This window comes from Streptomyces sp. SA15, from assembly GCF_002291145.1.
Lineage (GTDB): Bacteria > Actinomycetota > Actinomycetes > Streptomycetales > Streptomycetaceae > Streptomyces.
In genome coordinates this window covers 57,150-113,309 of sequence record NZ_NTGE01000150.1, presented here as the reverse complement: position 1 = coordinate 113,309, position 56,160 = coordinate 57,150, and the positions used below count along the sequence as shown (strand labels likewise).

Below are 56,160 nucleotides of genomic sequence, written 5' to 3'. Positions count from 1 at the left end.
CGGCCACGAGGGCCACGAGGAGGTCATCGGCACCTCCGGCGAGGCCCCCGACCACATCCAGCTCGTCGACGGCCCCGGCGACGTCTCCAAGGTCGAGGTCCGCGACCCGTCCAAGGTCGTCTGGCTCTCGCAGACGACGCTCTCCGTCGACGAGACCATGGAGACCGTCGACGCCCTGAAGGAGAAGTTCCCACAGCTCATCTCCCCGCCCAGCGACGACATCTGCTACGCCACGCAGAACCGCCAGCTCGCGGTCAAGCAGATGGGCGCCGAGGCCGAGCTGGTGATCGTCGTCGGCTCCCGCAACTCCTCCAACTCCAAGCGGCTGGTCGAGGTCGCCAAGCTGGCGGGTGCGCGTGAGGCGTACCTCGTGGACTTCGCCGACGAGATCGACGAGGCCTGGCTCGAGGGCGTGTCCACGGTCGGCGTCACCTCCGGCGCCTCGGTGCCGGAAGTCCTGGTCGAGCAGGTCCTGGAATGGCTGTCGCAGCGCGGCTACGAGGACGTCGAGCTCGTCAAGGCGGCCGAGGAGTCCATCACCTTCTCCCTCCCCAAGGAGCTGCGCCGCGACCTGCGTGAGGAAGCGGCGGCGCTGGTGGAGGAACGCGGTGGATCCGGTGCGTCCGCCGGATGAGAGCCACCTCTGGCGGAATGACTGTCAGTCGTCCGACGTAACGTAGAGCCATGCAGATCTTCGGCGTGGACATCGGTGGATCCGGGATCAAGGGCGCCCCTGTGGACCTGGACAGGGGCGACCTGGCGGACGAGCGTTTCAAGGTGCTGACTCCGCACCCGGCGACGCCGGACTCCGTGGCGGACGGCGTGAGACAGGTCGTCGAGCACTTCGGCTGGACGGGACCGGTCGGGCTCACCTTCCCGGGAGTGGTCACGGGCGGGGCCACGATCCGTACGGCGGCGAACGTCGACAAGAGCTGGATCGACACGGACGCGCGCGCGTTGTTCAGCGAGCGCCTGGGCGGCCTGCCGGTGACGGTGGTCAATGACGCGGACGCGGCGGGCGTGGCCGAGATGAGCTTCGGCGCGGGCCGGGACCGCCGGGGCACAGTCGTTCTGCTCACCTTCGGCACGGGCATCGGCAGCGCCCTCTTCGTCGACGGCGTCCTCGTGCCGAACACCGAACTGGGCCACCTGGAGCTGCACGGCCACGACGCGGAGAAGCGGGCCTCCAGCAAGGCCAAGGAGGACGAGGAGCTGACGTGGGAGTACTGGGCCCACCACCGGGTCCAGAAGTACCTCGCCCATGTCGAGATGCTGTTCTCGCCCGAGCTGTTCATCATCGGCGGCGGCGTCAGCCGCAAGTCCCAGAAGTTCCTGCACCACATCGAGGACATAAAGGCGGAGATCGTCCCGGCGCAGCTGCTGAACAACGCGGGGATCGTGGGCGCGGCGATGCAGGCGGCGAAGGAGTCGTAGGCGACGGTCCTATGGCTGTCCGACCGGCTGGCTGTCCGACCAGCCGACTGTCCCACCGGCCGACTGTCACGCTGGCCGACGGCGTGCCGCAGCCCTGCGCGCCATCAGGCGCACCTTCCGTACGGTCGCGATGAGCCCGGCGATGAGCGTCCCCCCGTACAGCCACCCGGCCTGGGTGGCGAGGGCCGTCACCAGGCCCATCAGCCGTCCCCCCAGCCCCCCACCGCTGTCGGCCACGGGAAGCAGCCCCACGGCGAAGGCGATCGGCACGACCACGGGCGCGGTCACCAGATCGCCGCGCCGGACCCAGACGGCCGTCAGCACGCACACCGGCAGGAACAGCACGCCGTACACGGTCAGCGAAGCGCCGAACAGCAGCGCGTCGAGGGACCCGAGCGCGAACATCAGCGCCCCGCAGAACAGCCCGCCGCCCAGCCCGGTCAGCCGGGGGTTGGGAAACCGGCGTACGGCCGGCACCGGGGGTGGAGCGGGCCGCCGTACGACCGCCGGCCGGCGCGCCGCACCGCCCCCACCCCGGACCGCCTGCGGGGGCAGTGACGGCCGTCCGCCGCGTCGCGGTCCGTACTGCGGGGGTCGGGTCCTGTGTTGCTCCACTGGACCAACTTAGGTCGGTTTATGTGTCGAATCGGCCCTCAGACACGCCGTCGAGGGGGCCTTGGGCAAGCGTTCGACACGTCGCCGGGGTGAGCGCGGGCAGGCCGTAGACTGGTGGATCGGCCCGGCCCCCAGGGCCTGCCGACCGTCCCCTCCCCCCAGTCCTCTCATTCTCCAGCCCTCTCACTCCGGGAAGTCGCAACCGTGTCGCTCACGATCGGAATCGTCGGTCTGCCGAATGTCGGCAAGTCGACCCTGTTCAACGCCCTGACCAAGAACGACGTGCTGGCGGCCAACTACCCGTTCGCCACGATCGAGCCGAACGTCGGCGTCGTGGGCGTCCCCGACGCCCGGCTGGCGAAGCTGGCGGAGATCTTCAAGTCGGAGCGGATCCTGCCGGCCACCGTCGACTTCGTCGACATCGCGGGCATCGTGCGCGGCGCGAGCGAGGGCGAGGGACTGGGTAACAAGTTCCTGGCGAACATCCGTGAGTCCGACGCGATCTGCCAGGTCATCCGCGCCTTCAAGGACGAGAACGTCGTGCACGTCGACGGCAAGGTCTCGCCGAAGGACGACATCGAGACGATCAACACCGAGCTGATCCTCGCCGATCTCCAGACCATCGAGAAGGTCCTGCCGCGCCTGCAGAAGGAGTCGCGGATCAAGAAGGACATCGCCCCGAAGGTCAAGGCCGTGGAAGAGGCCCAGGAGATCCTGGAGAGGGGCGACACGCTCTTCGGCCACGGGATCGTCCAGGGCAGCGAGCGCGCCGAGCCGCTGCACGACCTGCACCTGCTGACCACGAAGCCCTTCCTCTACGTCTTCAATGTCGACGAGGACGAGCTGGTCGACGAGGACTTCAAGAACGAGCAGCGCGCCCTGGTCGCCCCCGCCGAGGCGATCTTCCTCAACGCCAAGCTGGAGGCGGATCTCGCCGAACTGGACGAGGAGGACGCCATGGAACTCCTGGAGTCCGTCGGCGCCGAGGAGCCCGGCCTCGCCACCCTCGCCCGCGTCGGCTTCAACACGCTCGGCCTCCAGACGTACCTGACGGCCGGCCCGAAGGAATCCCGCGCCTGGACGATCAAGAGGGGCGCCACGGCCCCCGAGGCCGCCGGCGTCATCCACACCGACTTCCAGAAGGGCTTCATCAAGGCCGAGGTCATCTCCTTCGGCGACCTGGTGGAGACGGGGTCGGTCGCCGAGGCCCGCGCGAAGGGCAAGGCGCGGATGGAGGGCAAGGACTATGTGATGCAGGACGGGGATGTCGTGGAGTTCCGCTTCAATGTCTAGCCGGTGACTTAACTCCACTTCGCTGATCTGGCAAACATGCACGTCAAATGGGGTCTGACTCTTCAGGGTCAGGCCCCTTGATTTTTACCGTGCTGGGTAGGTGCTGGATTTTCTGACGTCTCGTCACCTGTCATCATCCCTGCTCATCCCTACCGTGCTGGATCCGTGCTGGGAAGGATGAGAGCGCCCGTGCTGGGGTGTGCACTGTCCAGGGCGTGGCGGTGGCGGGAACTGCATGGGCGAACGACCTCCCTACGCCTTATTCGCGACTCCGAGGCCGAAGTGGATCTGAAGCCGCCCGACGTCTTCAGTCCCCTAGCAGAGGAGGGGAAGGTGCCGGGTTTGAAGCTGTTCCCATGACGGAGCAGTGATCAGACGAGGGTGGCGAGCGCGCAGATGCTTGGCTCCCGGTCGAGTATTCGGCGGCACCGGGAGCATTGTTCCGGATGAAGACATCGGCTCGTTCGACCAAGCGGCCCATGATCTCTTCCGAGGCCGGATGCTTCTACGTCACCGGTTTCGGGCCGCCCGACCTTGATCACTCTTGCGCCGTTCGTCGCCGACGGCTTGATGCGGTGCAGCGCGTGCAGGGTCTCCGACTCGTGGGCGGCGGTATGCAGCGTCAGGTTGTAGACGGCGGCGGTCAGTGCCGCGTCGATGCCGACGGCGAAGGTTGCGGAAGATCCTCTTGGCGGCGACTGGCCGTTGTCATGCTGCGCGGGTCGCGGCTCGTGACACAACCCGGGAAGCCGATCGGTTTTCGTAACCGTCCACCGGTTCGTTTCCGCACGCAAGGCCAAGGCGGCGCCAAAGCGGTTCCCCAAGGGTTGCGACAGGTAACCAGGACAGTAAGGCGGCAGAACGGCCGGGCGCCGCCGGGGTGTCCAACCGCAAACCAGCCACGAGCAGCCAGTCTGCGCGGACATCGGGGCACACCGAACGCCGTCCCTCCGCTCGGACTTGCGCGCGAAAACCGATCGGTTTACGATGAGGGGACCGATCGGTTTCTCGTTGTGGAGTTGGGCGAGTCCCGAACCCCCGTTACTTAGGAGTACGGATGGCTTCCCCGTGCGACGCCGCAGGGCAACCGCCTAGTACTCCAGTGCGATTTCGTGATCTATCCAGCCTGACACCGGAGAGGGTATTGGCAATGAGTGCGAATTCACAGAAGAAGAAGTTTTACGCGCTGAATATGTTTGACGTGACCGACGTGGAGAAGTACCTTGCGTATTTCAGCCGTTTGCCCGAAGCGGCTCCGCAATATGGCGGTCGAATGGTGGCGTTTGGCCGTTTCCGAGACAACGTAGCCGGTGACCTCGCGCCACGGCAGGTTCTGTTTCTCGTTGAATGGGAGTCCGAAGAGGCGTTCAACACCTTCCGGGACGACCCGGACTTGGCCGACTTGCATCCGCTGCGGGAGAGTGGGGCGGCGTCCTATATCTGGCAGACGTTCGATGGTCTCGATATGAGTGACCCCGCCGACGTTTCGCTCGACGATGTACTGGCGGTGCTCAAGCCTTAAAACCCGCATCGCTACGGAGTCGGATGAGCCAGCTGACGAGTCGTCGGCTGGCGAAGGACGCCTCCGGCAAGCGCGGACTCCATTGGAGGCTCGGCGATCCAGTCAGCACTCCAGCAGCGTTTCGCTATCTGGCCTGGTCAGGAGGCGTCTCCCGGAGTGTAGTTGGCTGATGGCGTGTCAGGGGCGGTCTTGGCGGACCGCCCCTCCAAGGAGCTCAAGGGAATGCGGCTGATCGTCCCAAGGGAACGGCCCCATCCTGGCGCCCAGTTGAGGATCACGGACGCGGACGGCATGCGGATCACGTGCTTCGCGACCAACACCCCTGACCGGCGGATCGCCGAGTTGGAGCTCCGTCACCGTCACCGTCTGCGGGCCCGGGCCGAGGACCGGATCCGGGCCGCCCGGGCCACCGGCCTGCGCCACCTGCCCCTCCACACAGCAGCCCAGAACAAGGTCTGGCTGGAGATCGTCCAGATCGGTCTCGACCTGCTGGCCTGGATGCCCATGCTTGCCCTCACCGGCAAGGCCCGACGCTGGGAACCCCGCCGCCTGCGATTCCGCCTGTTCTCCGCGGCCGCCCAGCGCGTCACCACCGGCCGGCGCAGGATTCTCCGCCTCACCCAGCACTGGCCCTGGACCGGTGAGATCACCACCGCCCTCGAACGGCTCGCGCTGCTGCGCACACTCGGCTGACCAGCAATCTTCCACCGTCCCGGGCAGTGGAACCCGGCGCCCCACCCGACGCGACAACCGGGCCGCCGGCCTGCCCACCATCAGCTCCGGAAAGCGAAAAGGTTCACAGACACCGTCGGCAGTCCCTCACGAAAGATCGAGGCTAGCCTTGCTTGCAGTGGCTGAATACTTGGCCACGCTTCTCGGAGAAGCGGATGAGGGCATCGGTCTCCGACGGCGTTGGTAAGAGGGACGGATGCGGGCTCGGTCCATTGTCGGAACACACCTCGGTTACGCATGCGAGGGCGTCACGCAAGACCTCCTCGACGGGCATTCGGCCACCGCTCACACCTCCAGCACCAACCGCTCTCCTTCCGGTGCACGCGAGACGCAGGGCAGCATGGCGCCGGCCGCACGTTCGGTGGCCGTGAGCCGGCGGTCACGGTGATCGACATGGCCATGGGCCACCCGTACCCGGCAGGTGCCGCAAAACCCCTGGCGGCAGGAGAACGGCAGGTCCGGCAGGGCCTCGTGGAGAACATCCAGGGCGGAGCGGTCGTACGGCACTGGCAGAACCCGTCCGGTGTCGACCAGCTGAAGTTCGAAGGGACGGCCGTCCGTGATCGGGGCCGGGGCGAAACGCTCGAAGTGCAGGGCTGACGCGCGGCTGTCACCGAATGCGCGCCGTACGCCGTCGATCATGGGCGCGGGCCCGCAGCAGTACACCGCACCCGCCGCCGGGCTCAAGCTCAAGAGATCGGCTGCTTCGGGCACGCCGGACTCGTCGTCAGGACGGATGGAGACTCGCCCGGGGGCTGCGGCTGCGAGTTCGGCCAGCTCTGCCGCGAAGGGCATCGAGCCGCGGCTGCGGCCGGTGTGCACGAGCCTCCAGTCCAGCCCGCGTCGGGCGGCTTCCCGAGCCATCGGCAGGATCGGGGTGATTCCGATGCCGCCCGCGATGAGCAGGACGAATGCTTCGGCGGCGAAGGGGAAGGCGTTCCGGGGCCGCCCGGTGACGGCGACCCGCATACCGTCTCCGAGGGCGTCGTGCACCTCGGCCGAACCTCCTCCGCCGTCGGCGATGCGGCGCACCGCGATGCGGTACCGGTGCCGGTCGGCAGGGTCGCCGCACAGCGAGTACTGCCGCTTGCGGCCGGAGGGCAGGTGCAGTTCGATGTGGGCGCCGGGCTGCCAGGGTGGGAGCATTCCCCCGTCGGGTGCTGCCAGCCGCAGGGAGACGACATCCTCGGCCTCCTGGTGCTTGGCGGCGACCACCAGTTCCCGGATCGCGGGCGTCTCGCTGGCCGGCGGGCGCCTGGGAGGAATGCTGCACCGCGCGAGGCGCGTGACCGCGTTGTCGCTGAAAGCCGCCAGCTTCTGCATGAAGGAGTCGCTGCGCGGTCTGCCGTACAGGTCCGGCGGCCGAGTGAGGGGTGTGCTGATGTCCATGGGGTGCCTCACTGGTTGCCGGGTCATTGGGCAGCCGCTCGGGCAGCGGGGGACGCCGCCAGGTAGGCGACCGCCTGCTGGGTCGAGCCCTCCTGGGTCGGGTGGTAGCCGGGGCGGAAGTAGCGCAGCACCGAGCGGGCGAACGCGCCCGGCGGGGGCAACAGGTCCTTGCGGGCCGCGGCCAGGTAGTCGCGGAAGCGGACCTTGACCCGGTCGTCGAGTTCGGGGTCGGCGCTCATCAGGAAGCGGACTCCGCGGATCCACAGCCGGGTCAGCACCGGAGCGGTGACGAGCATGCCGACCACTCGGCGCCGGTACCGGGGATCGAGGTGCACCAGCAGGTCGAACGCGACCGAACGGTGTTCGACCTCCTCCGCGCCGTGCCAGCGGAACAGATCGAGCATCGCGGGGTCCGCGCCGGCCTGGTCCAGATGCCCGTTGCTGAGAATCCAGTGACCCATGTACGCGGTGAAGTGCTCGAACGCCGCTATGAGGGCGAGCCGTTGGAGGAGGTGTGCGTGGGTGGCGGCCGGCGTCAGCTCCGGCCGGTCTCCGAGCACCCTTCGGAAGATCCATTCGGACTGCAGGGTGTACGGAGCCGGGTCCAGCCCCTTGGTGAGCAGGTGCTCTAGGACCTCTTGGTGCGCCTCGGCGTGCATCGCCTCCTGGCCGATGAAGCCGCGTACGTCCTCGCGCAGCCGGTCATCGGTGATCAGTGGCAGTGCCTGCTCGAAGGTGCGCACGAACCAGCGTTCGAGTTCGGGGAGCATGAGGTGGAGTACATCGAAGGTGTGGGTCGCGAAGGGCTCACCCGGTAGCCAGTGCAGCGGGGTGGCGCCCCAGTCGAAAGTGACGTCCCGGGGTTGCAGCACCAGGTCGTGGTGGCCGATGGGCTCGGACGGACGCTCCGGGTGGGCATGTGCGGCTCGGAACATGACAGGTTCCTCCTCCGTCAGCGATCGGTGTGGGCGAAGGGGCGGTCAGGCAGTCGTCCAGTACTGCCGGTCTGTTACTGCTGGTCTGTCAGATCGGGTGCGCGGTGTGGTCCGGACTGCGCCGGGAGTCTTCTTCGATGCGGTTGGCGAATTCCGCGATCCGGGACGCGATCTCCTCGGGGTGGCTGAGCTGTACCCAGTGCCCGGCGTCGATCGGGCGCCGTTGTATCCGGCACGTCCAGTGCTCCACTCCGTACGACAGCACCGGGGTGACGCAGAAGTCGCGCGTGGGGATGATGAGCTGAACCGGGACGGTGGTCGGCCGGTCCCGGGGACGCAGCAGGCGGGGCAGCATGTTGGCGCGGTACAGCGCGATGCCGACCACGGCGTCGCGGGCCGGCGTCGGCGCGGGGTAGGGAGTGTGCCCGGGCATGCCTTGGGAGCCGGTGAGGAAGGCGCGCCAGCGGTGTCCCAGCGCCCTCCAGGTCAGGGCGGGCAGGAGCGGAAGATGGAAGTAGGCGATGTACCAGGACCGTGCGGCCTGCCGCAGCATCTTCGGCAGATCCGGATGCCGCGGCCGAAGGCGGGCCCGGATCAAGTGGCCGACGTGGTCCAGGCAGGGTCCGGAGATGGAGGTGAACGAGGCGATCCGCCCGGCCAGGCGGGTGCCGGTGACCGACTCCCAGGAATGGATCGATCCCCAGTCGTGTCCGACCAGGTGCACCGGGCGGTCGGGGCTCACGGCGTCGAGAACCGCCTCCAGGTCGGCTTCCAGGCGGGACATCCGGTAGGCGCGCAGACCCCTGGGCCGGTGGGAGTCACCGGCTCCCCGCACGTCGAAGGCGGTGACGTGGAAGCGTTCGGCCAGGCGCTCGGCGACCGGGCGCCACACGGCGCTGGTGTCCGGATAGCCGTGGACCAGTACCACCGGAGGAGCCGTGGACGCTCCCCATTGGTAGGCGGCCAACTCCACGCCGTCCGCGGCGATCCGGCGGGCGGCCGGGCCGGTCATCGACCACCACCCGCAGGGGTCAGTTCGCCGTAGTTCAGACCGCCGTGGACGAAGCTGGGCAGCACCGGCCACTGCCGCTTGAAGGGGGCCAGCTCCGAGGAGGGCAGGACCTGCAGCCAGCGAGGATCGCGCCGGCTGGGGTCGGCGAGGGTCTTCTCCTTGACCATGGAGTCGTACTGGTCGAGAGAGTCCTCCAGGGTGTTGGCGTTGGGCACCACCTCATGGCCGTAGAACGCGGCGTGGCGGCGCACCCCGGGGATGCGGGAGAGCTCGGGCTGCCAGTTGTCGGCGGAGATGCCGTTCTCGGAGGAGACCCACACCCCGTCGGGGGTGTTCAGCACCAGGGAGTGGTTGCCGTCCGTATGGCCGGGGGTCCACAGCAGGCTGACGCCGACACCGAGTTCGACATCGCCGTCGAAGGCGGTGATGCGCTCGGGCGGTACCCCGTCCATGCCTCCGTCGACGTACCAGGCCCACTGCATCGGATGCATCGATTCGAAGGTGCCCAGCTCCCTGCGGTGCACCAACAACCGGGCGCGCGGGAACAGCGCTTCGCGGGGCGCCCGTTCGCCGGGAACGGTGCTGGTACTTCCCATGATCATGCGCACGTCCTGGACGTGCAGGTGGTCGAAGCTGACGAAGTCCACGTCCTCGGGTCGCAGACCGCAGGAGGGCAGGACGGTGTTCGGGTCGTGGTAGTAGCGGGCGAAGACGTGCTCGGTGAGAAAGTCCCCCGCCAGACGCTTGAGCTGGGCGTAGAACGGCGCTTGAGCCGTTCCGGCGGCGACGGTCGGCTCCCACACCAGCGTTTTCGGCTCACCGTCGAAGCCGTCGAACTGCACGACGAGCATCCGGTTGACAATGCTCACGAACGGGTTGACGGCGAGCGCGGCACCGTGGAAGCCGAACCGGGTCGGGTACGGGGCGGCGGCGATGTCGAAACTGCGGACGGCGTGGATGCGGCCCTGCTGGACGAACCGCTCACGGTAGATGGCCGCCGCGCTGCGCACGGCGCGCAGTCGGTCACCGCGGGGCCATACGTCGTGGACACCTTCGAATTCGGGGATGGGACGCGGAACGGCGGCGTCCTGGGCCTTCTCCGCGCTGGGCGCCGGCTTGGGCGTGGTGGTCACGGGCTCAACTTTCGGGATGGCGGGCGGTCCGGGTGTGCTGCTCGTAGGCCGCGCGGACCGACCGGTCGGACAGGGCGGCGAGCTGGTCGGGGACAAGGAGGTGATGCAGGGCGTCGCGGGCACGGCCTGGCAGCAGCGCGGCCAACCGGGTCAGGGCGGCCACCTGGCGTGGAACGAAGACCTCGAAGCGCGGGCGCAGCACGACGTCGAGCACCGCGTCGGCCACCTGATCCGTCGTCAGGCGTCGGGTGGGGCCGGTCGCGGTGCCCACGGCCAGCTCGGTGTCCACGACGCCGGGCATCACCAAGGACACGTGCACGCCGGTGCCGCGCAGTTCGGCGCGGACGGCTGTGCTGTAGCCGTGGATGGCGTGCTTCGTCGCCGCGTAGGTCGCCTCGCCGGCCGGGGCGACCTTGCTGGCGGCGGAGGCGATGTTCACGACGTGGCCGCGACCACGTTTCTGCATCCCCGGGATCACGAGTTTCATCCCCCGCAGTACGCCGTGGACGTTGACGTCGAACTGGCGCAGGGCGGCTTCCTCCGGTTCCTCCTCGAAGGGGCCCACCCACATGATTCCGGCGTTGTTGATCAGTACGTCGATCGGCCCCAGCTGGGTCTCAACGGTGCGCAGGAAGTCCTCGAAGGAAGGTGTGTCGGTGACGTCGAGAGACAGCCCGAGCAGCCGGCCACCGGGATGCGCGCCGATGGCGCCAGCCGTCTTCCTGGCGAGCTCCGCGTCGAGATCGCCGATCGCCACGGCGGCTCCGGCCGCGGCGAGCCGGGCCGCGACGGCGCGCCCGATACCGCGGCCCGCCCCGGTGACCGCGATCACTCGGCCGGTCAGCGGTTCTGTGCCGGGGAGCCTGTCGCGGTCTCTCCGGCTGAACATGTACGGGTATTTGGGCGGTGCTGCCACGGTCGAGCCCCTTCCTTGCCCTGAGCATGAGCGGAACGCCGAGCGGCAAGCGGCCCCTACGCGCGTCTGACACGATGCCATGTCAGATGAACTGACAAGCTAGAGTGTCAGTTCGGAGCACACCGGTGTCAACACCTCTGCGAAGGGGAGAAATGACCGGCACACAGACCGCCGGGCGGCGCTACGGCGGACGCGACGCGGCGCAGCGACAGCAGGAGCGCCGCACCCGCCTCATCCAGGCGGGCCTCGATATGTTCGGCACGGTCGGATACGCCTCAGCCTCCGTCAAGCAGGTGTGCTCGCATGCCGGACTGACCGAGCGCTACTTCTACGAGTCGTTCCGCGACCGTGAAGACCTTCTCGTCGGGGTCTACAACGAGCTGATCACTACGATCAGCGCCGAAACCGCGCAGGCCGCAGCCGCTGCCGCACCTGATGTCGACGCCCAGCTGCGCGCCGGCCTCGAGGTGTTCATCCGCACACTGGCCGGCGACGCCCGCATGGCCCGCCTGGTGCTCATCGAGGTCGTGGGCGCCAGCCCCCGCCTCGAAGTACGGCGCCGTGAGGTCCTGCACGAATTCGCCGCCATGGTCGCCGCCGTCGTCGGACCGCCCCCTGGCTCGGAAGCCTCCTCCAACCGGCTCACCATGACCGCGATGAGCCTGGTCGGCGGAGTCAACGAACTCCTCGTGGACTGGACCCTCGGCCACCAGAACGCCACCGTCGAAGAACTGATCGACCTGTGCCACACCCTGTTCACCGCGGCCTACCGAACCATCAGCGATCAGCCCTGATCCCGCAGGCCCGGATGCCTTCAGGAGTTTCCTGCGCCTGACGGCAGCCCCATGGCCCCTGTCCACCGGCCTGGCGCACTGTGCGGCCCTGTTTCGAGCAGGCGGGCTGGCAAGAACCATTGCGCAATGAATGGAGGTGCGGCGCACCTGCTGGCTATCGACTGTCGGACGGGTTCCGTACCCATCGTCCATCCGGAAGCGACGCAAGGCGATCGGGCTGAGCCGCTGCGAACCATGACGGGCCCGTTGCGTCGTGGGAGCTGCTAGACGGTGGGGATCACCCACTGCCTGCGCGCCCCGCTGGCGCGCCGGCCCCCGAGGTCCGGCCCGCGTCGGACCGCCTTTGTCGCTACCGCTGGGCACCCGCAAATGCCCAGGCCCGATAAGTGCCTGCGTCTCTCGACCGCAGTCCCTGTCCGTATTTGCGCGGTGGACGCACTCGGCAGAATCGAGTACTGCGCCCCACCAGTGATCATGGTCGACGACGTCGGGCTCCTGCCCGTCTCACCGGACGCCGCCGAGGGCTTTTACCGCCTGGTGGCTGCCACGACGGCGTATCCCTACCGCGTGTAACCGATCGCCATTGGGCTGCACATGGCGCGGGGAGGCCCGCTCGTGCCCCTCATCCTTTTGGTCGCGCTCTCGAACGCCAGGCGGGCGTCTTCCGTGCTCCGCGTCAAGGCGGCGATCGCCTTCTCGCCTGGGATGAGTCGGAAGAGGTACGGCTGCGTGACACCGGCACGCTTGGCAATCGCCTCGGCAGAGGTGCCGTAGTAGCCCTTGAGTGCGAACTCGCGATCGCATCGCGCGGATGGTGCTGTCCCGTCTCTCCTGCCTGCTCATCCGGCGCTGCCGCCATGCCGGCGGGCGCCGGTCAGCTCAACCTGAAGCCGGCCGGTGGCGCGGCCCGCGATCAGTTCGCTGCTTGAGCTTGCGGATTGGAAACCGATCGGTTTACAGTAAGGGCAAGGGGAAACCGATCGGTTTCCAGGGCGAGTTCGGGAGTGCATGATGACGACAAATCGGCCGGTGGCCCTCGTGACGGGTGCCTCCTCCGGCATCGGCAAGCAGACCGCGCTCGCGCTGGTCGCGGCGGGGTTCGAGGTGGCCGGCACGGGCCGCGACACCTCACGCGTCACCCCGCTCCGGGGTGTGACGTTCTTCGACCTCGACGTGGTCAGTGACAAGTCGGTCACCGCGGTGGTCCAGCAGGTGATCGACCGGTTCGGGCGGATCGACGTCCTGGTCAACAACGCCGGCATCGGCTCGATCGGTGCGGCCGAGGAGACCTCCCTCGCGCAGGCCCAGGGCGTCTTCGACATCAACGTCTTCGGGGTCATGCGCATGATCAAGGAGGTCCTGCCGCACATGCGCGCCCGGGGGCGCGGGCGCATCATCAACCTCTCGTCCGTCCAGGGCTTCATCCCCGCTCCCTACATGGCCGTCTACGGCGCGTCCAAGCACGCCATCGAGGGCTACTCCCAGTCCCTGGACCACGAGGTGCGGCAGTACGGCGTCCGCTCGCTCCTGGTCGAACCCGCCTACACCAACACCGGATTCGAGGCCAACAGCGCCAAGCCCGACACCCCCCTGCAGACCTACGCCGACCAGCGGCACGTCTTCGACCGCCTCATGGCGGAGGCGATCAAGAGCGGTGACGACCCCGCCGTGGTCGCCAAGGCGATCGTCACGGCCGCCACCGACACCAAGCCGAAGCTGCGCTACGCCGCCGGCCCCATGGCCGGACGCGCACGCATGCTCCGCTTCGTTCCCGCCTGGGTCCTGGACAAGCAGATCCGCACGATGAACAAGCTCACCGGCTGACACCCCCCACCCGCGCACTCCGCCACCCACAAACCCGTTCGCGCCGTTGATACCGGGAGAGACCCATGTCCGAGACCCTGCACTCCGCCGCCGCTACCGTCGCGAGATGGCGCTCCGCCGAGGAACGCGGTGACGTCGACGCCGCGGTCGCCTGCCTGAGCCGGGACGTCGTGCTCAGCTCGCCGCTCACCGAGCAGTTCCGGTTCGAGGGATCTGACCAGCTGCGTGACTTCCTGACCTCGGCGTTCACGGCGGTCAAGGACGTCCGCTACCACACCCAGACCGGCGAGGGCGACGCGTACGCGCTGGTCTACCGGGCGCGGGTGGGGTCCCAGTCGTTCGAGGAGGTGCAGTTGCTGCGGCTCGACGACGAGGCAAAGATCAAGGAGATCACGCTCTTCGGGCGTCCGATGCCGGCCCTCACCGCCCTGATGACCACCCTGGGGCCGGAGCTCGCCCGCCAACAGGGCCGCCGGGGCCTCGCGGCGCTCATGCGCGCCAGCACCATACCCATCCACGCGATGGTCACCTTCGGGGACCGCAGCATGGTCGCGAAGACCCGGCCGGCAGCCCGGTAGACCTGAGAGCACCAGGTCCACTGGCCGTTTGGCCCCGTTCCTCTTCCAGGAGTTGGCGGCAGCCGCAGGCGATGTCCCCGGCGGACAGCTTCAGGTCGCAGGAACGCACGAGGTACCTGCCGTCCAGGTGGGCTCCGGCTCGCCCTGACCACACGGGCGAAGCCGACTCCCGAGAGCGGCTGCTGGAGGCACCGTCCTCCGCAGGCCATGGCAACGTCCGGCCAATCCCCCACGCGCCGAGATGATGCGGCAACTCGCCGCGCCTGCCAGCGACTTGACCCAGCAGGAGATGCTCCCATGAAGCGACGTACGTTCCTTACGGCGACCACCGCGTCGCTGGCCGCCACCCAACTCGCCGGACCCGCCTCCGCCTCCACCTCCCCCTCCGGTTCAACAGCCGGTCACTACGAGGTCGTTGCCCGCTTCTGGGGCGCGATGCCGACGGGTGTCACCGTCTCGCGCCGCGGCCGGGTCTTCGTCAACTTTCCCCGCTGGGGCGACGACGTCCCGTTCACCGTCGCCGAACTGCGCGGCGGGAAGCCGGTGGCCTATCCTGACGCTGAGGTGAACCGTCAGGACGCCTCAGACCTGGCCGGGCACTTCCAGTCGGCGCAGAGCGTCGTCGTCGACCCGGCCGACCGGCTGTGGATCCTCGACACCGGAAGCCCGGGGTTCGCCGGGTCCTCCTACGGTGGTCCCAAGCTCGTGGCGGTCGACCTGCGCACCGACCGGATCGTACGGAAGATCCTCTTCCCGCCCGAGGTCGTGCCGGCGAACAGCTACCCCAACGACGTGCGCTTCGACCTGCGGCGCGGCCCCGAGGGCATGGCCTTCATCACCGACTCGGGCGGCTCCAACGGCATCATCGTGGTCGACCTCGCCACGGGCCGCTCCTGGCGGCGACTGACCGGGCACCCCTCGGCACTCCCGGACAAGCAGTTCCTTCCCGTCATCGAGGGCGAGCCCTTCATGGTCCGCCCCGCGGGCGGCGAGCCCACGTACTACGAGACCGGCTCCGACGGCATCGCTCTCAGCGCCGACGGCACGCGCCTCTACTACTGCCCGCTGTCCAGCCGCCGACTGCACAGCGTGTCCACCGACGCCCTCGCCGATCCGGACGCCACGGACGCCGAGGTGGCGGCGACGGTCGAGGACCTCGGGTTCAAGCCGATGGCCGACGGCCTGGAGAGCGACGACAAGGGGCGGCTCTACGGCGGCGACCTTGAACACAACGCGATCTGGCGCAGGAGCCCGAACGGCACCTACCGGACCCTCGCCCAGGGACGCGATCTGCTCTGGGTCGACACCCTGTCCGTCGCCTCGGACCGGCACCTGTACGCCATCGCCAACCAGCTCAACCGGCTGTCGCCCTTCCACGAGGGCAAGGACCTGCGCCGCAAGCCCTATCTCCTGGTCCGCCTGCCGATCGACGCCGGGCCGGTCAGGCTCGTGTGACCTCTCCAGCCCGCGTCAGGCGGCCGCCTGGTCGCTGGATCAGAGCGCACCCCAGCCGTGCAGCGGGCAACCCCGGCCCGGGCGCTGCCCCAGGCGCGGAACCGGTCGGGGCAGGGCTTGCCGGTGCATGCGCGGCGATGCGGTCGATATCGGTCAGACCATTGTCCCCGTACAACTCGACGCCCTCAACGCGCTGGCACCCGAGTCGAAGGCACGGTTCGAGTCGAAGTCGTACGGCTTTCGACCCGACCGTGGCTGCCATGACGCCACCGAGGCGATCTTCACTGCGGTCGGGGGCAAGAACCCGCACCGCCGGTGGAGTCTCGACGCGGCCCTGGCAGCGGTGTTCGACCGCATCGACCATGCGCATCTTCTCCGTCAGCTCGGCACATTCCCCGAGGAACAGATCAAGCAGTGGCTGAAGCCGGGCGTGGCCGAGCGTAAACAGCTCACCTCGACCGAGGCGAGGCGGCCACCGGCCTTCCGTTTCCCGCCCAACGCACCAGCGACCGGGGCGCCTGTATGCGGCGTCGAGGCGCTCGGCGACAGGCGACACAAGGAGGGCCGTCGCAGGGGCCGGATCATCCCGCGACTCTGGTACGTGGGCTCCAGCTCACGCAGAATGCGTGACCCGTCTGACGGGGCCGCGCGTCCACCGGCAGCTTCACCCGCCGCCCGCTCGTCCCAGGATCGCCCAGCAGCCAGTGTCGGCCCGGACCAGGTGGCCCCGGCACCCTTCCGAGGCAGCCGGGGTTCACGGCTGTGTGATGCGGCTGCCGCTGGGGTTCGCGGAAAGGTCGACGGGGCGTCGGTGCTGGCTACGGTCCGCCTCGTGCCGGTGGAGTTCCTGACTGAGCAGCACGGCCATCGCCTCCGATAAAGCTTTCGCGCGTGCCGCCGTCCGGATGATGAGGTGGCACGGTGACCAACCACGACGAGGCGGCGGCTGTCCGACCGTTGACACTGGCTTGGGTGAGCCGGCACTTGGAGGTTGGCGAACGGATCGTCAGAACCGAGGCGCTGCACGGCGGCATCACTGCCGAAATGTGGAGGCTGACCATCGGCACGCGGGACGGAGGCACCCGTGACCTGGTGCTGCGGAGCTTCGTCGACCTGTTCTACGTGGAGCACGCCGAGGACTGGCTGAACAGGGAGGCCGGCGCCCTGACCCTGCTCACGGGGACCGGCGTGCCGGCTCCTGGACTGGTCGCGGTTGATCCGACCGCCGCGCATTGCGAGTATCCGTCGCTCCTTATGACACATCTGGCGGGCCGGACGGTCCTCGACGATGTGGGATTGGAGAGGCGCGTTCCTCTGCTGGCCCGTCAACTCGTGGCGATCCACGCGGTGCGACCCGCCGAGTGGCCTCGGGAGTACGTAGCGTTGACGACCGCCGACACTGTCGTGGTTCCGAAGGGCGCCGACGCGGCGGCATGGGCCGCGGCGATCGATGTGATCCGCAAGCCCGCGCCGCCCTATGAAGGGCGATTCCTGCACCGGGACTTCCAACCCGGCAACGTGCTGTTCGACGTGCCGCCTTCAAGGCCGGCAGGTGCCCGGATCACCGGCGTCGTCGACTGGGCAGCGACCTCCTGGGGCCCGGCGGATCTCGATGTGGCGCACTGCTCCGTCAATCTCGCGCTGCTGCACGGCCCGGCGTGGGGTCTACGGTTCGCCGAGGCGTATGAGGAGGCCGGCGGGGTGCTGGCCGCGGCCCCGAGCGAGCGGCTGTACTGGCGGGTGCGGGACGGGCTGGCGTCCTCGGAAGAAGTGCAGTTGGTGTCGCAGTCATGGCGGGAGGCAGGGAGAACAGAGCTGACGACGCGAGCCGTGGAGGAGCGGCTGGATGCCTATGTCACCGCCCTGATGGACACGCTGGGATGAGCCAAGGTGGTCCGGGGCGCGGCAGCCTGCTGATCATCAACCTTCAATGGCGATGGTCAAGATCCGATGGCACAGGACAACCGTCAGCCCTCTACTCCCTGGGGCTCGTGGAAGCCGAGCGGTGGCCGGTGTTCCGGCTGCGCGCGGACGACACCGTGGCCTTCTGCCAGCCGTACTCGCACCAGCGGGTGATCACGGGCCTGCTGCCGCTGACCACGGTGGGGCCGAAGCTGCTGATGCTGTCGGACCCTCAGGGCCCCCGGCTGCGTGACCTGTTGGTGCGGCACGCCCCCCACCCTGGTGGAGACCCTGCCCAACGCCTTTCTCGCCTGGGAGGACCTCGCCGGGGACCCTGGCAGGCCGTTTCGCAGGGTGCGCGTGTTCGTGAACTCCTTCGACGCGATACACACCCGGACGATCCACACCTTCTTGGCGGCCACCGACCACAGGTTCCCGGTGTGGGTCCAGTCGTGGAGCCAGACCGAGGCGGGCGCCGTGGCCATCCGGCCCTACACCCGCAGGTCGGTGCGGCGCCGTGGCCACCGGCCGCCCCCCACCCAGATGCTGGGATGGCCGGTGCCCGGGTTCGGCAGGCTGCGCGCCGTGGACCCGGCGGCGGGCGCGGCGGTGCCGCCCGGCTCGGTGGGGCTGATCCAGTTCTCGGCGCCCGGCCGCTGCCTCACCTACCGCCGACCCCAGCCTCGGCGTCCCCGGTCGCCACGAGGCCGTCCGCCACTTCGCTCGCGGTACCGTCGCCGCCGACCGCGAGCACGGCGTCCGCGCCGTCCTGTGCGGCCTTCGTGGCGAGTGCCCGGGCGTGCCCCGGGTACGCGGTCCGGACCACGCTCACCTCTCCGACGAGCCGCTGGCACGCGTCGGCGATGTCGGCGACCGGAACCGAAGCGGCGGTGCCCGCCCGCTCGTTGACCACGATCACTGCGTTGCGTGCCCACTGGTTCATGCTTCGCGTCCTTGTCCGGATCAGGGGTGCGTCGAAGGGGCACTCCGGCGCTGGGAGTTGCCCCGGTGGGCGGCGGGCATTGCTCTGGTGGGCGGAGAGAGCAGGATTTGAACTTGCGTGGGGCCTGAACCCCTGACCGGAGACGAACTCCGGCCCCCATTGGGCCGCTATGGGTATCTCTCCTCGCCGGCCTTCGCGGCCGACGTGAAAACCATGACACCCCCCGCATTGCAGGCTGCTGAAACGGACGTCTCAGTGGCCGGCTCCATCGGGACGCCGGGTAGTCCTCACCCCGCGCCCACCACTGCCCGGCACGCCTCCGCGTACGCCCGTACCAGCGGACGGCGTCCGTCCTCCCGGCGCCAGGCCAGGACGTAGCGGCTGGGGCTCACGCCGTGTACCGGGCGGGTGATCACGCCGCCCAGGGTGAGGAGCGGGACGTTGCCCGTGGCCACGAGGCAGATGCCGAGGCCGGCGACCAGGGCCTCGTACGTCTCCTCCGTGCTGGCGATCTCGGCGCCGATCCGGGCGGGGCGGCCGTCGCGGGCGTCCAGGGCGAGCCAGTAGTCGCGCAGCGGGCCGGTGCTCTCGGGGAGCGCGAGGAACGGCTCGTCGAGCAGGTCCGCGAAGTCGATCTCGGTGCGGGCGGCGAGGGGGTGCGTCTCGGGGAGGGCGACCTGGAGCGGTTCCTCGGCGATCACCGTCCAGGCGTAGCGGTCCTGGTCGGGCAGCGGCAGCCAGACGAAGGCGACGTCGGCGTCGCCGTCGGCGAGGCCCGCGGTCGGGTCCTCCCAGTTCACCTGCCGCAGCCGGACGGCGGTCTCCGGGTGCGCGGCCGTGAAACGGGAGCGGATCGCGGGCAGGAGGCCGCCGCGGCCCGGGCTGGTGCTCATCCCGACGACCAGAGTGTTGCGCTGCGCCGCCCGTGCCGCCTCGACCGCGCCCGCCCCCTCCGCCCAGGCGGCCAGCACCCGCCGGGCGTGCGGCAGCAACGCCGTACCGGCGCCGGTGAGTGCCACACCCTGCGGCTCGCGCGCGAACAGCTCGACGCCCAACTGCCGCTCCAGGGCCCGGATCTGCTTGCTGAGCGCGGGCTGGGACACGTACAACCGCTCGGCCGCGCGCGTGAAGTGCAGCTCCTCGGCCACTGTCACGAAGTAGCGCAGGTCCCGCACATGAACGTCCATCGTCATAACCATCGGTTATCAGATCAGGTCTTGGACGGGCAACCGGGGCCGGCAGCAGGGTGGTGCTCACAAGCCGACGTAACGAGGAGCGGTCATGAACAAGGTTTGGCTGATCACTGGCGCGAGCAGCGGTTTCGGGCGGGCGATCGCGGAGGCGGCCCTGGCCGACGGTGACGTGGTGGTGGGCGCGGCCCGGCGCCCGGAGGCGCTGGACGACCTCGTGGCCGCCCACCCCGACCAGGTGGAGGCGCTGCGTCTGGACGTCGCCGACACGGGGGCCGCCGAGGCCGCCGTACGGGATGTCGTGGCGCGGCACGGGCGGATCGACGTGCTGGTCAACAACGCGGGCCGGACGCACGTCGGTGCCTTCGAGGAGACCACCGAGGACGAGTTGCGGGCGCTGTTCGACGTCCATGTCTTCGGGCCCGCCGCCCTCACCCGGGCCGTGCTGCCGCACATGCGGGAGCGGCGTGCGGGCGCGATCGTGCAGATGAGCAGCGTGGGTGGGCAGGGGTCCTTCGCGGGGTTCTCGGCGTACAGCGGAACGAAGTTCGCGCTGGAGGGCATGTCCGAGGCGCTCGCGGACGAGGTCCAGGAGTTCGGCATCAAGGTGCTGATCGTCGAACCGGGGGCGTTCCGCACCGCGCTCTTCGACACCAGCAGGGCCGGCGCCAGCGCGGACAGCGGGGTGTACGCCAAGGTGAGCGAGACGCGCGGGTTCGTGGCCGGCGGAGACGGCGCCCAGCCCGGCGACCCGGCGAAGGCGGCGGCCGTCATCCTGGCCGCGTTGAACGCCGAGCGGACCCCGCTGAGGCTGCCGCTCGGAGAGGACAGCGTCACCACGATCCTCGGCCACCTCGACCAGGTCCGCGATGAGGTACTGGCGTGGGAGAAGCGGACCCGCGCCACGGCGTTCGACGACTGACGACCACTGGCTGACGACCGACTCACGCCTGACTGACGGATCGCCAGGGCCCCGCACATCCGTGCAGGGCCCTTGTGGAATTCCTTCGCAAGCCCCAATCTTTCGGCTGACGCACAGTTGCGGCACAGGGTTTGACATGTTCCTGACTGCCTCGCGTCGGGCTCTGTTGCGCGTGCACCACCGCACCACCACCGCACCACCACCGCACCACCCCCCACCAGCGCACCACCAATGGAGGAGGACCCCTCACATGGCAGTGATGCGTCAAACCCGGCGAAGACTGGCAGCTATCAGCGCCATGGCCACCGCGGCCCTCGCCGCCGGCCTCGTCTCCGCCCTCCCCGCCGCGGCCGCACCCGAGGGCCGTATCCAGTACGAGGGCTCCGCGAACGCAGTCGACGGCAGCTACATCGTCACCCTCAAGACCGCGAAGGCCGGTTCCGCCGCGGGCCGCGCCCTCGCCGCGAAGTACGGCGCCGGCATCGAGCGTACGTACACCAAGGCCCTCAACGGCTACGCGATCGAGGCCTCCGAGACCGAGGCGAAACGTCTCGCCGCCGACCCGGCCGTCGCCTCCGTCGTCCAGAACCGCACCTTCGGCATCACCGCGACCCAGCCCAGCCCGCCCTCCTGGGGCCTGGACCGCATCGACCAGAAGAACCTCCCGCTGAACAGCTCGTACACCTACCCGGACAGCGCCGGGCAGGGCGTGACGGCGTACGTCATCGACACCGGCGTCCGCGTCACGCACAGCGACTTCGGCGGACGCGCCTCGGACGGCTACGACGCCATCGACAACGACAACACCGCCCAGGACGGCCACGGCCACGGCACGCACGTCGCCGGTACGGTCGCCGGAAGCGCCTACGGTGTCGCAAAGAAGGCGAAGATCGTCGGCGTCCGCGTGCTGAACAACTCCGGTCAGGGCACCACCGCCCAGGTCGTCGCCGGCATCGACTGGGTCGCCCGCAACGCCGTCAAGCCGGCCGTCGCCAACATGTCCCTCGGCGGCCCCGCCGACACCGCCCTCGACACCGCCGTCCGCAACGCCGTGGCCTCCGGCGTCACCTTCGCGGTCGCGGCGGGCAACGAGTCCACCAACGCCTCCACCAAGTCCCCGGCCCGCGTCGCCGAGGCGATCACGGTCGGCGCCACGACATCGGGCGACGCCCGCGCCAGCTACTCCAACTACGGCTCGGCTCTTGACCTGTTCGCGCCCGGCTCGTCCATCACCTCGGCCTGGCGCACCAGCGACACGGCCACCAACACCATCTCCGGTACGTCGATGGCGAGTCCGCACGTCGCCGGAGCGGCCGCCCTCCACCTGGCCGACAACCCCACGGCCACCCCCGCCCAGGTCTCCTCCGCGCTGACGGCCGCCGCCGCCACCGGCGTCGTCACCAGCCCGGGCACCGGCTCACCCAACCGGCTCCTGTACGTCGGCGGCGGTACGACCACCCCGCCCGGCCCGCGCTTCGAGAACACCGCGGACTACACGATCAGCGACAACTCCACGGTCGAGTCCCCGGTGACCGTCTCCGGCGTCTTGGGCAACGCGCCCTCGTCCCTGGCCGTCGAGGTGCACATCGTGCACACGTACATCGGCGACCTCCAGGTCCAGCTGATCGCCCCCGACGGCACGGCGTACACCCTCAAGGCGTACGGCACCGGCGGCAGTTCCGACAACATCGACACCACGTACTCGGTGAACGCCTCAGCCGAGGTCGCGAACGGCTCGTGGAAGCTGCGGGTCAGCGACAACGCGGCGCAGGACGTCGGCCGGATCGACGCCTGGGCGTTGCAGTTCTGACGACTCGTCAATGACTCGTCAATGACTCGTCAGTGGCTCCTCGAGGACTCGTCGATGACTCGTCAATGACCGTACTCATCCTCGCGGAAGGGCGTCGGGTCGGTGACCCAGCCCGCCGCGAGGACGAGGTTCGTCTGCCGATGGACGGCGAGGAAGCCGAAGGGGCGGTCGAAGGTGGCGCGGGCCGCGGTCGTCTCGTACTCCGGCTCCGGCCGGCTCTCCCAGCCCAGCCACGCGATGTCCGTCGCGGTCACCGCCGCCGTCCGGAACCCCTCCGCGCCGAAGGTCGCCGTCGCCGACTGCCCTCCCGCCGCGAGGCACAGCGGACCCGCGGCGATGCCCGGGAAGTGACCGGGGTTTCCGTCGGCCGCCGTACCACTCCGCCCGCGCCGCCCCCGCCGCCCCGTCCGCGAGAAAGCCGAGCAACGGCCACACCTCCGCCGCCGAGAACACCGTGCCGCCGGAGGATTCCCCCGCCCACCTCGCGGTCAACCCGTTCACTGCCCGGATCGTCGCATGTCCGACCGGCATTCCGCCCCCACCAGCACCGCGCTTACCATGCGCTCTGTCGTACGTCAGTTCCACACTGTCATCGTCACCGTAAGCGTCACCGTCGGCGTCACCGACATAGCCCCGGCCCCGCCGCCCAAGCCAGGAAGCACGGTACCCGTGTCCATACCTCCACCCCCTGGGCCCTACCAGCCCCAGGAACCCCAAGGGCCGTACCAGCAGGGCCAGTACCCGCCGCCTCCACCCGCAGCGCAGGGACCGTACGGCCCCTATGGCCCGCCGCCCTACCAGGGCTGGGGCCAGGGCTACATGCCGTACAACCAGCCGGCGCCGGTCAACGGGCTCGCCATCGCCGCGCTCGTCCTGGGGATCCTCTGTTGCCTGCCGGCCGTGGGGCTCGTGCTGGGGGTGATCGCGCTCGTTCAGATCAGGAAGAGGGGCGAGCGCGGCCGGGGCATGGCCATCGCCGGTTCGGTGCTGTCGTCCCTGGGCCTCGCCCTGTGGGTGCTGATGCTCGCCACGGACGGTGTGTCGGAATTCTGGGACGGATTCAAGGACGCGGCGAGCAGCAGCGCTTCGCTGAAGAAGGGCGAGTGCTTCGACTCGCCCACGGGCCTGGAGGGTTCGTTCTACGACCTCGACGAGGTGCCCTGCGCCGGCGAGCACGACGGTGAGGTGTTCGCCGTCGTCGGGCTGCCGGGCGGCGTCTTTCCGGGCGACGGCGAGGTCACGCGGATCGCCGAGGACAAGTGCTACACGCTCCAGACCTCGTACGCCATGGACACCTGGGCCGTACCGGACCACGTCGACGTGTACTACATCGTGCCGTCGGCCGACAGCTGGCGCACCGGCGACCGGGAGATCACCTGCGCTTACGGCAACACGGACGCGGACGCGAGCCTGAGCGGGGGCTCGCTGCGCAACGACGAGACGACGCTCGACGGGGACCAACTCGCCTACCTGAAGGCGGCCAACCTCCAGGAGGAGGCGCTGGGCACGATTCCCGAGGCCAGTGCCGAGGACGATCTGGCGGCCAGCCAGAAGTGGGCCGCGCGGATGGCGGCCGCGCTCAACGCGGAGGCCGGGATGCTGCGCGACCACGCCTGGCCCGCCGACACGAAGGAGCCGGTCGCGGCCGTCCGCAAGGAGGTCGAGGCACTGCGGGAGCCGTGGGAGAAGGCGGCCGGGGCGATCGACGCGGACGCCTTCTACCTGGCCTACGGCGAGGCGCTGGAGCTGGAGGACCGCGACCTGACCATCACCGCGCGCAAGGCTCTGGGGCTCGACACGACCCCGCCGTCGTACGAGGAGGACGGCAGCGGCTCAGGCACCGGGGGCGGAGGCGGCGATCTTGAGGTGTGAGGGCGGCCATAGCGGGGAGAAAGTGCCTGCGTAAAGCCCCTAGCGGGCACAAGTCATCACATCGAGTGATTCTCTGGCCTTTGCTTGCACCGCACAACCCACGGTTGCCACGCTGTAGCTGTCTGTACAACCTGATGGGAGCGGCCAGTGACATTCGGTGAGCAGCCGGCGTATCTGCGTGTCGCGGGTGATCTCCGCAAGAAGATCGTCGACGGTTCGCTGCCACCGCACACCCGCCTCCCGTCCCAGGCCAGGATCCGCGAGGAGTACGGCGTCTCGGACACGGTCGCCCTCGAGGCGCGCAAGGTGCTGATGGCCGAGGGGCTGGTCGAGGGCCGCTCCGGCTCCGGGACGTATGTGCGCGAGCGGCCCGAGCCCCGCCGTATCGCCCGCTCCGGCTACCGCCCGGCCGGCGGGGCCACGCCCTTCCGGCAGGAGCAGGCCGACGGCGAGGGGCGCGGCACCTGGGAGTCCAGCAGCGAGCAGACCGAGGCGAGCGCCGCGGTCGCCGAGCGGCTCGCCATCCGGCCGGGCGACCGCGTGATGCGGACGAAGTACGTCTTCCGGGACGCCGGCGAGGCGATGATGCTGTCCACCTCCTGGGAACCCCTCGCCGTCACCGGCCGTACGCCGGTGATGCTGCCCGAGGAGGGCCCGCTGGGCGGCATGGGCGTCGTCGAGCGCATGGCCGCCATCGACGTGATCGTGGACAACGTCACCGAGGAGGTCGGCGCCCGCCCCGGCCTCGCCGAGGAGTTGCTCGCCCTGGGTGGTGTCCCCGGCCATGTCGTCCTGGTCGTCCAGCGCACGTACTTCGCCTCGGGCCGCCCGGTGGAGACGGCCGACGTGGTGATCCCGGCCGACCGGTACCGGGTGGCGTATCACCTGCCCGTGAAGTAACGCCTCTTGCACGCGACGTAACGCCTGGTGCTCATCAAGTGCCGTACTCCGTACGTGAGGTGGCACACACTTCCTCCGAAGCGGCGCACGCCCTCCTGGCAGTTGCCTCAGGCGAACGCCCAACCGGCCTCCCTCCGCGGGGTGTTGGAATCCGGCCGTTTTCGCAGGTCGGCGCGGGCGTGTGAGCCGTCCCGCTGACCGGATGCATTGACGTGCACCGGGGGCGCGTTCGATGATGTGCGCCCCCTGGCGCGCTGGTCTGGCTTGGCTGGTTGCGTACCTCTTTGTGAAAAGCCGTGTTCGCTGCGTAAAGGTTGGGCGTAGGCTCGGGCATATGCGGATTGCGGTTTCCTTAGCGGGCGGGGCACGGCGCAGGCCGTGGGCGGGAAGTGGAGGGGCGCGATGAACGACGGCACGATCACTCTTCCCTGGCTCGTCATACGGCAGGACGACAACGGCAATCGCTACCGCGTGGGCCGGTACGCGACCCGGGCAGAGGCCCAGAAGATCGCGGACAGCCTCGACGGTCGCGGCCACAAACAGCTCTACTGGGTCGAGCGGATCGGGCAGAACGGGGCGAGCGCGGCCGACTGAGCCGGCCCGTGACTGTTTGACTGTTGTCTCGAGCCGGTCCGTGACCGTTGTGTCGACGAGCCCGGTCCGCGCCCGCTGTCTTGCAGTCGGTCCCTGCCCGTTGCGCCACGCCTGCTCCCGTAGGCTCCCGCGTATGACGGAACGGATCGTGGTGGTGGGGGCCGCCCTGCTCGACGGCGGCCGCCTGCTCGCCGCGCGCCGCAGCGCGCCCCCGGAGTTGGCCGGGCGCTGGGAGCTCCCCGGCGGCAAGGTCGAGGCGGGCGAGACGCCCGAAGCGGCTCTGGTGCGTGAGCTGCGCGAGGAACTCGGTGTCGAGACTGCCCCCGTCGAGCGCCTTCCGGGGGAGTGGCCGCTGAAGCCGCCGTACGTCCTGCGGGTGTGGACAGCGCGGCTGCTCCCCGGCTCCGGAGAGCCCAAGCCCCTCCAGGACCACGACGCACTGTGCTGGCTCGCGCCCGCCGAGATCTGGAACGTGAGCTGGCTGGACCAGGACGTGCCCGCCGTGCGCGAGGTGCTCGCGAGGCTGGAGCCCGCCTGACAGAGCCGCCGTCTGACATGTCCCGCCCGCCCCGGGGCGTCTGTCGGGCCGTCTGTCGGGCCGCCTGTCTGGCCGTCTGTCTGGCCGTCTGTACAGGCGGCGCTGATCACTCCGTACGCCGTTCGTGCCACTGCGCGCCGTCGAGCGCGGTACTGGCCACGTGATACCGGGTATGTGCCCATTAACCCCACGAAACCGGACATGGGGTGAGCCGGGCGGCCTGGGATGTGATCGGCGTGATCGACACCGAAGGCGACCGCGCCGAGTGGACCTTCCCCGCGGACCCGGGCGCCGTACGCACCGCCCGCGCCGTCGTCCGCGGCCGGCTGCGCGACTGGAACCTCGACAGCCTCGCCGACCTGGCGGCGCTGTTGGTCAGCGAACTGGTGACCAACTCCCTGCGGCACGCCACGGGCCCCATCGGCGTACGGCTCGTACGGCCCGCGGGCCTGAGCGACGTACTGCTGGTCGAGGTCTCCGACCCGCTGCCCGACCCGCCCCGCCGGCGCGTCGCCCGGCCCGACGACGAGAGCGGCCGCGGACTACAACTGGTGGCCCATTCCTCGCGCCGCTGGGGTACCCGGCCGGGCGAGGCGGGCAAGACGGTGTGGTTCGAACTCGCGGTACCGCCGTGATTCCAACCCGCGGTAGTGGGAGACACCAACCCGCGGGTGCGGCAGATACCAACCCGCGGGTGCGGCAGATACCAACCCGCGGTAGCGGGAGATTCCAACTCGCGGTACCGGGATGAACGATCCGTCCGCGGAAGGGCTGTACGTCCACGTCCGCACTGTCCAGCGATTGGTTCAGGCCAGTGGCGGTTGTCCGCGGATGTGATTCGACGACGTGTCCGCTGGTTAGAAGACTGTAGGTGTTGTCACGGTCCGGTCCAAAAACCATCGGGACCGTGCTGTGATCGTGAACACCGTGTTGTGCGGCGCCGTAGTGCTGGATACTGCGGGCAGCCGCTGCCGGTGACCGGTGCCGGACGCGGTGAGCTGGAGGGGACGGTTCGCGTGAGCGAGATACCAGCGAAGGCCACGGAGTCCGAGGACCCGTCGGACGGCGCGAGGGCAGGGGCCACGGGTGATGCCGTGGCGGAAGCCGCGTCGGGCGATGTGCCGCCCGCTGACGCCATGTGGCAGAGCAGTCCGCCCGGCTCCATCTACGACTACATCAAGGTCGCGTCCTTCTCGATCGGCCCCGACGGGCTGGTCGACCAGTGGAGCCTGCGCGCCGAACAGCTCTTCGGCATCTCCGCCGAGCACGCGGTCGGCATGGACCCCATAGAGGCGTTCATCGACCCCGACCTGCGCGAGCAGGGCCAGCGCAAGATGGCCGAGATCCTGGACGGCCGGGAGTGGACCGGAGTCGTCCCCTTCCGGATCCCGGACACGGCGGACGGTGAGCGCGGCCGGCAGGGCCTCGCCGAGGTCTATGTCATGCCGACGCGGACCGAGGACGGCGAGAAGGCCGCCGTCTGCATCGTCGTCGACGTCCGCACCCTGCGCAGCATCGAGACCGACCTCGCCGCGTCGCAGTCCATTTTCGGCCAATCTCCGTTCGGTTTCCTGCTCATCGACACCGACCTGCGGGTACGCCGCGTCAACCAGCAGTTCGCCAACACCTTCGGCGGCGGTCCCGACGACCACCGCGGCCGCGGCGTCCACGACTACCTGCAGCGCCCCGAGGCCGAGCGGGTCGCCGCGACCCTGCGCCGGGTGCTGGAAACCGGCAGCTCCATCACGGACATGCACATCACGGGTTTCGTGCCGGGCTCCGAGGAGCGCCGCCACTGGTCCGTCAATCTCTACCGCGTGCACAGTGGTTCCGGCCGTCCCATCGGCGTCGCCTGGCTCGGACTCGACATCACCTCGCGCCGCGCCGCCGCCCGCGAGGCCGCCGCCGCCCGCCGCAACCTCGCCCTCCTGAACGAGGCCGGCGCCCGCATCGGCAACTCCCTCGACCTGGAGACCACGGCCCGCGAGCTCCTCGACGTGGTCGTGCCCGGCTTCTGCGACCTGGCCACCGTCGACCTCTACCAGGGCCTCCTGGCCGGCGACGAGACCCCGCCGGGCCTGGCCGACGGCAGCGCGGAACTACGCCGCGTGGCCTTCGCCAGCGCCGTCTCCGACGCGCCCTTCACCGGCTCCGGCAAGCCGGTCGCGGTCGGCGCGGTCCACCACTACCCCTTCAACTCGCCCTGCGCGGACGCCCTGCGCACCGCCCGCCCGCGGTACGTCCCCGCCGAGGAGGGCGGCCTCGTCCAGTCCACGCTCGCCGTGCCGATGGTCGCCCACGACACGGTCGTAGGACTGGCGCAGTTCTCCCGTACGAAGGGCAGCGAGCCGTTCGGCGACCGGGACCGGGACCTGGCGGTGGAGCTGGCGGCACGGGCGGCGGTCTGCATCGACAACGCCCGCCTCTACCGCCGCGAGCACGAGCGCGCGCTGATACTGCAACGGTCCCTGCTCCCGCCCGGCGACCCGGTGGCCTCCGGCCTCGACATCGCCTGCCGCTACCTGCCCGGCAACTCCTCCGCCGACCGGCCGAGCGAGGTCGGCGGCGACTGGTTCGACGTCATCGAACTTCCGGGCCACCGTACGGCGTTGGTGGTGGGAGATGTGATGGGCCGAGGCCTTCGGGCAGCGGTCGCGATGGGCGAACTCCGCTCCGCCGTACGAACGCTGGCGTTGCTGGATCTGGAACCGGCGGAGGTGCTCTCGGCGCTGGACGAGATCGCGCGCGGGCTCGGGGCGCCGGGCGGTGTCCAGCAGGCCACGCGTGCAGCCCGCCGCCCTCGGGAGGCCGACCTGTCCGAGGTGTACCTGGCTACGTGCGTGTACGCGGTCTACGACTCGGTGACCAGGCGCTGCACCTTCGCCAACGCGGGTCATCTGCCGCCGGTGCTGGTCGAGCCCGGCGAGACGGCGCTGATGCTGGACGTGCCGCCGGGCATGCCGCTCGGGGTAGGGGGTGAACCCTTCGAGGAGGTGGAGGTCGAACTCCCCGAGGGTGCTCTGCTCGCGCTCTACACGGATGGACTGGTCGAATCCCGCGACCATCCGCTGGACGAGGGCCTTCAGGCCTTCGTAGGGGCACTGACGGACCCCTCCCGCCCCCTGGAGGACGTCTGCGACCACGTCCTCAACACCCTCGACACCCACCACGGCGAGGACGACATCGCGTTGCTGATGGCACGTGTCCAGGGCCTGCCCACCGACTCGGTCGGCGACTGGACACTGCCGCGCGAGCCGCGCAGCGTGGGCCGGGCGAGGGAGTACGCGCGGGGGCAGTTGCTGTCGTGGGACCTCGAACCGCTGGTCGACACGACCGAGTTGCTGGTCAGCGAGCTGGTGACGAATGCGTTGCGGTACGGCGAGGGTGAGATCAGGTTGCGGTTGCTGTTGGACCGCACGCTGGTGTGCGAGGTCTGGGACGCGGGCCTGGTCCAGCCGCGCCGACGTCGCGCCCGCGATACGGACGAGGGGGGTCGCGGGCTGCAACTGGTCGGGCTTCTCAGCGCGGCGTGGGGGTCACGGCGGACGCCGCGGGGGAAGACGGTGTGGTTCGAGCTGCCGTTGCCGGACGGGGAGAGCGGGATGGTGGATCCGGCGGAGGCGTTGTTGAGTTTGTTCTGACGGGCGCGGCGGGGCTCCGGGCTCAGGGCTTGGTCTTGGGGGTCTTCAGGGCTTCGACGAAGGCGGTGAAGGCCTCGGTTGGGATGGTGAGCATGCGGTCGGTCGTGGCCTTCGAGTCGCGTATCGCTATGCGGGTATGGCGGTTCGCGATCTCTACGCAGTTGTTGCCGTCACCGCTTCCCGAGTAGGACGACTTCTGCCAGTTGTCAGGGGTGACCATGGTGCGCCTCACAACTCCTTCGCCAGCCTGTGCATGAAGTCACGCGACCGCTCGGGGTCAAGTGACGCAGCCTCCACTTTACGGAAGAGCGTTCGAAATGCACTGAGTTGGGCCTCGGAATCGATGAACGCCGCGCCTTGAGGCGCGTCGCGTACGGCTGTGTCCAGCTTGGGCACGGCACCGCCTGCGTACATCATGATGTTTGTGGCTCCCGCGAAGCCGTCCAGGTCGAAGGGGATGACGCGCACGGTGATGTGGGGCGCTTCGGAGCACTCCAGGATGCGGGTGAGCTGAGCGCGTGCGGCAGCCCGGTCGCCGACCCTGATGCGCAGGGCTGCCTCGTGGATCACCGCTTCGTACGGCACAGGAACAGGTCTCTCGATGATCAGCTTGCGCTTCATGCGGTGGCGCACGCGCAGCCCAAGGTCGCTGTCGGGGAGTTCGGGAACGCGGTACGAGAAGATGGCGCGGGCGTAGTCTTCCGTCTGGAGCAGACCGGGTACGTGCAGGAACTCCACGTCGAGTCGATATGTGGCGTGGTACTCCAACTCGGCGAGGTCCAGAAACGAAGTGGGTAGCAGGCCTCGGTATTCCTCCCACCAGCCGCCGGTCCGATCGGTCGCCATCGCCACCAAGGCCTCGATCAGCTCCTCGTCCGTACAGGAGTACTGAGCGGCAAGTCGTCGTACGCGCTCCTCGCTCACGCCCGCCGTGCCGAACTCGATCTGGCTGATCTGAGCCGAGTCCGTTCCGAGCAGTGCGGCGGCTTCGCGCCCCTTGAGTCCTGCGGCCTCGCGCAGTTTGCGCAGTTCAGCACCTAGTCGCTCCTGGCGTGCGGTGGGCTGTTTTCTGCGCGCCACGTCTTCCTCCTTGCGCTCAACTGCCCTGGAGCAGCGCCTCGTTCGAGGGGAAGATTACGGCAACGACTTGCGTCGTCCCAAATTGTGGCCCTACCGTCGGTGACGCGACGCACACGCTGCGGAATGCCGGGGTCCCGGAAGCGCACCGCACCGTCCTGCCATGACGGGGGCGGCACTGCCACCGCCGGTCGGCCGCAACCCCCCTCTAACCGAACGGAGTTGACGCATGCCCGAAACCGAAAACGAAAGCGAACCGTGGGAGTACTGCCTCTACATCCCGAACGACCTGCGCGCGGTTACCGTAAGCCGCCGTACCCTCCGCCTCATCCTGACGATGCACGGACTGATCGGCCTGGTCGACGTCGCCGAGCTACTCGCGGCGGAGCTGGTCTCCAATGCCGTACGCCATACGAAGGGGCCGGCCGCCCTGCGGGTGTCCTGGTCGGCGGGGGTGCTGCGGATCGGGGCGTGGGATGCCGATCCTGAGCCGCCGGAACCGCCGAGGCCGTTGGATGAGGGGGTCGAGTTGGAGGAGGGGAGGGGGCTGGCGTTGGTGCGGGCGTGTGCTGATCTGTGGGGGTGGCATCCGCTGGCGAGACATGGCAACCGGGGTAAGTACGTGTGGTGTGAGCTGGCCGCGGCTTGAACGGGTGCCGTGGGGCCGCCCGCTTCTTGGTCAGTGTCGTGCTTCCGCGAGCCGCGTCAAGGGCGCTCCAGCACGGGGAGAAGCGAGCGGACGGCCGGGAAAGCGGGGGTCCGGCGGGACCAGAAGGAACAGAGCCCGACTGACTGTTTGGACGCGGTCGCGCGTGCCTCGTAGAGTCGCGGGGGATGAAATCAGACGACGCTCCCGACTCCAGCCTCCCGATGCTGACTTCCGCGCAGGCCTCACACCTGCGGGCGCTCACCGCCCCGTACCTCCAGGACGGTCACGACCACTCCCTGCACGACCTGGCGCACGCGTGCCGCAATTTTCGGGAGGAGCGCTGGCCCGACCTGGTGGCCGCTCACTTCGCGAGGCTGCGGCAGGCCAGTGGGGGCGGCGAGGGTGCTGAGGAACTGCTGCGGGATGCACATGCCCGGCTCCTGCCCGTCGAGTCACTCGCCCCTGAACTCGCCGACGTTCTGCGCTACGGGCGTGTGGTGGCTGACGGACTCGTCTTCGTCTATGCCCTCGATGGGCCGACGAGTGTGCGGATCCTCACCGACAAAGATGTGGAGCGCGCCGGGCTCGAGGCCCTGGGAGAGGCAGGGCGCGCGAACCTTGTGCGGGTACCGGTCGAGCATGAGGAAGTGCCCATGGAGGGAGGAGCGAGATTGCACTCCCTTTACGGTGACTCCCCGTTCGTGGCCAGCAAGGCGCTGTTTCTGTCCCAAGTGGTCCTGCAGGTCACCGGCGAGTCGCTCCCGCACGCCGGTGCCCTCGTTGTCGTGCCGAGCCGGCACAACCTGGTGTACCACCCGATCGCCGACGGATCCGTGGTCGATGCGATCAACAGTCTTGCCTCGTACGCGTTGGGTGCTTACGAGGACGGACCTGGTGCGCTGTCCCCGCGGGTCTACTGGTGGCACCGCGGCAGACTGACATCGCTCACGGTCATCGACCGGGACACCCGGACCTTCTCCCTGCGGCCGCCATCGCAACTGCTCGGTCTGATGAAGGGTCTGGTCCGCCTCGACCGCGCCGGTCGTCTCGCCACCCGCACCGCGACCGATGCTCCGGACCTTGCCGAACTCACGCACACCACAGCCGAGTCGATAGCCCGCCTCACCCAGAACTCGGCAGGACTGGGCGACGCCTTCGACTCCGCCCTCGCGCTGGCCCTCGCACGCTGCGCCGCTGATCCCGACGTGGCGCACGTCGCCACCTGGGACGCGTGGGCCACGGCCCTGCAACTCGGGTGCGCGCTGTTCACCGGCGCGCAGGCGCAGGAGTGCCACCTGGGCGACGGCCTTGTCAGGCAGTTGCCCGCCACGCCTGCCGCACCGCCCGCGGATGCCCGTGCGTGGCTCGACGCCCTTTACCTGGCGGTCGTATGCCGCCAGATGGACCGGATCTTCCGGCTGTGCCAAGTGCCGCTCGCGACGCTGCGGCAGGACGACTCCGCCGACGAGTACGTCCTGAACTGGATCGACACGCTGCAGACCTATTTCTCCGAACGCGACTCCATGGACGGGGTTGTGGAGAAACTGGTCGCCACCATGCAGACGTCCGGGCACGACGATGTGACCCACGCGCCGCTGGAGTTCGTGAACGGGATCGACTACCAGCCGGTCGCTCTTTTCCACCGCATCATCGCACGGGACCACGACACTTTCGCCAAGACACTTGCCGAAGCCCTCGCGGAACACGGCGGCTACTGGGGGGAATCGGCGGCGCCGCGTGCCCGGGCAGCGCTCGGACCGCTCGCGATGGCGTGCCTTGCTTACGACTATGGCTTCCCTGTCGCCCCAAAGCAGCCGTATCTGCCTGCCTGTCTCCTCAATCGCGAACGGATCGAGGACATTCCCTGACGGCAAGCCATTTGCCTGCGTGCAGGCATGCCGTCGCTGGTGGCCTCGTCATACCCAGGCGATAGCGTCACCGCTATGGCTGACATCTTTGAGCTCTCCATCGTGCTGAACCTGCGCGAGGGCCTGTCCGACGCGGAACTCGCGGAGCTGCGGTGGCATCTTGGCCTGGGACCCATGCCGGAGATTCTCCGCATCGTGTCCGAGTTTCCGATCGTGGTGGTTGACGACGCCGGCGAACCCGTCATAGAGGACCGTCCTGTGCCTCTTCTAGGGCAGCATGGCGACGCTTGGAAGGTGAATGGGGCGCTTACGTCGGTACTGGTGCGGCCGGAAGACCGTACGAACGGTGCATGGGCCCTGACTATTCGGCAGGAGATCCACCCCGACCAATTCGACAGCACTGCCGAACTCCTCACCTGGCTGTCCACCAAGGCGGATGACCGGCACTGCGTCAAGGCCGGGACAATTCACCTGGGCTGGATCAGGTTCTATGAATCGGACCGGTTCGAGCCGCTCGTCGTTCGAGATGGCGGGGTCGTGTGGCCGTAGATTACGGTCTCTGCAGGGAGAGTTGTGGATCCTCGAACGACCTGCGTGGGGTTACCGTAAGCCGCCGTACTCTCCGCGGATGAGGGCATGGAGCTGGAGGAGGGGGCCGGGGGGCGTTGGTGTACGTGTGGTGTGAGCTGGCCGCGGCTTGAATGGGCACTGTTGGGCCGCCCGCTTCTTGGTCAATGTCGTGCTGCGGGGGCGCGGTCGCGTCTCGCCTGCACGCCTGGCTGGTTTGGCGGGTCTTCGAAGTTAGGCGGGGTAGAGGTGTCCACGGGCTCGCCGGGTGGTGACGCAGCGTGTGCGTAGGCGTTGGTTGGTGGGGTTGCGGAAGCCGTGGGCGGCGCGGGCGACGAGCTTGATCACGCGGTTGATGCCTTCGCTTTTGGAGTTGCTGTGTCCGGTGGCGATGAATGCGGCGATCTCGGGCCACCAGCGGTCCACTGTGACGGCTAGTTGGCGGACTTCGGGGATCTCGGAGTCCGCGCACCAGGTCAGGAACTTGAACCGCAGGTGGCCGATGAGGTGGCGGTCGGCGCCGGTGCGGGCGCATGCGAGCAGGTCCCGCAGTCGTTCCTTGGCGATCCAGGCGGTCAGCAGCGTCATCCCGATCGTCCCGGCGTCGATCGGTGCGTTCCACATCGTGCTGAACTGGGCGTCGGTGAGGTCCTCGCGGTTGCGCAGGAGTCGACGCCGGGCTTTCCATTCCGGGTCGGATGCCCGTCCCCGCCGGCCGCGCAGGGTGGCAGTGGTCCGCCGCCGGACGATGTTCAGCATCTTGTTGGCGAGCTGGACCACGTGGAAGTGGTCGACGACGACCTGGGCATGGGGCAGCCCGGTGCGGATCGCAGCGCGGTAGCCGACGGACATGTCGATCGCGACGTAGCGGATCTGCCGGCGCCAGGGCAGCGGCGTCGTGGCGAGCCAGGCCAGCACGTCGGAGGGAGCGCGACCCTCGACCTGCCCGAGCAGGCCCTGGATACCGAAGGCGTCCACGAAGCCGGTGTGCCAGCGGTCGGCCGCGGGCTCCCAACGGCTGGTTTGCGGGTTCTGCCGCCACTGCATGCGGCCCCGGCGGGTCTCGTCGATACCGAGGACTTCGACCGGTTCGAGAGCCGCGGCACTCACTTCCTGTCCGGCGGAATGGAAGGCGTGCATCACCGTGGGCCAGGACAGGCCCAGGTCCCGGGCGGCCTGGACGACCGTGGAACCGGCATCGCGTACCCGCCGTCCGGCCGCGTTCCGCAGCCTCCCGGTGATCCGGGCCCCGGCCGGGACCTGGCTCACGTGCTCGGTAAAGGACTTCCGGGGGCAGGCCGGCTCGGTGCAGTACCAGCGTCGCTTGCGCCACACCAGCTCCAGTCCCCGCTCGCCGTGGGGCAGATCCCGTGGGCGGGTCTGTACGAAGCCCTTGGCACGTAAGGCGAATACCCCGCAGGAGGGGCAGGCCCGTGCAGCCTCGTCCGCGGTGGTCAGGTGCACCCGCCGGGTGCCGTCCGTGAGCCGCTCGACCTTGGCCACGGCTAGGCCGTCCAGGTCGAGCAGCAACGTCGTATTGTTGTCCAAGCCCGTGTGTCCAGGTGATTAAGCTGCGTAGAGAACAGTCATGATCACTTACGACCACGGGCTTCCTGCATCCAGGGCCCAACTCCCCTTCTTCTGACCGTCAGTGACGGTGCGGCAGGCCACCCGAGACCAGACCACGCTCAAGTTCGAAGACCCGCCTTGGCTGATCGCAAGACCGTGTCGCGTCAGACGATCATTGGAGAGAGGGGCATTGCCCTGATCCAACGACGCTGCCTTGAGATGGGCCAGCGAGCCGAAGTTGCGGGCCGTGTTCGACAAGCTGGCCGGGCGACGTTCGGCAACGTGCTGGTGATTGTGGACCAGCCCGCCTCGATCGGCGCCCTGTCCCTGAAGGTCGCCAGGCACGTCGGCTGCAAGGTTGTCTACCTGCCCGGCCTGTCCATGCGGGTGAGCAGATGTGTACCGATGGCCTCTTCCGACCGCGTCAGGCGGCGGATGCCTCGCCCGCGGCCTCCAGGAACGCGAGTGCGGCGGTCGCGTCCTCGGTGAAGAAGACCAGTTCGTCCAGGGGCTGGGGAAGGAAGCCCTCGGCTTCCATTCGGGCCAGCTGGGTACGCAGCCCGTCGTAGAAGCCCTCGGTGTCCAGCACAATGACCGGCTTGGTGTGCAAGCCGTGCTTCTTCAGTTCGAGGATTTCGGTGACCTCGTCGAGGGTCCCCAGCCCGCCGACCAGCACCATGATCGCGTCGGCGCGCGCCAACAGCTCGGCTTTGCGGGTGGCCAGGTCCGGGCTTATCACGATCTCGTCGGCGCCCTGATATACGGTGTGGGCGAGCAGCTCGACCGATATCCCCACCAGCCTGCCGCCGGCCTAGGACAGGGGCAACGAGTCATACCGGCCCCGATGGCCACGAACCCGAACCGGGCTCTACGACGAAGGTAATGGGCGATGACCTCATCCTCGAAACGCGGCATCGGCTGCACGATCCCGGAGAAAGCCGACCAGGTCCGCAACCGTCAAAAACGCGGCTCACGCGGTGGCCGCCTGCGGGAGTTCGACAAGATCGACTACCGCGAGCGGCACACCGTGGAGCGCGGGATCAACCGCCTGAAAGGCACCGGGCTGTGGCCACGAGATACGACAAGCTGGCCGTCCGCTACGAGGCGACGGTGCTGATCGCCGTCATCAACGAATGGCTGTGACAGGCAGCATCACACTGCCGGGTCGCGCACTTGCGCCACGATGATCACGTTCCCGTACAGGTCGGCCAGGTGCAGCGACCGGCTGTCGGCGTCTTCCCGTTCGTTCCATACCCGCACCCCGCGCCCGCGCAGGTGTTGGCGGACCGCATCCAGGTCGGCGGTGTACAGGACGAGCAGAGGCTGACCGCCGCACTGATTGCCGATCAGCTCGCGTTCCTGGTCGCTGGTGGCGGTCATGAGCCAGAGGCCGACCGCCTCTTGGCCGGGCACTCCGATATGCAAGTAGCGATAACCATCTGCCGTCTGGTCGTGCAGGACGCAGAAACCGAGAGCGCCGCGGTAGAAGGCCAGGGCCGCATCGAGGTCGTCAACAAGGACAACCATACGGCCGAGCCCCGAGAACAAGCTCTTCTCAGAATGAGCAGTCATGATCGGCACCCTAGACCGGGCCACTGACAACGAGCCGAAGCCCTCGGGACACCCACAGTCGGAGCGGGGCAAGATCGACTTTCGCAACAGGCCCTACTAGTTCAGAGCTTGGCGCCCGAGGGCTTTCAGAACGGTCCCGAGCTGCCGCACCGGTTCAGGGCCGACCATCCGCAACACGACCGTGCCCGCTCCGGCCACCTCCAGCGCGCGGACCCCTTCGGCAGCTTCTTCAGCCGTGCCCGAGACCGTGAATACCTGCTCCGGCGAGCGGCCGAGCCAGGCGCCGTGGCCCTCGACACAGGGCCGCAGCGCCCGCGCCACCTCTTCGGCATCGTCGCCCACGCAGCAGAAGGCGAGCACCGTCAGAGTATGGTCGGCAGAGGCTCCGCCCTTGTCGACCAACGCCCGAGCGCTCTTCACATCATGCGGGCCGTGGCCCTCGGCGATCAGTGTGCCGTCCGCGACTCGCCCGGACAGCTCCAGCGAGCGGGGCCGCACCACGCCCGCGACTACCGGGGGCGGCTCAAGAGGCGGATGCACCATCTGGATGCCGGCCAGCCGCACCTCCCGACCTTCCAGCTCGACGCGCTCCCCGCGCAGCAGCGCGCGCACGGAGCTGATCGTCTCCTCCAGCAGGGCGAGCGGCGACCGCGCCGCGACGCCGACTGAGGCCATCCACTCCGGCACCCCATGCCCGATCCCGGCAACAAGCCGCCCCGGGAACACCCGCGTCAGCGTCGCCAACTCCATCGCCAGCAACGCCGGACTGCGCAACGGCGCAGGCATGATCCCGATGCCCACACGCAGCCGCTCCGTCGCTCCCAGCGCCAGGGAGGCGGCCGAGATCCCCCCAGACCATCCGAGGTCCTCGACCACCCACAGGTCGTCCACTCCCAGCGCCTCGACATCCCGCGCGAACCCCGGCAACCCCTCCGGGGCCCAGTCGCGGTCGTACATCACACCGATTCGAACGTTCGTCACGTGCTGAAACCTATGCCCAGTGCTGGTGAGTGATCAACGCTCCGGTCAAGCGTTCAGGGCGTCGGCACCGGTGGTCGCCGAAGTGCGGGGCACGTACCGCTTGTTCGTAGGGCAGGGTATGTCCGGCGCCAGAACCGCGGTCCCGTGCAGCCATGTTTCTTCGATGTCTCGCAGTAGGAGGACGCCGAGGCGTCGGCCGACACGTTGGGGTGTTCGCTCGGGGTTCGTTGCGCGCTCTGTGTGACGCATGCCTCGCTCCTTGGGCGTTTTTCCCGGCGTACTGCTGTAACGGTCGCCTGACCGGGACCACTACTCGATGACAGAACACACCGGGAGGGACAGGAGGTGCGGCAGTGCCCGACGACGACGCGGATCGTTTCACCGCTATGTACGACGGCTGTCGGCAACGCGTGTGGGCCTACGTGGTCAGCCGCGCGGGACGGCAGGTCGCCGACGAGGTGGTGAGCGAGACGTTCACCGTGGCCTGGCGCAGGCTGGACGACGTGCCGGAGCAGCCGCTGCCATGGCTGCTCGGGGTCGCCCGCAACATCCTGCGGGACAGCATCCGCGCGGAGGCCAGGCGCGCGATGCTTGCCGCCGAGCTGGGGGCCTGGACGGACCAGGCCGAGGCGGACGTGGCCGAGGACGTGTCCGAGCGCAGCGCGCTGCTCAAGGCGCTGGCCACGCTGCCGGAGGACGATCGCGAACTGCTCATCCTCTCCGCGTGGCAGGGACTGACCCCGGCGGAGGCGGCCAGCGTGGTCGGCTGCTCGCCCATCACGCTGCGGGTCCGTCTGCACCGGGCGCGTATGCGCCTCAACCAGGCCGCGTCGGCCTCCCCGCTCATGCAGGAGGTCGCAACCGCGCGGCGAGTGTCCACCCGAGCCCGGATCACCGTAGGAAAGGAAGCTCGGTGAAGAACGACGTCCTGCAGCGCCTGGCCGCCGCCCGCCCCGCCCACCTCGACCCCGGCCTCCCCACACCCTCGCAGGTTCGGCAGGAGGAGCTCGCAACATTCATGAGCCTTCCGCGCGCGTCGCGCAGGGCTCGCGCCGTCGCCCGCACGCGGAGGGTGCCCCGCCCCCTCCTGTCCGGTTTCGCCCTGGCCACGGCGACGGCGGTCGCGGCTGTGGTGATCACCGGCACAGCGTCGGAGCAGCCGGGACCCGCGCCCTCCGCGACGTTGGGCTCGGGCAGCCGAATCCTTCTCGCTGCCGCCTCCAGCGTCGAGCAGCAACCAGCCGGCTCGGGCAAGTACTGGTACGTGGAGAAAGAGTTCGCAGACCGCTACAAGGTGCCTGGCAAGAACTACAGCATCGACGTCCGCGGCGAGCAGCGGTGGTGGACGGCCACCACCGGCAACAAGTACTGGTCGCAGTCGCTGGACACAGGGGCTCGTCCGTCCACGAAAGCCGATGAAGCGGCGTGGAAGGCGGACGGTTCCCCCAGGTCGTGGGACCTGGGGAACGACGCCGACGAGATCTACACCTACGCCGGCAAGGGCGAATTCGACCACGACGCCCCCGGTGGAATCGCGGACAGCGTGCCGATGGGGGAGGTTCCCCTGCGCCTCCTACCCACGCTGCCCACCGATGCCAAGGCCCTCCGCAAGCGCCTCTTCGAACTGGTCGACAAGCACTACAACGGCCCCGAATGGACCCTCGACCGGATAGTCGTCGAGGACGCCGTCCAGCTCGCCACGACCCTGCCGTCCACCCCGGCCCTGCGCGCCGCCGCCTACCGCCTCCTCGCCGCAGAGCCCGGCGTGCGCTCCCTCGGCGACGTCAAGGACCACGCCGGCCGCACCGGCTACGCCGTCGCCCTCACCGCCGAGTACGCGCCCGGCGTCGAACGCCGTCTGATCTTCGATGAGTCGACGGGCATGCCGCTCGGCGAAGAGATGGTGTCCACGCGCAGCGGCGACGGCAGAGAGAAGGGCGACCTGCTGAACTACACGACGTTCACGATGAAGTGGACCAACGAGGCGCCGCCGTTCAACACCGACTACAGCGACCCGCCGGCCGACCTGCGCTCCGTTCCGGTCGACAAGCCGGACGCGGAGGCGGCTCGCTGAGCCTGCCGGTAGACCTGGTAGATCACGGCGGAGCGTCACCAGGAGTCGGGTGTGTTGCTCACGTTGCTGTGGTCCTGACTGTTTGCTGGCGCCTGTCGTGCTGTCGCTCCCAGGGAGGTCGTGGATGCCATCGGTGGTTGACCGTGCCGGGCGGCGCGGAGCTGACCGGAAAAGCGTCGCAGGTGGCGGATGCGGCGAAGCCGAAGCCGAAGTCGCAGATGCCCGATGCGGCGTGAGGGGGTGCCCTGGTCGGTGCTGTCGGTGAACTACCGGCGCATCCTGCAAGCTCTCGCAGCCCGGGCCGGGCCCGGGCCCGGGCCCGTCAACGGCTGCTGACCTGCCAGGAGATGGCCGCAGTGTTGGGCATGGACGTGGTGCCGGCGCGGATGGAGGCGCTGCGGTCGAAGGCGAAGCGCCTGGTCGCGCGCGGTTGGCTGGCCGAGCAGCCGGGCCGGTTCATGCTGGCTGCAGGCGTGGCCGGGCCAGGCGGCGGGTCATGAGCAGGGTCTTCGACGAGACCATGGCCTTGGCGCTGGTGGACCAGCACGAGAGCGGTGAGGCAGTACTCGACGAGGCTTCCGGTGTAGCCGCCGTCGGCCCGGACCAGGGCCGGCTGGTGGTGCGCGTCGGCGACCTGTCGCAGCAGGACCTGGGTGGCGGCGCGGTCACCGGTGTCCGCGGCGGTGACCATCACACCCAGCGGCAGGCCGAGCGTGTCGACCACGACATGCCCTTGCGGCCGTTGGTCTACTTGCCGCCGTTGTAGCCGCGTCTTCGGCGCCGACGTCGGCGTCTGCCGTGACCGCGTTCCTGAAACTGTGCGTGAGGCAATCGCACGACTGGGCATGCGACATCAGAGCCTCCTGATACTCGGACGGTCTGGTAACCCCGAGTTACTCAGATCTCCCCGCGCACCGCTCGTCACATGAGCCGGCACAGTTGGAGAATCGCGAAGACCAGGAGCGAGACACCGCAGCAGGCTTCGAGCGCACGTACGGCCACTGACGGCAGCGCCCTGCGCGGCATCATGATGAGCCCCGCCGAGATCAGGCACCACAGCATTGAGGAGGCCATGAACCCGGCAAAGAAGACGCCCAGCTCGGTCGTGCCGCTCGAGCCCAGGACGGGGCCCACTCCACCGGCCGCCCCCGACCAGTAGACGACGTTCCATGGGTTCGCCAGCGACATGCCCGCTCCCACAGCCATGGCCTTGCGGTCCTGTTTGTCGTACGGCTGCGCCTTCGGGTAGGCCACCTTCCGCGCGAGTGCGTCGCGCAGGCCCGCTGCCCCCAACCAGGCCAGCAGCAAGCACCCGGTCACCGTGAGTGGCACGCGCAAGGCCGGCACCGCGAACAGCACCCCCACGCCTGCCAGGCCGAGCACCGCCCACACAGCATCGCCCACAAGCGAGCCGACCTGGACCGCTGTCGACGGTCATGGAATTCCCCACCTCAGGTGGGTTCAGCCTCAGGTAATTCCCCACCTTCGCGGTCACGTTTCCCCATGGGGACGGAGGTCGTGAACGGCGGGTTCGGACCGCTCTGAGGCCGGTCTATCCGTGCAGCCAGATCCGCAGTGGACCGACTGGCTCGAAGCCATGGCGCATGGCGGCCTCGAGGCCATCGCCGTGCTCATAGCCGACCACCGGCAAGGTGGGGAACAGCCGGTGCACCGCCTCCAGTACGACCGGCCAGGCGGCATCGGGTCCGCCGTCCGGTGCGAAGACGTTGGAGATTCCGACCACCTGGTCGCTGCGGCTCGCCACCGCTCCGGTGACCACCCGGCCGCTGGCGGACCGTCCGGCGAGTACGAACGTGGCCGGGTCGTCGAGCAGTTCGGGCCGGAAGAGGTCCGCGTTGCGGTTCCCGTCGTCCCAGGCCAACGCCCAGGCGTGCAGCATGTCCGGGTCGGTGGCCACGCCCCAGGCAAGATCCGACGCGATAGCGGGTGCACTCGCCGGGCGGTGGATCCACTGCGCCTCGAACAGGACGTGGAAGCCGGCCTCGGTCAGGTCGAGGTCGGCGAAGCTGTCCTTGACGGAGGCGCCGGCCGCGGTGGTGTCTATCCGGGCCGCCAGCACGGCCGGGTCGACGCCTGGCACGAGGGTCACCGCGTCGGGGTAGTACAGCGGTGTGCGGGCCGGGGCGGCCCAAGCCTGCAGCCCGAACTCGCTCATCAAGCCGTGCGATCGGCTCATCGCCGCGCACCACTCGGCATTGTTGCGGGCGGCAGCCCGGATTATGAGTTGCTTCGGCGTCGTCACGAATACGGATCATGGCTTGTCCCGGCTCGGACGGTCGAACGCTTTTCCGTTGCCCGCAGGATGGCCGCCGTGCTGGGAGGTCCGTCGGTCAGTTCCAGGCGAATCATGTGATCGTCCAGCACTGTCGACGATCAAGGTTTCCCCATCTCGGGTGGTTTGAGTGCTATATGATCTCTAGTCAGAATCCTCCGGATTGGTCATGGGTAGCGCGGAGGCCGGGATCGAGGGACCTGGTCGTCGCGAAGCTGCTCATGTTCCTCGTCCCGTGGTTCGGAAGGCCGATGGGCAGCCCGGATGGCGAGGAGAACGTTCGTCGTGGTCGACATCACCGAGATTTACATCCACTGGTACGCAGGCCGCTCGAAGAGCGCGCTGGCCGCGTCGCTGGGAGTGGACCGCAAGACGGTCAGGAAGTACCTGGCCCCGGCGGAGGCGTCCGGGATCACCCCGGGCGGGCCGCCGATGAGCGAGGCCGACTGGTCGAAACTGATCAAGGAGTGGTTCCCGGGGCTGGCCGACAGACGGCTCCGGCAGGTGACCTGGCCAGAGATCGACAAACACCGCGACTACATCAAGAGCCTGCTGGGGACGGTGACCGTCTCCACCATCCATCAGCGACTCCGCGACGAGCACAAGCTCCAGGTGTCAATCTCCTCCTTCCGCCGCTGGGTGCACGCCACGCTGCCGGACGAGGTGGCGAAGTCGCAGGTCACCGTCCTGCGCGACGAGGTCGAGCCCGGTTCGGAAGCCCAGATCGACTACGGCTTCCTCGGACAGTGGATCAACCGCGCACGGGCCGGCGGCACCGGGTCTGGGCATTCGAATGGTTCTGCCCTGCTCGCGGCACATGTTCGTGCGCCCGGTGCTGCACCTGGACCAACAGGCATGGACGGAAGCACACGTCGCGGCCTTCCGCTACTTCGGCGGTGTCCCACGCCGGCTGGTACCGGACAACCTCAAGACCGGCGTCGACAAGCCCGACCTCTACGACCCGAAAATCAACAAGGCGTATGCCGAACTCGCCACCCACTACGGCGCCTTGGTGGATCCTGCCCGGGCATCGAAACCGAAAGACAAACCGCGGGTGGAGCGGCCCATGCCCTATGTCCGCGACTCGTTCTGGCGGGGACGGGAGTTCACCTCCGTCGAGCACATGCAGGCCGAGGCGGTGACCTGGAGCCAGCAGGTCGCAGGACGCAGGCAATGCCGTCCACTGGACGGGGCCGCCCCGTTGGCGGTGTTCGAGGCGCTGGAGGCCGCCGAACTGCTGCCTCTGCCGCCCACCCCGTTCGTGCTCACCCGCTGGTCAACGGCCACGGTCGGCCCGGACATCCACATCAAGGTGGGCCGCACCCTCTACTCGGTGCCCTGGAAGCTGATCGGCCGCAAGGTCGACGTCCGCTCGACCGCCACCATGGTGCAGATCTTCCACGACGGCGAACTCGTCAAGACCCACGCGGCACTTGAGCAGGGCAAACGCACCGACCGCCACGACTACCCGCCCGAGAAGATCGCCTTCCAGATGCGCACCCCGGTCTGGTGCCGCAGCCAGGCATCGAGATCGGAGACGCCTGCCGCGAGGTCATCGACCAGCTCCTCGAAGTCAACGCCCTTTACCGGCTCCGCGCCGCCCAGGGGGTTCTCGGCCTGCGGAAGAAGTACGGCGAGACGCGGCTGGAAGCCGCCTGCGCCAGAGCCATCGCGGTCGGCGACCCGTCCTACCGCACCGTCAAAGGCATCCTGATCGCCGGCACCGAGACCGACCCCGAGCCCGAGACCAGCGGAGACGCCGGGGCCGCGGCCTTCCTCCACGGGCCGACCCAGCTCTTCGCCCCGACCGTCACGACCCCCGACACTACGGGCGACGCCCACGACGACCAGGTGCACGACGAAGCCGAGGTGGAAGCCCGATGACCGTGATGGATAGCGCCCTGCGCGAGTCACTCAAAGCCCTCCGGCTGTCCGGCATGCTGGAGACCCTCGACGCCCGCCTGGCCCAGGCCCACGGCGGCGAGCTCGGCCACCTGGTCACCCGCCGCGAGACCGTCGCCTTCCAACGGCGTTTGCAACCGGCGAAGTTCGAGCAGCAGGTCACCCTGGAGGAGTTCGACTTCACCGCCTCCTCGAAACTGCCCGCGGCCCAGATCCGCGACCTGGGAGCACTGCGCTGGCTGCACGCCGGAGAGTCCGTCATCCTGTTCGGGCCGGTCGGCGTCGGCAAGACCCACATCGCCCAGGCCCTTGGCCACCTCGCCGTCCGCCAGGGCGCCCACGTCCGTTTCGCCAAGACCAGCCGCATCCTGGCGGACCTCGCCGGCGGCCACGCGGACCGCACCTGGGAGAAGCGCATCCGCGAACTGGTACGTCCCGACGTCCTCATCCTCGACGACTTCGCGATGCGCCAGCTCAACGCGACCCAGGCCGATGACCTCTACGAACTCGTCTCCGAGCGGCAGGGACGGTCCCTGATCATCACCAGCAACCGGGCGCCCAGCGACTGGTATCCCCTCTTTCCCAACCCCGTCGTCGCCGAGTCCCTCCTCGACCGGCTCATCAACACCAGCCACCAGGTCATCATGAACGGCCCCAGCTACCGGCCAAACAAACGCCCCAAGAACCGCTCCGACAAGCCGGACAACTCCCAGATCAAGTAACCGCCGCTACCTCCGGGGCCGGGGAATTACGTGAACTCAGCCCCGGGAAATTACGTGATCGTTCACAACCGCGAAGGCCGGGCGGAACCCACCCCGTATCCCGCGTCGCAGGGACTCGCTGAACACCGCGCCTGGTGCCGCGTTGAACACCAGCCCCAACCACATAGCCACCATGAAGATCTCGAACATGGCAGCCACTGTGCGAGCGGTCGGGCCGTCTGGTCTTGTCAGATGTTGATCCGGGACAGCCGACGGTAGCGGCCTGGCGTGATGGCGTAGGCCGCGGCGAAGTGGCGGTGGAAATGCGCCTGGTCGGCGAAGCCGAGCCCGTGCGCGACCTCGGCGACGGGCTCACCCCTACGCAGCCGACACCGCGCCTCGGCCAGCCGGGCCGACAAGTGCCAGGCGTAGGGCGGGGCGCCGGTGGCGCGGGTGAACGTCCGGATCAGATGCTCCCGGGACATGCCTGCCTCGTCGGCCAGCTCGGCCAACCGGGGCGTGCCGGACAGGTCCGTGCGGAGCCGGTCAAGCACCGCGGCGATCCGGGCGTCAGCGGGCTCTGGAGCACGAGCGCGCCGTCCTGCGGCCAGCTCGAGCAGCCGCGACAGCACCAGCACCATCCGCTCCTGAACCAGAGCAGCAGATTCGGCGGGCGAAGGGTGTCCCTCCGGTGCTAGCTTGCGGAATGCCCCGGCGGCAGCGAGAAACTCGGCGCGGAGGTGCGGAGAACGGACGACGGGCCGCTCGAAGTCGACTGCGGCATCGCCGGTCAGCGATTCCACGGCCGTTGCCGGGACGTACCAGCTCACAGCCGCGAAGGACGTCTCGGGCGGGACCTGGGTGGTGCACGACTGGACCTGGCCGGGGTTGTAAACGGTGAACTCGTCCAGGCCCACGTCGAACGAGGTGCGATCCAGCCGGACCCGCTCCAACCCGCAGAGGTTGACGCTGATCACGTACTCGTCGTGGCTGTGCCGCGGGAACCCGCCCGACGGGGGACGCACTACCGCCAGCTGACCTCCGCCCCCCTCCATGACCTGCATGCACAGAGGCTACGACAGGACGCGAACGTGGCCGGACAGGGGTAGCCGACCAGGTCCGCAGCCGTCAAAAACGGCTCACGCGGTGGCCACCCGACGCTTGCACGCTTTGACCGGTTAAATATCGGCCCCTGCTGGCATCGGCATGTAGGGGGCTTGAGTGCTTCAGGGTGGAACATTTCGGGTTATCCCGGCAAGTCGGCGAGGCAGCAAAGCGCTGCCTGAACCTACTTGACGATCCGTTCGTGGCTCGCTTAGCGTCCACGTATCATCGATTTTACCGGTTAAATAAGGAGCTCCGCAGATGGTCACGATGGACGATGTCGCCCGACGCGCCGGCGTCACCAAAGCGACGGTCTCCAACGTGGTCCGTGGGCGCTCCGTCGTCAGTGCGCAGACCAGGGCCAAGGTGGAGGCGGCGATCGCCGAGCTGGGCTACCGGCCGAATCTCGTCGCCCGGGGGCTGGCCACCGGCACCACCATGACCATCGGCTTCATCGTGCCCACGATTGCCAACCCGTTCTACTCCTCGGTAGTGGAGGAGGTGGAGACCGTCCTCCAGGAGCACGGCTACCACCTGCTACTCGCCACCACCCGTGGGGACAATGACCGCGCAAGGCGCCACCTGACCACCTTGTCCAGCCGGTCGGTGGACGCGTTGCTCGTAGCCGGTGACTGCGACCTGAACGAACACCTGCCGCCGTTGGAACAGCTGGGCGTGCCTGTCGCTCTGTGTGCGTGGGAGACCGATCCGCCGAGCACGCTTCCAGTCGTCACCATCGACTACGAAAAGGCCGGGTATCTGGCCGGCCGCCATCTGACGAAGCTCGGCCACCGCCGACCAGTGGTCATCGCCGACGTTTCGAGGCACCACGTACGCGTTGCAGGTCTGCGCCGGGCCTTCGCCGAGGCGGGGATCACCCTCCCGGGGGAGGTGGTCTTCCCCGTCCAGGAGGCGACGACCGAGTCCGGCTACGCCGCCGCAGTACGAGCCCTGGCGGCTCCGGACAGGCCGACCTGCGTGTTCGCTTCCACCGACGCCATCGCGCTCGGCGTCATGGCGGCAGTGCAACACCATGGGATGCGGGTGCCCGGCGACATCTCGGTCGTCGGTATCGACGACATCCCCCAGGCGGTCCACGCTCATCCACCGTTGACCACTGTCGCCCTACCCCAGCGGCGCATGGCCCGCGAGGCCGTGCAGATGCTGCTGCAGGGCATCAGCCACAAACGGCGTGTACCGCCCGACCTTTGCCTTCTCAGCCCCGAAGTAGTCGTCCGGGAGAGCTCCGCTCCTCCGGCCGCATGACCACAGGGGCCGCCAAAAGGCGTCCCTGCTCTCGTGAAGCAGCCCGCAGCGCCCCCCGGCCCCCGGCGGCGACCCTTCAGCCAGGTCACACCCACTCCGCCAGGTCGGCGCCATGCGCTCCCGCCTGCCTGCGCGCGCGTACCCAGGCCGTCACTCCACCGCAGCTGCACGGCCCTGACAAGCCTTCCGCCGGCGCGGCTTGCCGACGAACCGACGGCTGAGCCAGCAGGCCCATCACGGCAGTGGCAGGCACCGCGGCAGAAACACAGTCCGGCACCACCCGCCCTCATCCGCCGCACCAACCATGAACGGATACCGCACGCCGTGAAGTTCACCCCGATGCGTGACCTCCCCGTCAATGCCCGATACTGCGTTCTCCTGGAGCCGATGTGGGCCGTCACGGGAACGATCGTGCTCTACTACGCCACGCTCTACATGAAGAGCGTGGGGCTGAGCAATATCTCGATCGGCATCATCATGTCGGCCAACCTCTACGCTGCCTTCGTCTTCCAGCTCGTCGCAGGAGCCGTGACCGACAGGTTCGGGCGAAGATGGACCACCCTGATCTTCGACCTGACCTCCTGGGTCCTACCCATGTTCATATGGGCGTTCAGTCATAACTTCTGGCTCTTCCTGATCGCCTACCTGCTCAGCGCCACGTCGAAAATCGTCAACGTGTCGTTCAGTCTTCTGGCCTCCGAGGAAACTCCCAAGGAACAACGAGCCCGCGTCTTCGCAGCGATCAAGCTGATCATCATGGCCGCCGGCCTGCTCACACCGATCGTCGGCGGCCTCATGGCCCACTACGGCACCGTTCCCACGCTCCGCGTCGTCTACCTCCTGGGCGGCGTCACCATGCTCGTCCACTTCGTCTGGCGCCATCAGATGACCACAGAGACAGCAGCCGGACGCGCCGCCATGCGACGCCACCAGTCGATCGGGCTCACCAGAAGCGTCATCGAAAGCTTCCGCCTCCTCGGGACCTCATGCCGCAGCCCTCGCATGTGGCCGATCGTCGGCATCTACGTCCTCACCAACCTGGCAGTACAGATCAACCTGTTCCAGGTGATCTATCTCAACAACGTCCTCAAGTTCAGCACCGCGACCATCTCCTACCTGCCCGCCCTGACCGCAGCCCTCGCACTGGTTTGCTATCTCGTCGTCATGCCCCGACTTCACGGCAAGCACGTCGTGACCATCACCTTGATCACCCTGGCCATGAGCGGCCTGGGCTGGGCGATGTTCCTCGCAATCCCGGCACACGGCCTTCTCCTGCTCCTCACCAGCACCGCTCTCACAGGTGCCGGACTCTTCCTGCTGGAGTCCTACCGGGACGCACTCCTCGTCAACGAGCTTCACGACCGGGACCGGGCTGCACTGTTCTCGGCAGTCCAGAGCGTGACGGCTCTGGTCGCGATCCCCTCCGGCTACGTTGCGGCCGTGCTCTACGACCAGGATCCGCGCCTGCCCTACACCGTCATCGTCGGCTGCTACACCATCAGCGCAGCCCTCGCACTGATCCTTCGCCGCGCTCCGGAGCGCACCGGCACGCTGCCTGTGCCGGCACCCGAAAAGGCGTGGTCAGAAGCCTGATCCCCGACGCCCAAGGAGGGCAGCCGGCGGGCGGTCGCGTACGGTGGCGTGCCGTATCGACGGCCCTTGGACGGTCCGGTTCCAGCGATGGTGTGGGGGTCGCAGTTCCGACAAGCTGGATCGACTGGAACCTCCGCGGCTGCCCACTCGTGACGCAGCTGGCGCCGCATGCCAGACGGCCGCAGACGCGCAATCCGGTCGACGGACACCAAGTACCAGTCCCCCCTTCGGCCTCATCCAGGCCATCTCCGACTTCCATGCGCTCGCCGAGCGCCTCAGCGCAGCGGGCACGCGGTTCGTCGCCGAGCCGTGGCGCTTCTGTTTCACCCATGTGCGCTGCCCTGCGTAGCCCTGGACTGGGGACCGAGGAGGGACATCAGCGGCAGCGCGTTCCACGTGACGTCCGGCACGTGCCGCGGCAGGCCGTGTGTCGGCGGCGGCTGAATGTTCGGCCGTCGTCGAGACCGTGGCGAACTCGGCCCCGCTCGCTGCAGGCGTACAGGGCGGCGTACAGCCTGCCGGGGAGCTGGGCCTGGACGGCGGCCGGGTCTGGTATCGCGGATCTGGATTGACCTGATGGCACCGGGCGGGCGCTGAACGCGACCGTGTGTGGTCGGCGCGCGGTGGAAGTAGGGCGCGAACAGGGGAGCAGCTGCCGCACCGTGTAACGCTCCTGCCGCCTCCGTCCAAGTACAGCGTCGGCAACGGCTACCACGAGACGCGCACGTGGTTTCCGGCACGGGCCCTGGCCAGCACTGCTATACGGTGCCGGCCAATCACATCGGCACCACCGGGGGCTGGAACACGTGCGGGGCCAGCGCTGTTCGGCGTCCGGACGGACGGGCGCCTCGCCGAAGCCGGCCCGGACCAGCCCGAGTTGATCACCGCAGACCTCGACCCGCACACATCGAGAGCCGCCCGCGACTCTGAACCCATGCTGCAGGATCTGCGCGGCACGAAGCCGAGACGAATTCGTGGCTCTGCTGACGCAACAGTCAGTGTTCGACCCGGCTCATTTGCTCGGCTGGCATCGACGCCGGATCACCGCGGGGCACGCCGGGGCCGCACGGTCGCGATGGTGGGGTGCGGTGTGTGCCGGTGACGGTCTGGCTTTCGCAGCAGCAGGGCCCAGTAGCCGACGGCGGCGCAGACTCCGAGAGCCGTGCAGGCGGCCCACAGGGTGTCGGGGCCGAAGCGGTCGATGACGATGCCAGCGCACAGGGGCGCGGCCATGGTGGCTGTGGCCCAGGACAGCGCGTGGATGCCCTGGTAGCGGCCTCGGGCGGTGCTTGTCGAGAACCGTGCGATCAGGCCCATGTTCACCGGCGAGTGCACGATCTCTCCCAGGGTCCACACCACGACAGCGATCCCGTACACGGCCGCGCCTCCGGCGAGGGCGTTGAGGCCGAAGCCGCCTCCGCACAGCAGCGAGGCCAGGACGAGCAGGCGGCCCGGGTTCGAGCCTCCGAGTCTGCGGCCGAGCGGCAGTTGCAGGGCGACGATGAGGATGCCGTTCAGACTGATCACCAGCCCGTACTGGGCCGGGGTGAGGCCGTCGCGGTCCATGGCCACCGGCAGTCCGGCAGCCGCCTGCTGGAACACCACGATCAGGAGGAAGGACAGGCCCACGGCTGCCAGGAACGGCCTGTCCCGCAGCACCGTCCGAAAACCGGCGCTCTTCTCATCGCCCCTTTCCCTTTCGATGTCCGCCGGGTTGGTCATGGTCTCCGGAAGTCTGACGGCGATCACGAGCGCGGAGAGCAGCGTCGCTGCCGCCTCGATGAGGAACAGCCACCGGTATCCGTGGGAGGAGATGAATCCGGCGCTTGCCGCGGCGACGCCGAAGCCGATGTTGACGGCCCAGTAATACAGAGAGAACGCCCGCATCCGGTCTGCTAGAGGAACCAGGTCCGCCAGGACCGTCTGCACCACCGGGCGGGAGGCGCCGCTCGCCGCGCCGGCCGCGCACGCGAGTGCAGCGATCAGCAGGGGCTGGTCAGCGAAACCCAGGGCTGCGGTCAGCCCGGCCGCCGTCACCTGCGCGACCAGCAGGGTGGTCCGCCGCCCCACTTGGTCGGCCAGCATGCCGCCCACCACAGAAGCAGCCGCGCCGCCCGCTCCGAAGAGCGCCGCGACCAGTCCGGCGAAGCTCGCTGAGTAGCCGTGTTCCGCCGTCAGATACAGGACCAGGAAAGGGGCGACGAAGGAGCCGAGGCGGCCGATCAGAATGCTCGCCCACAACCACCAGAAAGGGCGCGGCAGCGCGGAAGCGGCCTGTCTCATCTACCGGTGGCCGCAGCAGTGTGCGGGGCATCGGCGGCGGAGTAGTCAGCACTCGTGGGCGGCAGGTTGCCCGTGGCGACATCGACGAGGTCATGGCGCCATGCGGCTTCGTCGGTCAAACTTCCGGTCGCCCGGTACTGACGGACCTGTGGCGCATCGGACAGGGCTTCGGCGGCCTCGGCAACCGGCACCGGCCGAAAGCCCAGCCGTTCCCACACCGGTCCGGCGCCCGTGGAGAACAAGTACGACGTATGCCCGCCCTGTGCGGCCGCTTCCGTGAGAATGCGCTGCACCAGCCGCCGCGCGGCTCCGCACCCCCGAAGATCGGGGCGGACCGCGACGCTGCGCAGCAGCACGCAGTGACCCTGCCGCTCCAGGCCCACGGTCGTGGCCGGCCCCGCGGCATCCCTGGTGAGCCAGTAACGAGTGCCGGGCGCCAGGACGTCCTGGGGCGAGAGCCCCTGGCCCGCGAGGAAGGCCGTGATCTCCTCCCGGTCCTCCGGCCCCGCTTCGGGCAGCGGCAGAGGCTTGGCGTAGCAGCGGCTGAGCGTCTTGTGCTGGTAGGGCGGGTAGTTGGGGATGAGGGTGTAGCCGGCGCGGGTGTACAGCGCGATGGCCTCGGGCTGGTGGACGGCCGTCTCCAGGCGTATTTCGGTGTGGCCGAGGGCGGTGGCGGTGCGCTCGGCCTCGGCCAGGAGGTGAGCGGCTATGCCCCGGCCGCGCGCCTCTGGCGTGACGTACATGCGCTTGAGCTCGGCGGCGCCGTCCGGGAACGGGAAGGGCTGCACGGCGCAGCAGCCGACTGGCCGGCCGTCGGCTTCGGCGAGCAGGAAGCGGATCCCGGGGTTGATGTGGGCGCCGCCGGTGCAGGGCTCGTCCGGGTAACGCGCCGTGAGATCGGCATCGAGTTGGCGTACCAGCTGCTCGATCCTCGGGTCGTCGGCCGTCACGGCGGTGATGATGGGGTCTGGCGAGGTCACAGGCTTTGGTTTCCTTCGAGGATCAGGTCGAGCTGGGTTTCCAGGACGCGCCGCTGGAGGTCGGGCGGATAGGCGTCCGGGTCGGTCACGGCGTTCAGCGCGAGCCCGTCCAGACAGGTGACGAGGCTGCGCACCCGGATTGGGAGGTCGGCTGGTTCCCGGCGGTCGAGGCAGGCGGCCTGCACCAGACCAGTCAGGCGGCTGATCCAGGAGGCGTGACTGCGGATGTGCTCGGCGAGCAGTGCGGGGTCGTTTCGGGTGCTGAGGAGGAACTGCGACCAGACGGCGGCCTCCAGATGCCGCTCGGCGTCCAGGGGCAGGGCCTGCTCGGCCACGGCGTACAGCGTGTCGCGGGCGTTCTCGCCGACGGGAAGGGTGTCGATGCGCGCCGCCATCCGACGGTGCATCTCGGTGCGGGCATGGGCCAGGAGCGCTTTCTTGTCCGCGAAGTAGTGCGTGACCATTCCCGTGGTGCAGCCCGCTGCGGCGGCGACCGCGCGCAGGGTCAGGCCCTCCAGCCCGCTGTCCGAGACGACACGCCATACAGCTTGGGAGATCGCCTCCCGGCGCTCTTCGTGGTCCACCTGTCTCGGCATCCGCCCTCCTTTTTACATAACAGTCGTTGCGTAACGACTGATACGTTACCACGGGCGGGTCTTCCCCGGCGGCTTTTGCCTGACGGGCGGGAACCGTGGTCACGTCCTCGTCGGTGTGTGTACCGGGGGCGCAACCGGTGGTCCATTCTGTGAATGGACGGGCTCTGCCGCGGCGCCGCTGTGGTGGGCGTCGTGGGGTGGGTCGGCAGTCATGAGGACCGCGGTGTCCCGCTCCGGGCCGGTGCGGTGGGCACGCTCGATGGCCTGACCCCAATAGGTTCCGGCGACCATGAGCGTTGCGCCGAGGGCAGACAGGCCGGTGAGCCTTTCGCCGCCGAGGCCGATTCCCACCACGGCCGCCCAGATCGGTTCGGTGCCCAACAGGAGGCTGGCCCGGCTGGCTGACGTCCGCTGCACCGCCCATGTCTGCGCCAGGAAGGCGAAGAGGCTGCAGAACAGGGCCAGATAGGCGAGCTGAGCCCAAGTGCTGGCAGTGCTGTGCGCCAGCGTCCCCAGGTCGGCCGTGGCGGGTGCCAGAAAAAGCACGGAGCCGACGAGGGTCTGGACGGCCGTCAGGTGCAGTGGGCGCAGGGTGCGGCCCACGGAGAGCCGTCCGACGAGTGCGACATGTCCGGCTCGTACCGCTGCGGCGGCGAGCATCAGCAGGTCGCCGGTCCGCACGGTGTGAAGTCCGGTGCCGGACAGAAGGAACCCCACGGCCAGGACGCACAGACCGGCAGCCGCGAAGAACGTCAGCGGCAGCCTGCCGCCGCCACCCGTGCGGTCCAGCAGCGGCGTCAGCACGATGGTCAGGCTGATGACCAGGCCCGCATTGGCGGCGCTGGTATGTGCCACCCCGTAGGTCTCCAGCACCAGGACCGCCGCCTGCGTGACGCCCAGCAGCGCCCCGACGCGGAGCTCGTGGGGGGTCCAGCGGCGGGACGCCCCACGTGAGGCAACCAGAGCGAGGCAGGCGATCGCCGAGATGGCATACCGGGCGAACAGCACCACGAGGACCGGCAGAGCGGCGGTGGCCGTCTTCGCCGACAAGTAGCTGGAACCCCAGACGATCGCAACAAGGAGAAGTACCAGGTCGGTACGGCGGGCATCACGCATGCGCCACACGCTGCCCGACCAGGAAACTGAAGCCCAGTGCCAACCTCTGAAACTACGCTGTAGCAGCCCTACACTATTGAGGTGGATGCACGACAACTGCGGATCCTGCGGGAACTGAGAGAGCTCGGCAGCGTCACCGCGGTCGCCGAAGCTCTGCTGGTGACGCCCTCGGCGGTCTCGCAGCAACTGCGGCTGCTGCAACGCTCGATCCCCGTGCCGCTGACCGAGCGCGCGGGACGCCGGGTGGTGCTCACCGAGGCCGGGCAGGCACTGGCCGACGCTGCGATCGAGGTGGAGACCGCCCTGGCACGAGCACGGAACGCCGTCACTGACTACGTCGAACAGCCCGACGGCGTCGTCTCGGTGGCCGCCTTCCACAGTGGAGCGGCCACGTTCTTCCCTCTTCTGCTGCGCGGCCTCACCGGCCCGGGCCGCCCCCGCCTGGCGCTCGCCGACGAGGATGTCGCCCAGAATCAATTCCCCCGCCTCACCCGCGACTACGACCTCGTGCTCGCCCACCGGCTCGACCACGCTCCGGCATGGCCGCGCACCGTGACCGCCACCACGCTGCTGCGCGAACCGCTCGACATCGCGGTACCCATCGACCACCCGTTGGCCGCGCGGCGACGGCTGTCCCCGCAGGACGTGGCCGATCAGCCTTGGATCACCGTGCACGACGGGTTCCCGCTGCTTGCCACCATCGAGGCCATCGCCACTGCCGCGAACCGGCGGCCAGACATCGTCCACCGCGTCAACGAATTCTCCGTGGTCGCCGAGGTCGTGGCAGCCGGCGGCGGCCTGGCACTCATGCCGCGTTGGACCGCGCGTCCCCACCCCGCGGTCGTCCTGAAACCGCTCAGCGGTGTACACACCCACCGCCACATCGACGTACTGCACCGTCCCGAACGCATCGCACGCAATGCCGTCCGCACGGTTCTCGCCGAGCTGCACCGCGCCGCCACAGTAATCCAGACCCGGGACGACGAGGTCCAGCCAGGCACCGACGACCACGGTGCCTGAATGCGGACACTGAGGAGCAATGCTCGGAACCTGTGGATCAGCCTCGGATCGAACGCCAAGGGCGTACCTTCCCGAATGATCCTCTGAAGGTCTCCGAGTAGGCCCGCGTTCGCAGCGCGGTCGGGAAGGCACGCCTGTGCTCAGCGTAGTCACCGATGACGGCTCCACCCGCTCAGGTTCCCTGATCGATGAGATCGTGCGCCGGGTGCCGTCCGTGAGCCGCTCGACCTTGGCCACGACCAGGCCGTCCAGGTCGAGCAGCAACGTCGTATTGTTGTCCAAGCCCGTGTATCCAGGTGATCAAGCTGCGTAGAGAACAGTCATGATCACTTACGACCACGGGCTTCCTGCATCCAGGGCCCAACTCCCCTTCTTCTGACCGTCAGTGACGGTGCGGCAGGCCACCCGAGACCAGACCCCGCTCAAGTTCGAAGACCCGGTTTGGCGGCTTGCGGTCGGTGGGCGGTGCGGCAGGGGAGCTGGCGAGTCGGGGATGGCGCCCGTCTGTCACGTCAGCCTCGCGCGGTAGGTATCACGAAGCAATTGGAGGATTTGTTCCACCGGTGAGTCTTCTGTCCTGGGCTTTTCCGGTTGGAGGGTGGAACGCTTCTGCCAATTGCTGGGGCGTGGTCCCCTCGAGGGCGGCTCAGGTGGGGAATTCGCCGATCCAGGCGCGGTTCAGCAACTGGCTGGGGATGTAGTCGGATTCGACGTCGATCGGGAAGCCGGCGTCATAGGCGAGGCAGGCGATGGCAAGGGGACCGAGCGCGAGGTAGCCCTCGACGGTTTCTTCGCGTGCCTCGGATGCAGTCCAGAACGACTTGTGGAGTTCCAGAGCTTCGGTGAGGGCCTGGTTGAAACCGTCGTGGTCTTTGCGCAGGAATTGGTGGAAGAGGTTGATCGGCTGGTACAGAATCTTGTCCAAGACTTCTCGATCGGCAAACTGCACTGCGTCCGGTGAGGACATCTGGATCGCGGTGACGAGTTTCTCGCCTAGTCCTGGAC

General features: G+C 68.8%; 52 protein-coding genes, 1 tRNA gene and 7 pseudogenes (2 of these 60 running past the window's edge). 32 read left to right on the top strand and 28 right to left on the bottom strand.

What is annotated here, in order from left to right; translation table 11 throughout:
• Together CLM62_RS34340 and ppgK are read left to right on the top strand one after the other, a co-directional pair.
• On the top strand, positions 1–634 hold the 3' portion of the coding sequence (locus CLM62_RS34340; RefSeq protein WP_095753788.1) for a 4-hydroxy-3-methylbut-2-enyl diphosphate reductase. It extends 383 nt beyond the left edge of the window; the window shows 634 of its 1,017 coding nt (coding positions 384–1,017); the start codon falls outside the window, past its left edge; it ends in the stop codon at positions 632–634.
• A 50-nt stretch (positions 635–684) separates the two neighbouring features.
• Positions 685–1,434 (top strand): polyphosphate--glucose phosphotransferase, encoded by a 750-nt coding sequence (gene ppgK, locus CLM62_RS34335; protein ID WP_095753787.1) that lies wholly within the window; start codon positions 685–687, stop codon positions 1,432–1,434.
• A 66-nt stretch (positions 1,435–1,500) separates the two neighbouring features.
• On the opposite strand, the gene CLM62_RS34330 is transcribed toward ppgK, so the two are convergent.
• A complete protein-coding gene (locus tag CLM62_RS34330) occupies positions 1,501–2,049 on the bottom strand; it encodes a DUF6542 domain-containing protein (protein ID WP_095753786.1) in 549 nt (182 codons plus the stop codon).
• Positions 2,050–2,253: 204 nt separating this feature from the next.
• Here CLM62_RS34330 and ychF point away from each other — a divergent pair, with 204 nt between their 5' ends.
• The 3 genes and pseudogenes from ychF to CLM62_RS34315 all read left to right on the top strand — a co-directional run.
• The gene (ychF, locus tag CLM62_RS34325) at positions 2,254–3,342 is read left to right on the top strand and encodes a redox-regulated ATPase YchF (protein WP_095753785.1); all 1,089 of its coding nucleotides are present in this window, start codon (positions 2,254–2,256) and stop codon (positions 3,340–3,342) included.
• A gap of 1,150 nt (positions 3,343–4,492) precedes the next feature.
• A complete protein-coding gene (locus tag CLM62_RS34320) occupies positions 4,493–4,864 on the top strand; it encodes a DUF1330 domain-containing protein (protein WP_095753784.1) in 372 nt (123 codons plus the stop codon).
• A 216-nt stretch (positions 4,865–5,080) separates the two neighbouring features.
• Positions 5,081–5,557: pseudogene (locus tag CLM62_RS34315) on the top strand (transposase); the annotation flags it as partial.
• Between the two features lie 324 nt (positions 5,558–5,881).
• On the opposite strand, the gene CLM62_RS34310 reads toward CLM62_RS34315, so the two are convergent.
• From CLM62_RS34310 to CLM62_RS34290, 5 genes are all read right to left on the bottom strand, one after another.
• On the bottom strand, positions 5,882–6,985 hold the full coding sequence (locus CLM62_RS34310) for a PDR/VanB family oxidoreductase (RefSeq protein ID WP_095753783.1): 1,104 nt from the start codon (positions 6,983–6,985) through the stop codon (positions 5,882–5,884).
• 23 nt (positions 6,986–7,008) lie between these two features.
• On the bottom strand, positions 7,009–7,920 hold the full coding sequence (locus tag CLM62_RS34305; protein WP_095753782.1) for a metal-dependent hydrolase: 912 nt from the start codon (positions 7,918–7,920) through the stop codon (positions 7,009–7,011).
• Positions 7,921–8,008: 88 nt separating this feature from the next.
• Positions 8,009–8,932 carry an alpha/beta fold hydrolase gene (locus tag CLM62_RS34300; protein WP_095753781.1) on the bottom strand — a complete coding sequence of 308 codons (924 nt, stop codon included), beginning with the start codon at positions 8,930–8,932 and terminating at the stop codon, positions 8,009–8,011.
• Positions 8,929–10,065: a hypothetical protein gene (locus CLM62_RS34295; protein ID WP_095753780.1), complete on the bottom strand. Its 1,137-nt coding sequence runs from the start codon at positions 10,063–10,065 to the stop codon at positions 8,929–8,931. The genes CLM62_RS34300 and CLM62_RS34295 overlap by 4 nt, the downstream gene beginning before the upstream one ends.
• Positions 10,066–10,069: 4 nt before the next feature.
• Positions 10,070–10,981, bottom strand: a complete 912-nt coding sequence (locus tag CLM62_RS34290; RefSeq protein ID WP_218835647.1) for an SDR family oxidoreductase — start codon at positions 10,979–10,981, stop codon at positions 10,070–10,072.
• A gap of 152 nt (positions 10,982–11,133) precedes the next feature.
• Here CLM62_RS34290 and CLM62_RS34285 point away from each other — a divergent pair, with 152 nt between their 5' ends.
• Both CLM62_RS34285 and CLM62_RS52800 read left to right on the top strand, forming a co-directional pair.
• Positions 11,134–11,775: a TetR/AcrR family transcriptional regulator gene (locus tag CLM62_RS34285; protein WP_095753779.1), complete on the top strand. Its 642-nt coding sequence runs from the start codon at positions 11,134–11,136 to the stop codon at positions 11,773–11,775.
• 429 nt (positions 11,776–12,204) lie between these two features.
• Positions 12,205–12,348, top strand: a complete 144-nt coding sequence (locus tag CLM62_RS52800; RefSeq protein WP_306457955.1) for a hypothetical protein — start codon at positions 12,205–12,207, stop codon at positions 12,346–12,348.
• Here CLM62_RS52800 and CLM62_RS53260 read toward each other — a convergent pair.
• Positions 12,336–12,533, bottom strand: a pseudogene (locus tag CLM62_RS53260) (TetR family transcriptional regulator); the annotation flags it as partial. The gene CLM62_RS52800 and the pseudogene CLM62_RS53260 sit on opposite strands and share 13 nt — an antisense overlap.
• A 253-nt stretch (positions 12,534–12,786) precedes the next feature.
• Here CLM62_RS53260 and CLM62_RS34275 point away from each other — a divergent pair.
• From CLM62_RS34275 to CLM62_RS34255, 5 genes are all read left to right on the top strand, one after another.
• On the top strand, positions 12,787–13,599 hold the full coding sequence (locus CLM62_RS34275) for an oxidoreductase (protein ID WP_095753778.1): 813 nt from the start codon (positions 12,787–12,789) through the stop codon (positions 13,597–13,599).
• 65 nt (positions 13,600–13,664) lie between these two features.
• The gene (locus CLM62_RS34270; RefSeq protein WP_095753777.1) at positions 13,665–14,177 is read left to right on the top strand and encodes a nuclear transport factor 2 family protein; all 513 of its coding nucleotides are present in this window, start codon (positions 13,665–13,667) and stop codon (positions 14,175–14,177) included.
• Positions 14,178–14,474: 297 nt separating this feature from the next.
• Positions 14,475–15,632 (top strand): L-dopachrome tautomerase-related protein, encoded by a 1,158-nt coding sequence (locus CLM62_RS34265; RefSeq protein ID WP_095753776.1) that lies wholly within the window; start codon positions 14,475–14,477, stop codon positions 15,630–15,632.
• A 127-nt stretch (positions 15,633–15,759) separates the two neighbouring features.
• Positions 15,760–16,512 carry a reverse transcriptase domain-containing protein gene (locus tag CLM62_RS49010; RefSeq protein WP_107483841.1) on the top strand — a complete coding sequence of 251 codons (753 nt, stop codon included), beginning with the start codon at positions 15,760–15,762 and terminating at the stop codon, positions 16,510–16,512.
• A gap of 41 nt (positions 16,513–16,553) precedes the next feature.
• The gene (locus CLM62_RS34255) at positions 16,554–17,516 is read left to right on the top strand and encodes a phosphotransferase family protein (protein ID WP_095753775.1); all 963 of its coding nucleotides are present in this window, start codon (positions 16,554–16,556) and stop codon (positions 17,514–17,516) included.
• Positions 17,517–18,025: 509 nt separating this feature from the next.
• On the opposite strand, the gene CLM62_RS50380 is transcribed toward CLM62_RS34255, so the two are convergent.
• The 4 genes from CLM62_RS50380 to CLM62_RS34240 form a co-directional block, all read right to left on the bottom strand.
• Entirely contained in the window at positions 18,026–18,199 is a 174-nt protein-coding gene (locus tag CLM62_RS50380; RefSeq protein ID WP_179382351.1) for a hypothetical protein, read from the bottom strand.
• On the bottom strand, positions 18,196–18,477 hold the full coding sequence (locus CLM62_RS34245; RefSeq protein WP_095753774.1) for a diacylglycerol kinase family protein: 282 nt from the start codon (positions 18,475–18,477) through the stop codon (positions 18,196–18,198). Before CLM62_RS34245 ends, CLM62_RS50380 begins: the two co-directional genes overlap by 4 nt.
• Positions 18,478–18,569: 92 nt before the next feature.
• A tRNA-Arg gene (locus tag CLM62_RS50375) sits at positions 18,570–18,660 on the bottom strand.
• A 104-nt stretch (positions 18,661–18,764) separates the two neighbouring features.
• Complete coding sequence (locus tag CLM62_RS34240; RefSeq protein WP_179382350.1) at positions 18,765–19,670, bottom strand: LysR family transcriptional regulator; 906 nt, start codon at positions 19,668–19,670, stop codon at positions 18,765–18,767.
• A gap of 88 nt (positions 19,671–19,758) precedes the next feature.
• Here CLM62_RS34240 and CLM62_RS34235 point away from each other — a divergent pair, with 88 nt between their 5' ends.
• On the top strand, positions 19,759–20,589 hold the full coding sequence (locus CLM62_RS34235) for an oxidoreductase (RefSeq protein WP_095753772.1): 831 nt from the start codon (positions 19,759–19,761) through the stop codon (positions 20,587–20,589).
• A 250-nt stretch (positions 20,590–20,839) separates the two neighbouring features.
• Positions 20,840–22,399 (top strand): S8 family peptidase, encoded by a 1,560-nt coding sequence (locus CLM62_RS34230; RefSeq protein WP_095753771.1) that lies wholly within the window; start codon positions 20,840–20,842, stop codon positions 22,397–22,399.
• 62 nt (positions 22,400–22,461) lie between these two features.
• On the opposite strand, the gene CLM62_RS34225 is transcribed toward CLM62_RS34230, so the two are convergent.
• Entirely contained in the window at positions 22,462–22,653 is a 192-nt protein-coding gene (locus tag CLM62_RS34225) for a hypothetical protein (protein ID WP_095753770.1), read from the bottom strand.
• Between the two features lie 415 nt (positions 22,654–23,068).
• Between CLM62_RS34225 and CLM62_RS34220 the strand changes: the two genes are divergently transcribed.
• The 6 genes and pseudogenes from CLM62_RS34220 (at position 23,069) to CLM62_RS34195 (ending at position 29,944) form a co-directional block, all read left to right on the top strand.
• On the top strand, positions 23,069–24,271 hold the full coding sequence (locus CLM62_RS34220) for a DUF4190 domain-containing protein (RefSeq protein ID WP_095753864.1): 1,203 nt from the start codon (positions 23,069–23,071) through the stop codon (positions 24,269–24,271).
• Positions 24,272–24,418: 147 nt separating this feature from the next.
• A complete protein-coding gene (locus tag CLM62_RS34215; protein WP_095753769.1) occupies positions 24,419–25,171 on the top strand; it encodes a GntR family transcriptional regulator in 753 nt (250 codons plus the stop codon).
• Positions 25,172–25,525: 354 nt separating this feature from the next.
• Positions 25,526–25,765 (top strand): annotated as a pseudogene (locus CLM62_RS34210) (SPOR domain-containing protein); the annotation flags it as partial.
• Positions 25,766–25,898: 133 nt separating this feature from the next.
• Entirely contained in the window at positions 25,899–26,303 is a 405-nt protein-coding gene (locus CLM62_RS34205) for a (deoxy)nucleoside triphosphate pyrophosphohydrolase (RefSeq protein ID WP_095753767.1), read from the top strand.
• Between the two features lie 227 nt (positions 26,304–26,530).
• On the top strand, positions 26,531–26,938 hold the full coding sequence (locus tag CLM62_RS34200; protein WP_373559216.1) for an ATP-binding protein: 408 nt from the start codon (positions 26,531–26,533) through the stop codon (positions 26,936–26,938).
• 381 nt (positions 26,939–27,319) lie between these two features.
• Positions 27,320–29,944, top strand: coding sequence for a SpoIIE family protein phosphatase (locus CLM62_RS34195; RefSeq protein WP_095753765.1), 2,625 nt, complete (start codon positions 27,320–27,322; stop codon positions 29,942–29,944).
• Between the two features lie 22 nt (positions 29,945–29,966).
• Here CLM62_RS34195 and CLM62_RS34190 read toward each other — a convergent pair whose 3' ends face one another.
• Together CLM62_RS34190 and CLM62_RS34185 are read right to left on the bottom strand one after the other, a co-directional pair.
• A complete protein-coding gene (locus CLM62_RS34190; RefSeq protein WP_095753764.1) occupies positions 29,967–30,164 on the bottom strand; it encodes a DUF397 domain-containing protein in 198 nt (65 codons plus the stop codon).
• Positions 30,165–30,172: 8 nt separating this feature from the next.
• Entirely contained in the window at positions 30,173–31,024 is an 852-nt protein-coding gene (locus tag CLM62_RS34185; RefSeq protein WP_095753763.1) for a helix-turn-helix transcriptional regulator, read from the bottom strand.
• 226 nt (positions 31,025–31,250) lie between these two features.
• On the opposite strand from CLM62_RS34185, the gene CLM62_RS34180 reads away from it, so the two are divergent.
• The 3 genes from CLM62_RS34180 (at position 31,251) to CLM62_RS34170 (ending at position 34,087) form a co-directional block, all read left to right on the top strand.
• Positions 31,251–31,670 (top strand): ATP-binding protein, encoded by a 420-nt coding sequence (locus CLM62_RS34180; RefSeq protein ID WP_095753762.1) that lies wholly within the window; start codon positions 31,251–31,253, stop codon positions 31,668–31,670.
• A gap of 185 nt (positions 31,671–31,855) precedes the next feature.
• Positions 31,856–33,538 (top strand): immunity 49 family protein, encoded by a 1,683-nt coding sequence (locus CLM62_RS34175; RefSeq protein ID WP_095753761.1) that lies wholly within the window; start codon positions 31,856–31,858, stop codon positions 33,536–33,538.
• A 75-nt stretch (positions 33,539–33,613) separates the two neighbouring features.
• Positions 33,614–34,087: a hypothetical protein gene (locus CLM62_RS34170; protein WP_095753863.1), complete on the top strand. Its 474-nt coding sequence runs from the start codon at positions 33,614–33,616 to the stop codon at positions 34,085–34,087.
• A gap of 252 nt (positions 34,088–34,339) precedes the next feature.
• Here CLM62_RS34170 and CLM62_RS34165 read toward each other — a convergent pair whose 3' ends face one another.
• Positions 34,340–35,653: an ISL3 family transposase gene (locus CLM62_RS34165; RefSeq protein WP_095753760.1), complete on the bottom strand. Its 1,314-nt coding sequence runs from the start codon at positions 35,651–35,653 to the stop codon at positions 34,340–34,342.
• A gap of 247 nt (positions 35,654–35,900) precedes the next feature.
• Here CLM62_RS34165 and CLM62_RS34160 point away from each other — a divergent pair.
• Positions 35,901–36,061: pseudogene (locus CLM62_RS34160) on the top strand (transposase); the annotation flags it as partial.
• A gap of 37 nt (positions 36,062–36,098) precedes the next feature.
• Here the strand turns inward: CLM62_RS34160 and CLM62_RS34155 are convergent.
• Positions 36,099–36,485 (bottom strand): annotated as a pseudogene (locus CLM62_RS34155) (LOG family protein); the annotation flags it as partial.
• Between the two features lie 78 nt (positions 36,486–36,563).
• On the opposite strand from CLM62_RS34155, the gene CLM62_RS34150 reads away from it, so the two are divergent.
• Positions 36,564–36,791 (top strand): hypothetical protein, encoded by a 228-nt coding sequence (locus tag CLM62_RS34150; protein WP_373559215.1) that lies wholly within the window; start codon positions 36,564–36,566, stop codon positions 36,789–36,791.
• Positions 36,792–36,826: 35 nt separating this feature from the next.
• Here CLM62_RS34150 and CLM62_RS34145 read toward each other — a convergent pair whose 3' ends face one another.
• Positions 36,827–37,246 carry a VOC family protein gene (locus CLM62_RS34145; RefSeq protein WP_095753758.1) on the bottom strand — a complete coding sequence of 140 codons (420 nt, stop codon included), beginning with the start codon at positions 37,244–37,246 and terminating at the stop codon, positions 36,827–36,829.
• Between the two features lie 96 nt (positions 37,247–37,342).
• Positions 37,343–38,227 (bottom strand): LLM class flavin-dependent oxidoreductase, encoded by an 885-nt coding sequence (locus CLM62_RS34140; RefSeq protein WP_095753757.1) that lies wholly within the window; start codon positions 38,225–38,227, stop codon positions 37,343–37,345.
• Positions 38,228–38,613: 386 nt separating this feature from the next.
• Between CLM62_RS34140 and CLM62_RS34135 the strand changes: the two genes are divergently transcribed.
• Both CLM62_RS34135 and CLM62_RS34130 read left to right on the top strand, forming a co-directional pair.
• Entirely contained in the window at positions 38,614–39,144 is a 531-nt protein-coding gene (locus tag CLM62_RS34135; protein ID WP_095753862.1) for an RNA polymerase sigma factor, read from the top strand.
• Complete coding sequence (locus CLM62_RS34130; RefSeq protein ID WP_095753756.1) at positions 39,141–40,301, top strand: CU044_5270 family protein; 1,161 nt, start codon at positions 39,141–39,143, stop codon at positions 40,299–40,301. The genes CLM62_RS34135 and CLM62_RS34130 overlap by 4 nt, the downstream gene beginning before the upstream one ends.
• 322 nt (positions 40,302–40,623) lie before the next feature.
• Here CLM62_RS34130 and CLM62_RS53255 read toward each other — a convergent pair whose 3' ends face one another.
• From CLM62_RS53255 to CLM62_RS34110, 3 genes and pseudogenes are all read right to left on the bottom strand, one after another.
• Positions 40,624–41,025, bottom strand: a complete 402-nt coding sequence (locus CLM62_RS53255; protein WP_179382349.1) for a transposase — start codon at positions 41,023–41,025, stop codon at positions 40,624–40,626.
• Positions 41,026–41,222: 197 nt separating this feature from the next.
• Positions 41,223–41,717 (bottom strand): annotated as a pseudogene (locus CLM62_RS34115) (LysE family transporter); the annotation flags it as partial.
• Between the two features lie 136 nt (positions 41,718–41,853).
• Positions 41,854–42,564 (bottom strand): hypothetical protein, encoded by a 711-nt coding sequence (locus CLM62_RS34110; protein ID WP_095753754.1) that lies wholly within the window; start codon positions 42,562–42,564, stop codon positions 41,854–41,856.
• Between the two features lie 315 nt (positions 42,565–42,879).
• On the opposite strand from CLM62_RS34110, the pseudogene istA reads away from it, so the two are divergent.
• Together istA and istB are read left to right on the top strand one after the other, a co-directional pair.
• Positions 42,880–44,478, top strand: a pseudogene (istA, locus tag CLM62_RS34105) (IS21 family transposase).
• On the top strand, positions 44,475–45,218 hold the full coding sequence (istB, locus tag CLM62_RS34100) for an IS21-like element helper ATPase IstB (protein ID WP_095753753.1): 744 nt from the start codon (positions 44,475–44,477) through the stop codon (positions 45,216–45,218). The pseudogene istA and the gene istB overlap by 4 nt, the downstream one beginning before the upstream one ends.
• A gap of 36 nt (positions 45,219–45,254) precedes the next feature.
• Here the strand turns inward: istB and CLM62_RS34095 are convergent, their stop codons facing one another.
• On the bottom strand, positions 45,255–45,407 hold the full coding sequence (locus tag CLM62_RS34095; RefSeq protein WP_218835646.1) for a hypothetical protein: 153 nt from the start codon (positions 45,405–45,407) through the stop codon (positions 45,255–45,257).
• Between the two features lie 38 nt (positions 45,408–45,445).
• Positions 45,446–46,261, bottom strand: a complete 816-nt coding sequence (locus tag CLM62_RS34090; RefSeq protein ID WP_095753752.1) for an AraC family transcriptional regulator — start codon at positions 46,259–46,261, stop codon at positions 45,446–45,448.
• A 301-nt stretch (positions 46,262–46,562) separates the two neighbouring features.
• Here CLM62_RS34090 and CLM62_RS34085 point away from each other — a divergent pair, with 301 nt between their 5' ends.
• Positions 46,563–47,567, top strand: coding sequence for a LacI family DNA-binding transcriptional regulator (locus CLM62_RS34085; RefSeq protein WP_095753751.1), 1,005 nt, complete (start codon positions 46,563–46,565; stop codon positions 47,565–47,567).
• Between the two features lie 324 nt (positions 47,568–47,891).
• Positions 47,892–49,160 (top strand): MFS transporter, encoded by a 1,269-nt coding sequence (locus CLM62_RS34080; protein ID WP_095753750.1) that lies wholly within the window; start codon positions 47,892–47,894, stop codon positions 49,158–49,160.
• A gap of 1,041 nt (positions 49,161–50,201) precedes the next feature.
• Here CLM62_RS34080 and CLM62_RS34075 read toward each other — a convergent pair.
• The 4 genes from CLM62_RS34075 to CLM62_RS34060 form a co-directional block, all read right to left on the bottom strand.
• Complete coding sequence (locus tag CLM62_RS34075) at positions 50,202–51,443, bottom strand: MFS transporter (RefSeq protein ID WP_095753749.1); 1,242 nt, start codon at positions 51,441–51,443, stop codon at positions 50,202–50,204.
• Positions 51,440–52,423 carry a GNAT family N-acetyltransferase gene (locus CLM62_RS34070; RefSeq protein ID WP_095753748.1) on the bottom strand — a complete coding sequence of 328 codons (984 nt, stop codon included), beginning with the start codon at positions 52,421–52,423 and terminating at the stop codon, positions 51,440–51,442. The genes CLM62_RS34075 and CLM62_RS34070 overlap by 4 nt, the downstream gene beginning before the upstream one ends.
• On the bottom strand, positions 52,420–53,019 hold the full coding sequence (locus CLM62_RS34065; protein ID WP_095753747.1) for a TetR/AcrR family transcriptional regulator: 600 nt from the start codon (positions 53,017–53,019) through the stop codon (positions 52,420–52,422). Before CLM62_RS34065 ends, CLM62_RS34070 begins: the two co-directional genes overlap by 4 nt.
• A gap of 99 nt (positions 53,020–53,118) precedes the next feature.
• The gene (locus CLM62_RS34060; protein WP_095753746.1) at positions 53,119–54,135 is read right to left on the bottom strand and encodes a DMT family transporter; all 1,017 of its coding nucleotides are present in this window, start codon (positions 54,133–54,135) and stop codon (positions 53,119–53,121) included.
• A gap of 81 nt (positions 54,136–54,216) precedes the next feature.
• Between CLM62_RS34060 and CLM62_RS34055 the strand changes: the two genes are divergently transcribed.
• A complete protein-coding gene (locus CLM62_RS34055; RefSeq protein ID WP_095753745.1) occupies positions 54,217–55,155 on the top strand; it encodes a LysR family transcriptional regulator in 939 nt (312 codons plus the stop codon).
• A 646-nt stretch (positions 55,156–55,801) separates the two neighbouring features.
• Here CLM62_RS34055 and CLM62_RS34050 read toward each other — a convergent pair.
• Positions 55,802–56,160 carry the 3' end of an immunity 49 family protein gene (locus CLM62_RS34050; RefSeq protein WP_306457954.1) on the bottom strand. Its footprint extends 388 nt past the window's final position, so only the last 359 of its 747 coding nucleotides appear in the window; the start codon falls outside the window, past its right edge — the gene reads right to left on this strand; its stop codon occupies positions 55,802–55,804.

What these genes read in the sequence shown, in the direction of transcription:
- ppgK (WP_095753787.1), top strand. Translation starts at nt 685, where the DNA reads ATGCAGATCTTCGGCGTGGACATCGGTGGATCCGGGATCAAGGGCGCC.
- CLM62_RS34320 (WP_095753784.1), top strand. Translation starts at nt 4,493, where the DNA reads ATGAGTGCGAATTCACAGAAGAAGAAGTTTTACGCGCTGAATATGTTT.
- CLM62_RS34310 (WP_095753783.1), bottom strand. Translation starts at nt 6,985, where the DNA reads ATGGACATCAGCACACCCCTCACTCGGCCGCCGGACCTGTACGGCAGA.
- CLM62_RS34305 (WP_095753782.1), bottom strand. Translation starts at nt 7,920, where the DNA reads ATGTTCCGAGCCGCACATGCCCACCCGGAGCGTCCGTCCGAGCCCATC.
- CLM62_RS34300 (WP_095753781.1), bottom strand. Translation starts at nt 8,932, where the DNA reads ATGACCGGCCCGGCCGCCCGCCGGATCGCCGCGGACGGCGTGGAGTTG.
- CLM62_RS34285 (WP_095753779.1), top strand. Translation starts at nt 11,134, where the DNA reads ATGACCGGCACACAGACCGCCGGGCGGCGCTACGGCGGACGCGACGCG.
- CLM62_RS34275 (WP_095753778.1), top strand. Translation starts at nt 12,787, where the DNA reads ATGACGACAAATCGGCCGGTGGCCCTCGTGACGGGTGCCTCCTCCGGC.
- CLM62_RS34270 (WP_095753777.1), top strand. Translation starts at nt 13,665, where the DNA reads ATGTCCGAGACCCTGCACTCCGCCGCCGCTACCGTCGCGAGATGGCGC.
- CLM62_RS34265 (WP_095753776.1), top strand. Translation starts at nt 14,475, where the DNA reads ATGAAGCGACGTACGTTCCTTACGGCGACCACCGCGTCGCTGGCCGCC.
- CLM62_RS49010 (WP_107483841.1), top strand. Translation starts at nt 15,760, where the DNA reads ATGCGCGGCGATGCGGTCGATATCGGTCAGACCATTGTCCCCGTACAA.
- CLM62_RS34245 (WP_095753774.1), bottom strand. Translation starts at nt 18,477, where the DNA reads ATGAACCAGTGGGCACGCAACGCAGTGATCGTGGTCAACGAGCGGGCG.
- CLM62_RS34240 (WP_179382350.1), bottom strand. Translation starts at nt 19,670, where the DNA reads ATGACGATGGACGTTCATGTGCGGGACCTGCGCTACTTCGTGACAGTG.
- CLM62_RS34235 (WP_095753772.1), top strand. Translation starts at nt 19,759, where the DNA reads ATGAACAAGGTTTGGCTGATCACTGGCGCGAGCAGCGGTTTCGGGCGG.
- CLM62_RS34230 (WP_095753771.1), top strand. Translation starts at nt 20,840, where the DNA reads ATGGCAGTGATGCGTCAAACCCGGCGAAGACTGGCAGCTATCAGCGCC.
- CLM62_RS34205 (WP_095753767.1), top strand. Translation starts at nt 25,899, where the DNA reads ATGACGGAACGGATCGTGGTGGTGGGGGCCGCCCTGCTCGACGGCGGC.
- CLM62_RS34190 (WP_095753764.1), bottom strand. Translation starts at nt 30,164, where the DNA reads ATGGTCACCCCTGACAACTGGCAGAAGTCGTCCTACTCGGGAAGCGGT.
- CLM62_RS34180 (WP_095753762.1), top strand. Translation starts at nt 31,251, where the DNA reads ATGCCCGAAACCGAAAACGAAAGCGAACCGTGGGAGTACTGCCTCTAC.
- CLM62_RS34175 (WP_095753761.1), top strand. Translation starts at nt 31,856, where the DNA reads ATGAAATCAGACGACGCTCCCGACTCCAGCCTCCCGATGCTGACTTCC.
- CLM62_RS34170 (WP_095753863.1), top strand. Translation starts at nt 33,614, where the DNA reads ATGGCTGACATCTTTGAGCTCTCCATCGTGCTGAACCTGCGCGAGGGC.
- CLM62_RS34150 (WP_373559215.1), top strand. Translation starts at nt 36,564, where the DNA reads ATGACCTCATCCTCGAAACGCGGCATCGGCTGCACGATCCCGGAGAAA.
- CLM62_RS34145 (WP_095753758.1), bottom strand. Translation starts at nt 37,246, where the DNA reads ATGACTGCTCATTCTGAGAAGAGCTTGTTCTCGGGGCTCGGCCGTATG.
- CLM62_RS34135 (WP_095753862.1), top strand. Translation starts at nt 38,614, where the DNA reads ATGTACGACGGCTGTCGGCAACGCGTGTGGGCCTACGTGGTCAGCCGC.
- istB (WP_095753753.1), top strand. Translation starts at nt 44,475, where the DNA reads ATGACCGTGATGGATAGCGCCCTGCGCGAGTCACTCAAAGCCCTCCGG.
- CLM62_RS34095 (WP_218835646.1), bottom strand. Translation starts at nt 45,407, where the DNA reads ATGTTCGAGATCTTCATGGTGGCTATGTGGTTGGGGCTGGTGTTCAAC.
- CLM62_RS34090 (WP_095753752.1), bottom strand. Translation starts at nt 46,261, where the DNA reads ATGCAGGTCATGGAGGGGGGCGGAGGTCAGCTGGCGGTAGTGCGTCCC.
- CLM62_RS34085 (WP_095753751.1), top strand. Translation starts at nt 46,563, where the DNA reads ATGGTCACGATGGACGATGTCGCCCGACGCGCCGGCGTCACCAAAGCG.
- CLM62_RS34075 (WP_095753749.1), bottom strand. Translation starts at nt 51,443, where the DNA reads ATGAGACAGGCCGCTTCCGCGCTGCCGCGCCCTTTCTGGTGGTTGTGG.
- CLM62_RS34065 (WP_095753747.1), bottom strand. Translation starts at nt 53,019, where the DNA reads ATGCCGAGACAGGTGGACCACGAAGAGCGCCGGGAGGCGATCTCCCAA.
- CLM62_RS34060 (WP_095753746.1), bottom strand. Translation starts at nt 54,135, where the DNA reads ATGCGTGATGCCCGCCGTACCGACCTGGTACTTCTCCTTGTTGCGATC.